Genomic DNA, 57,671 nt, shown 5'->3' with positions numbered 1-57,671 from the left:
ACATGATCCGTTCTTAATGGAACTGGTGCGAATTAATTTCCGTAAACCTGTTACGGGCAGCCAGCTGACGCCTTTTGTCCGCAGCGCGCTTGATGAAATCGCTCCGCACGGTCTTCTTCGTGTGCTCGCACTTGAAAGCAACAGCCAGCGCTGGTTCAAACCCGACGCGATCGGTATGTTTGAAGCAGTCGCTTTTTACGTACAGCTTGCTTCAAGTCACGCTTCCTTTAATGATGTGTCTCTGAATCAGCTGAACGGCCAGATTTTCCAAAGAATGGAAATGCATTTGGACGGCAGCTGCGAAATTCAGGATGTGCAGGAGCTGGTGAACCGCACCCAGTATCTGAACGCGCTGATCAAGCAGTTCGGCGTGCAGATTACGCTGCTGCTTCGTCCGATTGAAAAGGTTTCTATTGATACCTTTGAGAGAGAGGCCACGCTTCTTGGGTTCAAGCGCCGCAGCTCCAAGCACTACGAAAAGATCGGAGAGTTGGTAACGGACAAAGAAGGCCGACGTCTCGGCAACCGAAAGGGGACGATCGAGATTCGCTGGATTGATGACAGCAACATCACGATTTCTCTGAATGTTCCGCTGATTGCGCCCGAGAAGGATCCGCTGCGCCTCTTTATGACGGCAGTGAACGCCTTCGCGGCAGTCTTCGATGCAGAAATTGTCGGCTCTAACGGTAAAGTTATCGACGGCGCGACGATTTCCCTTCTGAAGCAGGAACTCGATCGTTTCTATAAGGAAATGCGTGCCAAAGATGTTGAGCCGGGCAGCCTGAGAGCGCACCGTCTCTTGGATTAGAGTCGGCTCATAATTACTCATTTAATTTTTATCAGAGCCTTCAATCGGTGTAAATTGAAGGCTCTTTTTTATTCTGACCGCTAGGAGACGCAATGTCGGAGACCGAGAATTTAGACCAAGTCAGGCAGCGAATGGAACAGCTCGCCGATGAGCTGGAAAAGCATAACAAGGCTTACTACGTTGACAATAATCCGACGATTTCCGATGAGCTTTACGACTCGATGTTTCAGGAACTTTCGCGTCTGGAAGCTCAGTATCCGCAGTTCAAAAGTCTTTTTTCTCCAACCCAGAGGGTGGGTGCTGCCGTACAGAGCGAACTCTCCAAAGTCCGTCACGCCGTGCCGATGCTTTCCATCTATACGGAGACTGACTATACGGCTGAAGGCGCCTATAACTTTGAAGCGCGTGTGCGCAGAGAGCTTGGGCTGCCCGAGGATGTATCGATTGAGTACGATACAGAGCTGAAATTTGACGGTTTGGCGATTAACCTCCGATATGAAGACGGTATTTTGGTTCAGGCGGCAACGCGCGGGGACGGTTATACGGGCGAAGATGTGACCGCCAACGTCAAAACGATCCGTACGATTCCGCTTAGGGCTGAGGGACTTCCGAAGGTTTTTGAGGTCCGCGGTGAGGTCATCATGCATAAAGCGGTTTTTGAGCGTCTGAATGAAGAACAGAAGGCGCTCGGCCTAAAACTTTTCGCCAATCCCCGTAACGCGGCTGCGGGCAGTCTGCGTCAGCTCGATCCGGCGCTGACCGCGAAAAGAAGCCTGAATTTCTATGCGTACGGTTTTGGCGAAGTCTCTGAAATGCCGGTGTCCTCTCAGTCGGAACTGTTGGCCTACCTCAAAGGAAAAGATTTCCCGGTCGCTCCTGAGCACGGTCTGGCGCACAATCCGGAAGAGCTTCAGGCTTTCCATTCGCGTGTCGCGGAAATTCGTCAGGATCTTCCTTTTGACATCGACGGCGTGGTTTACAAAGTCAACAGTTTTGACCGTCAGAAGCAGCTTGGATTTGTGTCCCGCGAACCCCGCTGGGCATGTGCGCATAAGTATCCGCCGGAAGAAGTACAGACGCAGGTGCTCGATATTACGGTCCAGGTGGGAAGAACCGGAAAACTGACTCCGGTCGCTCGGCTGAAGCCGGTGTTTGTCGGCGGCGTTACCGTCAGCAACGTATCCCTCAACAACGAAGAGTTTTTGGAAAAGCTGGGTGTCAAAATCGGAGACACCGTCGTCGTCCATCGTGCCGGCGATGTGATCCCGGAAGTGGTGCGAGTGATTCCCGAACTTCGGCCGGCGGATGCGAAAGATTTTGTGATGCCGGAGATTTGTCCGGTCTGCGGTTCTCATGCCTATAAAGAAGAAGGCGAGAAGGATCGCCACTGCAGCGGAGGTCTCTTCTGCAAAGCTCAGCGTGTACAGGCTATTCTGCATTTTGTCAGCCGTGCGGCGATGGGCATTGACGGAATTGGAGAGAAACTCGCAGAACAGCTCATCCACGCTGATTTGGTGAAAACCGTTGCGGACATCTACAAACTGAAGAAAGAAAACCTGCTCGGCCTCGAGCGCATGGGCGAAAAATCCGCGGAAAAGCTTCTTGCCTCTATTGAAGCGTCCAAACATACGACTTTAGAGCGGTTTATTTACGCGCTTGGCGTTCCGGAAGTGGGAGAGGCGACCGCACGGACGCTGGCGTCGCATTTTGGCGCGCTGAAGAAGATTGAGGAAGCATCGCTTGAGCAGCTGATGGGAGTCGAAGACATTGGTCCGGCGGTTGCCGAATGCATTCTGCATTTCTTTGCCGAACCGGTGAATCTGGAAGTTATCGGCGCACTGATTGAAGACGGCGTAACGTGGGAAGAAAACCAGGGGACTAAGGACGAGGATCTTCCGTTTAAAGGGATGACTTTTGTTTTAACAGGCTCTCTGCCTACACTCTCTCGTGATAAGGCGAGCGACTTAATCCGAAAATTCGGCGGCAAAGTCAGCGGCTCCGTATCGAAGAAAACCGCTTATGTTCTCGCAGGTGAGGCGGCCGGTAGTAAACTTGCTAAAGCGCAGGAGCTTGGTATTAATATCATTTCTGAAGAAGATTTGTTTAAATTAATCAATCGGGGGGACAACACGGATGTCTAATGTTTACGCTTTGATCGGAGGCAGCAGACTCGATCACCTCAGCCGGCTCGAAGGCCGCATGATCGACAGGATCGATACTCCGTACGGCAAAGAACCGGTGGAGCTGACTCGCGGTCAGATTGACGGCCTGGAAGTGGTGTTCCTTTCTCGGCACGGCGTCAAAGAGAAAAAGCCGCCTCATATGATCAATTACCGAGCCAATATCTGGGCGCTTTCGACATTTAAGCCCAAGGCGATTATCGCGCTGGCTTCGGTGGGAGCCGTGCTGGTTGAAGATGAAATCGGCACTGTCGCGATTCCGGATCAGATCATCGACTACACTTGGGGCCGTGAGACCTCGTACAACACCGGCAAAGAGTCTGTCATCAATTTCATTGATTTCACATATCCGTTTGATATGGATCTTCGCGATGAAATTGTGCGTATGGCCGACATCATGAATTTACCGATTGTTGACGGCGGTACCTATGCGGTGACACAGGGTCCGAGATTGGAAACCGCGGCAGAAATCGATCGCATCGATCGTGACGGCGGCCATTATGTCGGTATGACGCTGATGCCCGAAGCATGTCTCGCTAAAGAACTGAATCTGCCCTATGCCGCTATTTGTCAGGTAGTAAATCCGGCTGCCGGCAGAGGGGCTTCCGCTAATTCTGTTGAGATTGCTTCGAATGACGAAGAACTCAATAAAGTGACCGATCAGTGCGTAGATTTAGCGATCAAGACCTTTGTAGAGCTCAATCGCTAGACTTCGAGTACCTCTAAAATCGCGGTTTCAAGTTCTCCGCAGAATGCGGGATCCTGAAGCCGCGGACTTTCTATTAAGAAAATATCTTCAACTCTTTCGCCGAGCGTGGCGATACGCGCGGTCAGCAGGTTCAATTTAAACCGAACAAACACGGTCGCAACGGATGCGAGAAGCCCAAGCCTGTCGGTTGCTACGACAGACAGCAGGTAGATGCGTTCGGAGGCATCGGGACGAAGTGTGACGCTCGGCGTGATCGGGAACTGTCTGGATTGTCTGGAAAGACGCCCCTGGACAGGCGGCTGAAGTTTTTCGCCGCTGTCGATGAGGCGCGCGAGTTTTACTTCGAACTCTTTGAGCGTTGCTCCGAAAGTCGGATCCGATTCATCGTCCGTAACAATGAATGAGTCGACGACTCTGCCGTCTTTGCCGGTGTGAATTCTCGCCTCCAGAACCGACAGGTTCGTTCTCTGCAGGGCAGAGACAATCTGAGCGAACAGTTCCGGCCGGTCCTTTGTAAAAACCAGAATTTCGTGGGCGTGTTCCAAACCGCGCAGAGGACGTGCAGCGACAAAGGAATGCTCGGACTCAAGGTGCGGAAGCAGCGTCTTGGCATGCCAGACGATATTGCGCACTGAATGCTTCATAAAATAGGCGACGTCAAAATTATCCCAAAACGCATTGATTCGTTCGGTGTCCTGCGCCGAGAATTTGCAGAGCGCAAGCGCATCCTGACGGCGGCGTGCGACCAGCATGCCGCGGGTCATCTTCCTGCCTTTAAGAATTTTGGCGGTTGATAAGAATAAATCCTGAAGCAGCTGAGCCTTCCACGCGTTCCATATCTTATGGGAGGTCGCACGAATATCACAGACAGTGATGAGGTAGAGGCCGACCAGACGGTCCAAATTTCCTACTTTCCGAGCAAATGCCTCGACAACCTCCGGATCGGAAATATCCTGTTTCTGAGCAACCTGACTCATGGTCAGATGTTCTCGCACCATAAACTCGATGTACTCGGCATCATCGCTTTTAAGGTTTAGACGCCGGCAGAGATCCCTAACAATCTCCGCGCCGATTTTGCTGTGGTCTCCGCCTCGGCCTTTGCCGATGTCATGATAAAGAAGCGCAAGTACCAGTCGCCAATTATCCTTCAGCGATACCATCAGCTCCGTACACATGGGCAGTTCATGCGCATTTTCACTGTGAGTGAAATTTCTGAGGTAGCGGATCGCGAGCAGCGTGTGCTGATCTACGGTGTAGGCGTGGAAAAGATCGTGCTGCATCTGACCGACTATTTTCTTGAAATCCGGCAGCAGCCTTCCAAGCACACCCCAGTGATTCATCTCATTGAGCGCATGCCAGACGCCGCGGCGGCCCTGAATGATTTTTAGAAATGCCTGCAGGTTTTTCGGATCCTCACTCCAGGATTCATCCATCAGCATGTGTGCGCCAAAGAGCGCTCGGTAAAGACGTGATGATTTACGGGCGATCTCAGGATGCCGCTCCTGAATCATAAAGGCCTGAAGAATTCGCGTGCGTGATTCCTCGAACGCATTGTCCGAAGCGATGTCGAGGACTTCTCCGCGGACAGTAAAACCGTCGATCAGATCAAGGGGCGGGCCGCTGTCAGTGACAAAACGCTCTTTGACCGCTTGAAGAATAATACTGTTGAGTTGCCCGGTGGTTTTGGCGTTGACATAAAAACGCTGCATCAGGATTTCGCTGGCTCGACGGCCGGGGACGCCGCTTAGTCCTAGTTTTTTGGCTAACGGCTCCTGGATCTCAAATACCAGTCGGTCTTCGTGCCGGCTCGTGAGCAGGTGCATGTGTATTCTCAGTCGGTACAAGTTAACGCGCACCATTTCCAAGAGGTCGCATTCACGCCTCGTGATTAGGCCGGAGCGGTGTACTTCGTCAAAAGTCGCGCCGAATTTTGCAGCACGAAGTACCCAGATGAGAATATTCAGATCTCTGAGGCCGCCGGGAGATTCCTTGATATTGGGTTCAAGCGTGTACGAACTCTCGTGGTATTTAAGATGACGGTGTTCCTGCTCAATAAATTTAGCTCGGTAGAAGGATTTGAAATCCAGACTCTTCTCAAGTTCGGAGGTATAGCGTTTAAAGAGTTCCGAATCGCCCGCGATTAACCGGGATTCCAACATCGCGGTTTGGGCCGTGATATCTAACCGTGCCTGTTCGATGCACTCATCGAGTTTGCGAACTGAGTAACCGACGGTCAGTCCGAGCGACCAAAGCTCTCCGATAACGGCACCGACAGAGTTAAGTTCGGAATCCAGCACGTCATCCGGGAGTAAAAAGAGAAGGTCAAGATCCGAGTAGGGAAAGAGCTGCTCTCTTCCGAAGCCGCCGATTGCGACGACCGAGATTCTGGAAGAGAGCTCCTTAAGTTTCAGAATTTCGCGGACCGCTTCATCTGCCGCCCGCGAATGTTCGAGAAGATATTTATCGGCATCATTCGTCTCTGCGAAATCATTAGCCAGCTGCTGTCGAGTCTTTTTGAAGTTGTTGATGATTTCACTGATCTGCATATGCCGAAATTGTTTCGTTACTTGGTTTTAACCCAGGAGGGGACTGCGGGGCTGCCTTCGGATACGGTGAGGACTTCCCAACCGGTATCAGTGACCAGCACGGTATGCTCCCACTGCGCGGAAAGACTTTTATCCTTGGTCACGGCGGTCCAGCCGTTGGAGAGGATGGTGAGCTCTTTGCGCCCGGCGTTGATCATCGGTTCGATCGTAAAAATCATACCGGGCTTCATTTCCGCTCCGGCACCCATTTTGCCGTAATGAAGAACCGGAGGCTCCTCATGGAATCCGACGCCGACACCGTGGCCGGTGAATTCTTCGACAACGCTGCAGCCCTGAGCGTGCGCAAATTTCTGAATAGCGTAGCCGATATCGCCGAAGTGTGCGCCGGGTTTGACCATTTCAATGCCTTTCCACATCGCATCGTAGGTGACAGCAATCAGATGGTTGGCGGCGATGGAGCATTTTCCGACGCAGAACATACGGCTTGTGTCACCGTAATAACCGTTTTTAATAACCGTGACGTCAATATTAAGGATGTCTCCCTTTTTGAGAACCTTGGGTCCCGGGATGCCGTGGCAGACCTGATGGTTGACCGAGATGCAGGTTGCTTTAGGGTAAGGGATGCTGTGGTCCGGGTCATATCCGAGGCATGCGGATTTATCCTTCAGCACATCTTCGGTGTAGCGGAGCATCAAATCATCAAGATATTCGGTTGTTACTCCGGGTTTGACAAACGGAGTGATGTAGTCCAGAACCATTGAAGCGTCTTTGCAGGCTTCGCGGATTCCCGCGATTTGTTCCGGCGTCTTTATAAGAATTTCTCTTTTAGCCATTTAAATTCAGTTCTCTCTATTTATAGAAACACAGATGCGCGTTATTTTAGTTGATCTCAATATCGAATTAATGTGCCGCTCGGCACTATGGGCGTTGAATTTTTATTGAGACGCCAGCGCGCATCGGTTTGTAATTTATTGTTCGTTCTGCATAATTTTTTTCTTTTCGTGCTAGAATCCCGCGGTCTTCGAAATATTCGAAAGACGAATTATTTTTTATTAGCGCAGCCTCGCAAACAGGGTTCCGGTCGGAATAGGTGAGGCTGTTGGAATTAAACCCTTAAGGAATTACAAATATGTCATCTCTGAGCATGCGTGAACTGCTCGAAGCTGGTGCACATTTCGGTCACCAGACTCGTTTTTGGAACCCCAAGATGTCCCAGTACATTTTCGGTTCCCGCAACAAGATTCACATCATCAACCTTGAAAAGACCGTCGCCAAATTCGACGAAGCCGCCAAGTTCCTGACAAACCTGGCTGCTCAGAAAGGCACGATCCTCTTCGTTGGTACAAAGCGCACATCTCGTGACGCCATCGTAGCTGAAGCCACACGCTGCGGTATGCCTTACGTTGATCAGCGCTGGCTCGGCGGCATGCTGACAAACTTCAAGACTGTTAAAGTTTCCCTGAAGAAGCTCAGAGAAATGGAACAGCTCGTTGCTGACGGCGGCCTCGAGAAAATGACAAAGAAAGAAGCGCTTGATTTCACACGCGAACTCGAGAAGCTGAACAAGGCCATGGGCGGCATCAAAGACATGAACGGTCTGCCTGACGCTCTGGTTGTTGTTGACGTCGGCTACCACAAGATCGCTATTCAGGAAGCCAACAAGCTTGGAATCCCTGTTGTCGGTATCGTCGATACAAACCACAATCCGGCCGGTGTTGACTACGTCATCCCGGGCAATGACGACAGCGCTCGCGCTGTTGCTCTGTACACCAAGGGTTTCGCTGATGCGATCCTTGCTGGCAAGAACAAGAATCTTGACGAAACTGTCAAGGCTGCTAAGGCCGATGACTTTGTTGAAGAAACCGTCGTCGAAGAAAAGGCTGAGTAATTTAGCCCCTTCACATAGGTAGTCTTGAGAGGGGCGTTTTCGCCCCTTTCTTTTAATCCGATTTTTTACTTTTTAAGGAAAATACAATGGCTGTTGTAACTGCCGCTATGGTCAAAGAACTTCGTGTTAAAACCGACGCTCCGATGATGGAGTGCAAGAAGGCTTTGACAGAAGCTGACGGTGATCTTGCAAAAGCAGAAGAAATTCTGCGCGTCAAGCTTGGCAACAAAGCAACTAAAGCTGCCAGCCGTATTACTGCTGACGGTGTTGTTGCGATCTACATTGATGAAAACGGTAAGAACGGCGCTATCGTCGAGCTGAACTCTGAAACCGACTTCGTTGCGAAGAACGCAGATTTCATCGCTTTCGCCGATGAAATCGCCAAACTCGTTGCTGATCACAAGCCGGCTGATCTTGAAGCTCTCGGTCAGCTTAAGATTGGCGACACCACTGTCGAAGAAAAGCGTAAGGCGCTTATCGGCAAGATCGGTGAAAACATCACTGTTCGCCGCTTCCAGATCCTTGAAGGCAAGGGCAAGCTCTCTACATACATCCACGGCGGCTCCAAGATCGGCGTTATCGTTGACGTTATCGGTGGTACCGATGAAGTTGCTCATGACGTCGCGATGCACATCGCCGCTTCCAAGCCGAAAGCTCTTGATCAGTCCGGTATTCCCGCTGAACTGATCGAAAGAGAACGCCGCGTTGCGATTGAAAAAGCTCACGAAGCCAACAAACCTGAGAACATGATCGAACGTATCGCTGAAGGCTCCGTTCAGAAGTTCCTCAAAGAAGTTACGCTTCTTTCTCAGCCGTTCGTTAAAGACGACAAGCAGACAGTTGGTCAGCTTCTGAAGTCCAACAATGCTACAGTATCTTCATTTGCCCTCTTTGTAGTTGGCGAAGGTATGGAAAAACGCTCCAACGACTTCGCGGCTGAAGTTGCTGCTCAGGTCGCTGCTGCGCGCGTTTAATTTCTCTTAATTCGGAGCAAAAGATGAGTGAGACTGGACAAACAAAGACAAAACGGATTCTTCTTAAATTATCCGGCGAAGCCCTGATGGGCGACAAAGCCTTCGGTATTAACCGCGACACGCTGAAAAGCATCGTCGGTGAGATATCTGAAGTTGTGAAATTGGGTGTCCAGCTTGCCATCGTAGTCGGCGGCGGCAATATCTTCCGCGGTGTTGCGCTTGGTTCAACCGGTATGGACCGTGCCACCGGCGACTATATGGGTATGCTCGCCACCTGCATGAACGCTATGGCGCTTCAGGATGCGCTGCGCAACAGCGGCATTGAAGCCCGCGTTCAGTGCGCTCTTGATATTGATCAGGTTGCTGAGCCGTATATTCGCGGAAAAGCCCTGAGTCATCTAAAGAAGGGCCGTGTTGTGATCTTTGCCGCTGGTACCGGCAATCCGTTCTTTACAACGGATACCGCCGCAGCGCTTCGTAGCGCTGAAATCGGCGCCGATATGGTGCTGAAGGCCACACAGGTTGACGGAGTTTATTCTGCGGATCCGAAAAAAGATCCGGACGCTAAGCTCTATAAGTCCATTTCTTTTGATGAAGCGATTCAGAAGAAACTGAAGATTCTTGACGCGACCGCGTTTACGCTGTGCCGCGATCAGGGCATGCCGATCCGCGTCTTCAATCTGCACAAACCGGGCGCGCTCAAACGCGTTGTGCTCGGAGAAGACGAGGGCACGCTCGTTCATCTCTAAGCTCCGAGAGAATTGAACCATGGGCCGGGAATTTCCCGGCTTTTTTCATGCATTAAAAAGCCCGGACAGGCCGGGCGGTATAAAGGATGAATACAGAGGAAGTGTTATTTGCTTTCTTTGTGTTCTTTCTTCTCTTCTTTCATTTTGTTTTCGGCTTGGATCTTTTCGCGAAGTTCATCGCTTTTTTGTTCCTGATCCTTAAGAATGCCGTTGAACATTTTTTCGATTTTTGCCATGTCTTTCTCCTCTAACATCGACGTTTCAGAATAGCTCAGAGGCTAAAGTGCGCAGGCTCCTGCCGCTCGAATCGAGCAGAAAGAGCGGCGGGAAAAGACTTGCGTCAAATGGTAACTTTTCATAGGGCTTGCGGCTGTCATCCGTGTGGAAAACCATGATAAACTCAGAGGATTAAGACTTTACGAAGACCGCATCCGCTTGACAGCGGAATTGATTTACCAGCAAGAAATTAGACAGGTTACTGATATATGACAACAAAAGAGATTTTTTCACAGACTGAACATCACATGAAGCGTTCCATTGAGACGCTTAAAGACTCTTTTATGAAGATTCGTACAGGACGCGCTCATACCGGCCTGCTCGAACATATCACTGTTGATTACTACGGCTCACCGACCCCCATCAGCCAGGTTGCCCAGCTTGGTCTTGCCGATGCGCGTACGATCACCGTTCAGCCGTGGGAAAAGAAAATGGTTGCTGTTGTTGAAAAAGCGATCCGCAATTCCGACCTCGGTCTGAATCCCGCTACATCCGGCGATGTTATCCGTGTTCCGATGCCTCCTCTGACTGAAGAGCGCCGTCGTGATCTTACAAAAGTCGTCCGCGGTGAAGCCGAAGACTGCAAGGTTGCTGTCCGCAATCTGCGTCGCGACGCCAATACCAAGGTCGCCGCTCTTCTGAAAGAGAAAGAGATCACTGAAGACGATGAGCGCCGCTCTAATACGGAAATCCAGAAACTCACCGATAAGTACATCGGAGAGATCGATAAGCTTTCCGCAGAGAAAGAAAAAGAAATTATGACCGTTTAGTACGGTTCGCACCCTATGCCGGGTAGTAATACAAACGAAAAGCCATGTGCTCGGGTGCCCCGGCACGTGGCTATTGTTATGGACGGCAACGGAAGATGGGCAAAAAAGCGTATGCTTCCGCGTCTTGTCGGACATCAAAAAGGGGTAGAGAGCGTTCGTCGTGTGCTGCAGGGCGCCGCGAAAGCCGGTGTCTGTCATCTTTCTCTGTTTGCCTTTTCCAGTGAGAATTGGAACCGACCGAAAGAGGAAGTGCAGGGCTTGATGAAGCTCTTTCTTTCGTCTTTGCGCAAGGAAATTGAATCGCTGCATAAATCCGGCGTTCGGATCCGATTTATCGGAGATTTGAGCGCTTTTTCCGCAGAACTGCGCAGAGAAATAGACGAAGCGGAGCGCAAAACTGAGAACAATAAAGCGATTACGCTGAATCTCTGTATTAATTACGGCGGCCGCTGGGAGATTTTAGAGGCGGCAAGAAAGATCAGGGACAGCGGCGCAGAGTTTACACAAGAGCAGCTGAGCGCAAATCTGCCAATGGCAGAGTCCGGTGATGTGGATCTTTTTATCCGCACCAGCGGAGAGATTCGGATCAGCAATTTTATGCTCTGGCAGCTTGCCTATAGTGAACTTTATTTCACAGACATCCTGTGGCCGGATTTTGGTGAAAAAGAATTTTCCGATGCTTTAGCTTGGTATGCAGGCAGAGAGAGACGTTTTGGCCAAACATCGGAACAAATTAAAGAATCGTCTCGAAAGGAATAGACGTATGCTTCTGCAAAGAGTCATTACAGCGGTTGTTTTGCTGATTATCGTGATCGGAGCCCTTCTTATTTCTCCGCTTGCGTTTACCGCTGTTGCCGCCGTCGCGATCGGATGCTGTTTTTGGGAGTGGCTGCGCCTGTGCCGCTGGAACTCCGCGCTTGCCGGAGTCTGCGGGGCATTAGCCGCTTGTTTCTTCTTTTATATTGAATATGCTTCTCCGGCCTTTCTTCAGGGGCTGCAGAGCGGTACTGGCCTGATGGTCATCACCTGTGCGGCGACGGTTCTTTGGGCTGTTATTACTTTGCTTGTCTTCACACGCAGAACAACGGGCTGGCAGGTAAAACCGATTTTCGGTTCAGTTCTGGCCTGGGTTATTCTGCCTGCGGCATGGTTCTCTCTGATGTACCTGTTCCGTTCAAAGGGACCGATCTACATGCTTTCGGTTTTAGCTATTGTGTGGGTTGCCGACATCGTGGCTTATTTCGGCGGCCGCGCAATGGGCGGACCGAAGATGGCTCAGGGGATCAGTCCGAAAAAGACTTGGTCGGGCGCGCTGACGGCGTTTGTCTGCGTGATTGCGCTTTCGTATGTCCTTTATTGGGCTCAGCCTTCTTTCCCGCTCTGGAGCAATTCGATTATTTCGGGCCTGGATATTTGGGCCTCCGACTTGGTGCTCTTTATTGCGGTTCTTTTTTCCATTGCCGGAGATTTGTTTGAGAGCGCGCTCAAGAGATCCGTCGGAATTAAGGACTCAAGCAATCTTCTGCCCGGTCACGGCGGCTTTTACGATCGCCTGGACGCCCAGATGAGCGTTCTGCCGTATTCTGTTTTTGTTCTTCTGTTTCTTCAAGGCTTCTAATCTGCGACCATGCAAAACGTAGCGATTCTCGGAGCGACGGGCTCCATTGGAAAAAGCACGCTGGGTGTGCTTGAGCTCTATCCTGACAAATTCCGTCTGTATGCGGTCACCGCGCACTCCCGCGTAAAAGAGCTCGCAGAGATTGCCAAGCGGTTTAATGTTTCTTTGGCGGTGACTTCGGATCCGTCGAAATTAGAAGCGCTGAAGGAAGCCCTGGCGGCGATCGGCTGCAATGCACGGGCTGAAGCAGGCGCCGAGGCGGTTGCTCGTCTAGCGGCCTCGCCGGAAGTTGATATTGTCGTAGGTGCCATTGTCGGCGCAGCTGGCATCGTTTCTACATTCCGCGCGGCGGAAGCCGGCAAGAAGCTTTTGCTGGCCAATAAGGAGAGTGTGGTCTGCGGCGGCAAACTTCTCATGGACACCGTTAAGCGGTGCGGTGCGACGCTGATGCCGGTGGACAGTGAACACAACGCGATCTTCCAGTGTCTTGTGGGCGAAACCGAACGTTCGCGTGAAAAAGCACGCATTATTCTGACCGCTTCAGGCGGTCCTTTCCGAACCAGAAAAGACCTTTCCGACGTGACGATCGAAGAGGCGACGCATCATCCGAATTGGTCGATGGGACGCAAAATTACGGTGGATTCCGCCACGCTGATGAATAAGGGGCTGGAAGTCATTGAAGCGCGCTGGCTGTTTGACTTTCTGCCTGAACGCATTGACGTGGTGGTTCATCCGCAGAGCATCATTCACTCAATGGTTGAATACGAGGACGGCGTTGTGATCGCTCAGATGGGCGCGCCGGATATGAAAAATACGATTGCTTACTCTTTAGCGTATCCGGATCGATTTACGGCAGGAGTGACCCCGTTAAAATTTTCTCAGATAAAAACATTGACTTTTGAAGACCCGGATTTAAATCGTTTCCCTCAGCTCGGCTATGCCTATGAAGCGCTTAAGATGGGCGGTTCGGCCAGTATTGTGCTTAATGCCGCCAATGAGATCGGTGTTGAGGCGTTTCTTGAGGGACGTATCGGCTTTACGGATATTGCCGTTTTGTGCCGCTCCATGATGTATGGTTTCCAGCCGCCGGCTCCGACAACTCTGGAGGAAATTCTTGAGACGGACAGACAGGCAAGAGAGCTGGCTCGGGCGTGGGCAGACGGATATTCCGAACATCGGAGAGATAAGAATTGACATTGATGACGACAGTAATCGCTTTTATTGTCACCATCGGAGTTTTGATCACTTTTCATGAGGCGGGCCACTATTTAGCGGCACGCCTTTGCGGTGTCAAAATTTTGAAATTTTCGATTGGTTTTGGCAAACCGCTTTTCTCATGGAAAAGAAAAAATGACCCGGACGGGACTGAGTGGTCCGTAGCGGCGCTTCCGCTCGGCGGATATGTCCGTATGCTTGACGAGCGGGATCCGGCCTGCCTGCCGATAAAACCGGAGGACGCGGACCGTACGTTCGGTTCCAAGTCGGTTTGGCAGAGATTTTTCATTGTGGCCGCAGGCCCGGCTGCGAATCTGATTTTAGCGGTACTGCTTTTTGCCGCAGTGTTTATGGTCGGCAGCGTACAGCCGCTTCCTGTAACTGCGGAACCTCCCGCCGGAACGCCGGCGGCCGAGATTGGTCTTCATCGCGGAGATCAGATCGTGAGGGTGGACGGTTCAGCCGTAAAGAGTTTTGCCGATCTTCGTTTCGAGCTGATTAACAAATTCGGCAAAGAAGTTCCTATTGAAGTGCATTCACCCAACGGAGCGGAGTTTGAGCGCACGCTGGATTTGAGAAATGTCGGTTTTGACTCTCTCAGCCAGGATGACGATCCGCTGACCCGTATCGGTCTGTCTTTGCAAGTCAGCCGTCCCATTATTACCGGATTTGTCGGAGATTCCGCTGCCAAAGAAGGCGGCCTGGAAGTTGGTGACGAAGTCATCAGCATTAATGGCAAAGCAGTTCCAATGCCCGCTGACCTGGTCGAAGCGGTTAAAAAGTCGCCCGGCATGCCGTTGGAATTTATCGTTGATCGCCAAGGGAAAGAGTTTAAATTCCGCGTAACACCTTCAGCACATCTTGAAGCCGACGGAGAAGAAGCCGGACGCATCGGGGCTTCCATTGGCGTGGATTACCCGAAAACAAAAGTTGCATACGGTTTTTTTGAAAGTTTGCTTCAAGGCGTACGTAAGACATGGGAGACGGCCTCAGTTTCTCTGAAAATGATCGGATTGATGTTTACCGGAGATGTTTCGGTAAAAAACATTTCCGGTCCGGTTTCTATCGCCGATTATGCCGGACAGTCCGTCCAGCTGGGCTTTATCCCGTTTTTATCCTTCCTTGCCGTCATCTCGGTAAGTTTAGGAATATTGAACTTACTACCGATTCCTATGTTGGACGGGGGCCATCTCCTGTATTATTCTCTCGAAATGATTAGAGGCAAGCCTGTATCCGAATCTTTTCAAAGTGCAGCCCAAAAAGTTGGGATTGCTGCTTTGTTAGGTTTGACTGTGCTCGCTCTTTTTAATGATTTGACGAGGCTTTTTTCATAGTTTTAAGAGAGCCGATTTTTATTAAGAATTTATGCCTTATCCTAAGAAAATTACGTTAGCCTGTCTGGGCGCGCTTATGGCAGCTCAAGTGTGGGCCCAAGGACATGTGATCAAAGACATTCGTCTTGAGGGTATTTCCAGAACAGAAGCCGGCACCGTCTTTTCGCATCTTCCTATTCGAGTTGGCGACACCTACACAGCTGAGCTCGGTGCCATGTCCTTGAGATCGCTTTATGCCTCCGGTATGTTCCAGGATGTTCAGCTTGATATGGACGGCAACGTTTTAGTGGTCCGTGTTCAGGAACGCCCGACGGTCGCAAACATCCATACCACCGGTATTGCGGAGTTCGATTCAAAAGGTGTTGAAAAATCGCTTAGATCGGTCGGACTTTCCGAAGGTTCTGTTTTTGACAGAGCGGTTTTGGATAGGGCTGTTCAGGAATTAAGAAGACAGTATTTGACCCGCGGAAGATATTCCGCGGAGGTCAAAACAACGGTGACTCCGGTTGAGCGCAACCGTGTACGCGTCAATATTGACGTTGATGAAGGAACGACTTCCAAGATTCAGCAGATTCGATTCGTCGGCAACAAGGTTTATTCCGAAGGTGACCTTCGCGACGAGATGCAGCTTGGTACGCCGAACTGGTTCTCCTGGTACACAAAACGCGATCAGTATTCAAGAGAAAAGCTGGAAGCTGACTTGGAAGCCATCCGTGCGCTTTACAACAACAACGGTTATCTGGATTTCAAGATTGACTCCACTCAGGTTTCCATCAGCCCGGACAAGTCCGGTATTTACGTCACCATTAACGTTGACGAAGGCAAGCGCTACAAGATTAAAGGCATTCGTCTGACCGGCGACATGCTCGGTCTGGAACCTGAGTTTGAAGAGCTGGTTGATATTAAACCGGGCAGCGTTTACAACGCTTCGGCCATTAATGCTCTGGGCAAAAAGTTCACCGATAAGCTTTCGACGGTTGGTTACGCCTTTGCAAGAGCCGTTCCGTCTCCGGTTGTCGATCCGGAAAATGACGACGAAGTCACGATTGTTTATACGATTGACCCGGGCAGACGCGTCTACGTTCGCAACGTGCTGATTTCCGGCAACACTCGCACGCAGGACGAAGTCATTCGCCGCGAAGTTCGTCAGTATGAAGCCAGCTGGTTTGACAGCGATAAAGTCGCGGTTTCGCGAGACCGTATCGACCGTCTCGGCTTCTTCGAAACCGTGACAGCTGAGCCGACTCCGGTAGCCGGTTCTCCTGACGAAGTGGATTTGAACGTGCATGTTAAAGAACGTCCGACCGGCAACATTTCCGTCGGTGCGGGCTACTCTACTTCCGAGGGTATTATTCTTTCGGGCGGATTCTCGCAGAACAATATTTTCGGTACCGGCAACTCTCTTTCTCTTGAAGTCAATACTTCCAAGAGCTCCAGAACCTATGCCGCAAACTTTACGCAGCCGTACATTACGACTTCCGGCATCAGCCAGTCGTTTGAAATTTACGACCGCCGCTTAGACCTGGATGAGTTGGAAATTACCGACGACGTTAAGTACGAAACTTACGGTGCCGGTGTGACATACGGTATTCCGATCACTGAGAACGATCAGATTTTCCTTGGCGGAAAATTTGAAATGACGGACGTGACGCTTGGAGCCAATGCGCCTCAGCGTTACCGTGAGTATGTTCATGACTTCGGTGACAAGCCGAAATCGGTCGCGCTGACATTGGGCTGGTCCAGAGACAGCCGAGACAATATTCTTGCTCCGACCAGAGGTCGTTATCAGCGCTTGTTCGGTGAAGTGTCCATGCCGGTTCTTGACCTGAGATACTACCGTGCAACGTATCAGTTCCAGCAGTTTGTGCCAATTACGAAGTCGATTACATTCGCGTTTAACACCGAGCTTGGCTACGGTGACGGCTATAACGGCAAAGAGTATCCGTTCTTCAAGAACTTCTACGGCGGCGGTATCGGTTCTGTCCGCGGCTACGAAACTTCATCTTTAGGTCCTCGTGATTCTGACGGCGATGCTTCCGGCGGTAACCGCAAACTGAACTTCTCGATTGAGCTTCTGACACCGATCCCCGGAGCAGACCGTACACTGCGTATGTTTACATTCCTTGACGGCGGCTGGGTCTGGGGCCGTAAAGCCAATTACTCCAGTGACGGTTCCCTTCTTGGGTACCAGAAGGACAGACTGGACCTCGGAGATTTGAGATACTCCGTGGGTGTCGGTTTAGCCTGGATTTCGCCGATGGGACCGCTTAAACTGAGTTTCGCGTTCCCGCTGAATAAGAAGAATTCCGACGAACTTGAAAGATTCCAATTCCAAATTGGTACAGGTTTCTAGTTAATTGTGGCACAATTAGAAAATTGTGTAGGAGATACATTCATGCAAAAAAAATGGTTGGCGGTTGCTCTTGCTTCCGCATTAGTTTGCTCTGCTTCGACAGCAGTCCTTGCAGACGAAGTTAAGATTGGAGTCGTTAACACAGAAGTTATTCTTCGTGATTCTCCTGCTGCACAGGCTGCAAGCAAGAAACTGGAAAGCGAATTTTCCAAACGCGACAAAGAGATCAACGCTGCCGGTCAGCGTTTGAAGAGCGATTTCGAACGTTTTGAAAAGAATGCTCCGACCATGACTGATCAGGAACGTCTGCGCAAACAGCGCGATCTTCAGGATCGTGACCGCGACTTCCAGCGTCGTCAGCGCGAACTGCGTGAAGACTTCAACCAGCGCAGAAACGAAGAACTTCAGAAGCTTCTTCGTCAGGCCAACACGGTCATCAAGAACATTGCTCAGCGTGAAAAGTATGATCTGATTCTTCAGGAAGCGATTTACGTCAATCCGAAGATTGATATTACAGATCAGGTCCTGAAAGAGCTGAAGTAATTTTCCTCATTACAACAAGCAGGCCCGGTGTCTGCTTGTTGTCTTAAGTGCGCAGTCCGCACCCATTGCGGCTTAAACTGACACCGGGTTTCAAAGAACAGATTTTTGTTCTCCGTGCAGTTAAGCTAAATTTTTTGCCACGGAGGCATAATCATGAACCAGCAGACAGAACCGCTCACACTGCTAGAGTTGGTGGATCGCATCAAAGAGAAGAGCAACGACACGCTCCTCAGCACGATCAGCGCCAACGGCGGTTCGGCAAAAATTCACTCTATTGCTCCGCTTGAGACAGCGGGATTCGGCGAAGTTGCATTTCTCGCCAACAGCAAATACCGAGATGCGGCTAGAGACAGTAAAGCGACCGCGTTAGTTCTTACCGAAGAAGATAAAAAGACGATTTGGGGCGAAGACGAGCCCGAACGCATTCTGGTTGTCACACGCAATCCATACGCCTGGTTCGCCCTTGCGCTTCAAGTGATGTTCCCGCAGGTCAAAGCACAGCCGGGCATTGATGCAAGAGCGGTTGTCGAAGAGGGCGCTGAGATTGATGAATCCGCAACCGTCGAAGCCGGAGCCGTTATTCGCAAAGGCGCCAAGATCGGTGCCCGCTGCTTTATCGGGGCCAATTCCGTCATTGGAGAGGGCACGGTCATCGGCGAGGATTCGCATATTTATCCGAACGTCAATATTTATTATGGCTGCAAAATCGGCCCGCGCAATATTATTCATTCCGGCGCGGTTATCGGAGCTGACGGCTTCGGTTTTGCGCCGCTCGATCGCCGTTATGTCAAGATTCCTCAGATCGGCGCGGTAGAAACCGGAGAGGATGTTGAGATCGGCGCGAATACCTGTATTGACCGCGGCGCGCTTCTTAGTACGACGATTGGCAACGGCACCAAGATCGATGACCTGGTCATGATCGGTCACAACTGCAAAGTCGGCAACAATGTTGTTTTGTCGGGCCGTACGGGTCTTGCAGGCAGCACAACGATCGGCGACAACGTTCAGGCCGGCGGCGGCTCAGGCTTTGCCGGTCATTTGAAGGTCGCGGCCGGCTCAATTATCGGCGGCGGCGCGGGCGTTCCCGGCAATATTGATAAACCGGATTATTATGCAGGCTATATTCCTGCTATGCCGCACAAAGAGTTTTACAACATTCTTTCCGTTATCAAACGGCTTCCTGAAATTCGCCGTCAGCTTAAGCGCCTGTCGGCTAAGATTGATTCTTTAACTGAGAAATAATATGCAAGACATTAATGACATCATGAGGCTTCTGCCGCATCGTTATCCGTTCCTTCTGGTTGACCGCGTACTTGAGACCAACGGTGTGGATAAACTGATTGCCATTAAAAACGTGACGGTTAATGAGCCGCAGTTTACCGGTCACTTCCCGGGCGTTCCCGTAATGCCGGGTGTGCTGATTATTGAAGCGATGGCTCAGGCCTGCGCGATGCTCGCATTTGCGCGCATGGGCGGAGAGCGTGATCCGGAAAAGCTTTTCTATTTTGCGGCGATTGACAACGCTCGCTTCAAACGCGTTGTCATTCCCGGCGACCAGCTTCGCTTTGAATGTACTTTCCTTCGAGAAAAAGCCGGCATGATCAAGATGCACTGCGACGCGACTGTTGACGGTCAGCTTGCTGCCTGCGCCGACATGATGTGTTCTTACCGCACCCCTAAAAAGTAAAGGCTGAATATGGCTAATATTCATCCATCATCCATCGTAGATCCTGCTGCGAGAATTGCGGACGATGTTGTCATCGGTCCCTTCTGCACGATCGGCCCGAATGTGGAGATCGGCGCAGGCACGACGCTGCAGAGCCATATCGTCGTGACCGGCCATACGGTGATCGGAGAGCGCAATAAAATTTACGCGTTTTCCGCCATCGGTATTGATCCCCAGGATAAAAAATACCGCAATGAGCCGACTCGCCTGGTGATCGGAAACGATAACGTCATTAGAGAGCACTGCACGCTCTCAACCGGAACGATTCAGGATCATTCACTCACGCAAATCGGCGACGGCAACCTTTTGATGGCGAACGTGCATATCGCGCATGACTGTGTGGTTGGCGACGGCACGATTATTGCCAACAATGTTGGACTTGCCGGTCACGTGCATGTCGGCAATGACGCAATCATCGGCGGTCAGTCCGGCGTACATCAGTTTGTGCGCATCGGGCGCGGAGCAATGCTCAGCGGCGGTTCGATGGTTCGTCAGGACATTATTCCTTACGGCATGTACCAAGGTTATCCTGCGGCTCCGTTCGGCATCAACGTAGAAGGCATGAAGCGCCATGCATATACTCACACGGCGATTCGCGCCGCTCGTCAGGCCTACCGTTTGATTTTCCGTGACGGCAATACGATTGCTGAGGCGGTCACTGCGATTAACGCTCTTGCGGACAGTATTGACGACGAACAGGCAAAGAAGGTATGCGCACTGATGCGTGACTTTATTGAGTCTTCACCGAGAGGGATTGCCCGCTAATGGAGAAACTCACATCCAACTCGATCGTATGGACCGCCGGAGAGAACAGCGGAGACTACTTGGCTTCGCGTGTTCTTCCTTCGCTTTCCGAGGCATTCCCGCAAATGACGATGGAGGGTATCGGCGGAGAAAGAATGGTCGCCGACGGTCTTCAGAGCTGGTACAGCGCGAGTGAACTCTCTGTGCGCGGCTATCTTGAAGTTGTGCGGCATTTGCCGAGAATTCTGAAGATTCGCCATGACGTGATACGCCGCACGCTCGAAAATCGACCTGCGGCATACATCGGCGTGGACGCGCCCGACTTTAATCTGGCGATTGAAGAAAAAGTGCGTTCAACCGGCATCCCGGTCGTCCATATGGTTGCGCCGGCTGTTTGGGCGTGGCGTCCGCAGCGTATCCATCAGATTAAAAGGGCGGTTGATCACTTGCTGCTGGTATTTCCTTTTGAGGAAAAAATATTCCGCGAAGCCGGCATCAGCTGCACGTACATCGGTCATCCGCTTGCGGATTTAATTCCGATTGAACCTGACACGCTCGGTGCTCGTGAGAAGATCGGTTTAAAAACAGTCGGACCGGTGATCGCGATTCTTCCCGGAAGCCGTAAAGACGAGATCAAATGGTGTGCGCCTGAATTCTTCGGCGCGGCGGATTTGGTGCTTAAATCGGAACCCACGAGTCGTTTTGTGATTCCCGCGGCTGACGCTAAACGTAAAGAAGAGATTCTGAAGGTTTTGGATCAGTTCCCGGCGGTGAAAGAAGCGTCTTTAATTTTAGACGGGCAGTCTCACACGGCAATGGAAGCTTCGGACGCGATTTTGGTCGCAAGCGGAACAGCGACACTTGAGGCGGCGCTCTATAAGAAGCCGCTGGTTATCGGCTACAAGATGCCCGCGTTGTCGGCGATGCTGATCTTGTCCAAGGGACAGACAAAGTGGATCGGACTTCCGAATATTCTGGCGCAGAAATCCCTGGTCCCCGAGTGCGTTCAGATGTTCTGCTCTCCTGAAATCCTTTCCTCCCATCTTCTGCATGCGCTTGAGCCCAAGCGGCAGGAAGCTCTGAAAGCGATTTTTACCGACATTCATCATTCGCTGCTGCGTCCGACGGCCCAGCTGACAACCGAGGCGATTGAGAAGGTTCTGAAGCGCTGATGGATTATTTATTTGATTTTGAGCCGCAGGGGCTGGTCTGCGGGGTAGACGAGGCAGGCAGGGGCCCGCTTGCAGGACCTGTCGTGGCCGCGGCCGTTATACTTGACCCGAATAACCCGATCGAAGGTCTGCGCGATTCAAAAAAGCTGACTGCGCATGTCAGAGAGCGTCTCGCGGTAGAAATTCGGGAAAAAGCGATATGCTGGGGGATCGCGGAAGGTACTGTCGCAGAAATTGATTCTCTGAACATTCTTCAGGCGACGATGCTCGCAATGAGAAAAGCGGTGCTTCAGCTGACACATAAGCCCGATATCGTACTGGTGGACGGGAATCGCCTTCCGGAGCTGCCTTTTCGCGCGGAACCGATCGTTAAGGGTGACGATTTAATTCCGGCGATTTCCGCCGCCTCCATATTGGCGAAAACCTTCCGCGACGCTCAAATGAAAATTTTTGCGGAAATGTATCCGAGATACGGTTTTGAAAAGCATTCCGGATACGGAACGGAACTTCATCTTAAGATGCTCAATAAATGGGGCCCTTGTCCGATTCATCGGCTGACGTTCGGCCCGGTAGTGGAAGTGGCAAAACGTTTTGAGCGAAAAGCAGATCGATTAAAGAGGAAACAGCAGCGATGATAAGAGTGCGTGCAACAAGCGGAGCGAATGAATCTTTAAAACGAGCCAGACGTCTGCTTAAATATCCGAGACTTTGCCGTAGGACCGGCACAACCTTAGCAGAAGGTCTGCATCTGGCCGGCGAGCTCTGCAAGCATCCTGAATTAATTCGTACGATTTTTATCCGTGAGGGAGCAGACAGAAATCACGAGCTTCGAGCTGTTCTGGGAAAGCTTGAGCATTTGAACATTTATCTTTTGGAGCTGCCCGCAGCACATTTCGCTTCGATTTGTCCGGTGGAGAACGGTGCGGGTATTGTCTGTGAGATTTCTACTCCCGTGCCGCAGGAACAAGTCGGGCACGGGGATATTGTTTTTCTTGACGGAGTTTCCGATCCCGGCAATGCGGGCTCGATTATTCGGCTTTCTCTTGCCGCCGGCGTGTCAACTATCGCGGTGTCGGATCAATGTGCCTACATTTGGGGTCCGAAAGTATTAAGAGCGGGGATGGGGGCTCACTTTTTCTGTCGATTTATTTTCGGAAAATCTCTGAAGTCGATCAAAGAGGAGAGCGGCAATCAGTGTTTGGTCGCTGACGCACGAGGCGGAAAAGATTTGTTTGCCGAGAACTGGGGCGAGAGGCCCACGATTTGGGTGTTTGGCAATGAAGGCGCCGGTGTTTCGCAGGACAGTCTGCAAAATTCCGACATAACGCTTTTGATTCCGATTGACAGACGGGTCGAGAGCCTTAATGTGGCCTCGGCCGCGTCTGTATGCTTATTTGAGCAGCGTCGCCGCAGGCTGCTGAAATCGGCTACATAGACATCATCGGATCCACGTTGACCTTGAGTTCGAGAAGGATCGTGGCCGAAATTTCCTCAATGGATTTTGTCGTGGAGGACAGGAATTTAATTCCTTCGTTATCCATCATTCTTTCCGCTTCGTACACTTCGTAGCGGCAGTTTTCTAATGACGCGTAGCGCGAATTCGGTCTCCTTTCGCTGCGGATCTGAGAGAGGCGTTCAGGAGCAATCGAGAGTCCGAAAATCTTTCCCTTGCAGCTTTCCAAAGCGGGCGGAAGTTCTCCGCGGTCAAAGTCCTCGGGAATAAGAGGATAGTTTGCGGCCTTGATGCCGTACTGCATGGCCAAATAAAGACTTGTCGGTGTTTTTCCGCTTCGCGATACGCCGACAAGGATGACATCGGCTTCCTCAAGGCCATTGTTAGTCTGTCCATCATCGTGAGAAAGCGTGTAATTAATAGCGTCGATACGGCGGTTGTAACGATCCTGATCTCCGATTTCATGACTCTTTCCGACGGAGTGGTCGCTCGGGACGCCGAGTTCACGCTCAAGCGGGCCGACGAAGGATCTGAACAGTTCAATAACGAAGGCGTTGCAGTATTCGTTGAATGTGGAAGCGAGAGAGCCGGCAACTAATGTTGAGAACACAATCGGGCGCACGCCGGTTTCTTTTTCGATTTCATTAATTCGAAGAGCGGCAGCCTTAGCTTTTTCGTCGGTATTGACGAACGGCATTCTAAAGCGCTGATATTTCAGGCCGTGGAATTGTGCCAATACGGAGTTTGCCAGCGTTTCAGCCGTAATAGCGGTTGCATCCGATACAAAAAACACGGTACGCTGCTTCGGCTTTCCCTGATTATCGGTTCCGATAGAAGTCATAAATTGTTACCTGTTGATTAAATAAGGTGAATTGCAGTGAAAGACAAGCTAAAATTTAGCAAATTTTTTCTCACCATTTTGAGGTAAACATGACACAAGGACGTTTCGTCATTCCTTTCAGCCAGCTGCGCATGAGCGATGTTGACATCGTCGGTGGTAAAAACGCGTCGTTGGGCGAACTTTTAAGCCAGCTTACAGAAGCGGGCATTCGTGTTCCTGACGGTTTTGCTACAACTGCAGAGGCTTTCCGCGTTTTCCTGAAGGAAGGCGGTCTGGATAAGAGGATTGAAGAAAGACTTAAATCGCTGGATGTAGATGACGTCAAAGAGCTTGCAAAAGCCGGTGCAGAGATTCGCTCCTGGATTGAAGAGGCGCCTTTCCCCGCAAAGCTTGAACAGGAAATTCGCGAACATTATGAATGGCTGAAAGACGGTCAGGAAGAAATCTCCGTGGCCGTTCGCTCTTCTGCGACAGCCGAAGACCTTCCCGACGCATCTTTTGCCGGTCAGCAGGAAACCTTCCTGAACGTTGTCGGCATTGATCAGGTCTTTGCGAAGATGAAGGAAGTTTTTGCTTCTCTCTATAACGATCGCGCGATTTCCTATCGTGTTCACAAAGGCTTTGAGCACGCCGATGTGGCGCTTTCCGCAGGTGTTCAGCGTATGGTTCGCTCCGACAAGGGAGCCGCCGGCGTTATGTTTACGATGGATACAGAAAGCGGCTTTGATCAGGTTGTTTTCATTACCGCGAGCTACGGCCTTGGTGAAACAGTCGTTCAGGGTGCCGTGAACCCGGACGAATACTTTGTTCACAAACCGATCCTTGCTCAGGGCAAGTTCCCGGTTATCCGCAAAGTGCTCGGCAGCAAGAAGATCAAGATGGTCTTCGATCTGGACAAATCTTCCGGCCGCTCTGTCAAGGTTGAAGATGTTCCCGAAGCCGATCGCCGCAAGTTTGCTTTGAATGATGAAGAAATCACTCAGCTTGCTAAGTACGCTGTCATTATTGAAAAACACTACGGTCGTCCGATGGACATCGAGTGGGGCAAAGACGGAATCGACGGCAAGCTCTACATTCTGCAGGCTCGTCCGGAAACGGTTAAGAGCCGTCAGAAGAGCCAGGATGTTCAGCAGAAATTCGTTCTGTTGGAAAAAGGCGAAGTTCTTGTCACCGGCCGAGCGATCGGTCAGAAGATCGGCGCCGGTAAAGTTCGTATCGTGGCCGGCCCCGAACAGATGGATTTAGTTCAGGAAGGCGACATTCTCGTTACCGACATGACCGATCCTAACTGGGAACCGGTGATGAAGAAAGCGAGCGCGATTGTCACTAACCGCGGCGGTCGTACCTGCCACGCTGCGATTATTGCTCGTGAACTTGGTATTGCGGCGGTTGTCGGATGCGGCGATGCTACTGAAATCCTTAGAGACGGTCAGGAAGTCACTGTTTCCTGCGCCGAAGGCGACACCGGCAATATTTACAAAGGCCTGCTGCCTTTTGAAATTAAGGAAGTTCGTCAGGGTGAACTGCCTGAGATTCCGGTCAAGATCATGATGAACGTCGGCAACCCGCAGCTTGCTTTCGACTTCCAGGCGATCCCGAACAAGGGTGTCGGTCTGGCTCGTCTTGAATTCATCATCAACAACAATATCGGTATCCACCCGAAAGCCTGTCTTGACTACCCGAATCTTCCGGCCGATCTGAAAGAAGCCGTTGAAAACGCTTCTGCCGGTTACGAAAATCCGCGAGAATTCTATAAAGACAAGATTGCTGAAGGTGTTGCGACAATTGCTGCCGCCTTCTATCCGAAGAAAGTCATCGTTCGTATGTCTGACTTCAAGAGCAATGAGTACAGAAAACTGATCGGCGGCAAGATTTATGAGCCGGAAGAAGAGAACCCCATGCTCGGTTTCCGCGGCGCCAGCCGTTATGTTTCTGAAGACTTCAAGGAATGCTTCGCAATGGAATGTGAAGCACTCAAGAAAGTTCGCGATGAAATGGGTCTGACCAATGTTGAAATCATGATCCCGTTCGTCAGAACCGTAAGAGAAGCCCGTGAAGTTAATGAGAAGCTGGCTGAACACGGTCTGAAACGCGGCGTTAACGGACTTCGTCTCAATATGATGTGCGAAATTCCGAGCAACGCTTTGCTGGCTGAAAGATTCCTCGAGTACTTCGACGGATTCTCCATCGGCTCCAACGACCTGACTCAGCTCACACTTGGTCTTGACCGTGACTCCGGTCTGATCGCGCACTTCTTTGATGAACGCGATGCGGCGGTTAAGGTACTGCTCTCCAAAGCGATCAAAGCCTGCCGTGAAAAAGGCGCTTATGTCGGCATCTGCGGACAGGGTCCTTCCGACCATCCGGACCTCGCTCAGTGGCTGATGGACGAGGGCATTGAGTCTATTTCCCTGAATCCGGACACAGTGCTTAATACATGGCGTCGTCTTGCGAAAGCCAAGAAATAAGCTTCATTATGCGTTAGGAAACCGCGGACAGTCCTAAAAAGATTGCCGCGGTTTTTCTATCCCATATAATGATCGAATAGATCTTGGATAACAAAGCAAAGGTTGTTGTGATGGGACTGTCCTATTTTTGGTTTGTTGCAGCCGCGATTATCGGCGCAATGGATTTGTACTTCGGAAACATCCTTCTTCTGGTCATTTCAGGAGCGGCTTTTATTACCGCGATTCTTTCATTCTTTTTGCCTTCGGTTTACTTTCAAGTTGCGATCTTTGCCGTTATTTCCTTACTGGTCATGATATTCATCGCGGCGCTTAATCGTTATCGAAGGACTGTTGACAATTATTCCGAATCTCTCCGCCGGCATGTCGGACGCAGTGTGACTGTCCACGAGTGGCGCAGCAATCGTTTCGCCACTGTCCAATATGACGGGCGACTGTGGGAAGCTGAAATCGCTTTTAACAACGGAGATTCGCTTAGAGCAGGAAAATACAGGATATGGAAAATTCTTCCCAATCGTCTGGTGCTGATCAAATGAACGCAGCTATTCCGGAGGGTGCTGATCTCCCGAGCTTAGATGATCCGCAGGAGGTCAACTATTTGCTTTACTCGCATGCGCTTGCTGTGGCCAATCGACTTTCAGAGGCGGCGCGCAAGCATGTATCCCGTCAGGAAGTGATTGATGTGGATAAAAAGGCGTCTGCCTTTTTAGCCTCTGCGCTTCTTGGAAAGAATCCGGCTTATGCGCCGGCAAAGGTGAACACTCCCGAGACGATCGAGCGGAGACTTCGCAGCGCTCTGTCAAATCGACTCTCTCAGGTCGGTTTAACCGAGCATGATGTTGTTGATTCACGCGATTTTATGCAGGTTGCCATGTTCATGTTTACCAACGAGGTCCATGAACTCATTCAGGAGATTGAGAAGAATCCGGACACGATCGTCGAAGAAGGTCCGATCAAACTCAATGCGCTTCTTGGTAAATGGGGTCAGCTGATAACCAAGGAACATCTTGATGCCTAAGTGCTCTCTTAACTGTAACCGCGGCTGCGGTCACGATCACAGCTCAAAAGCGGAGCAACCGCCTTCCATTGTGGATATTGAAGTAGTTCGCCGAATTTTGTCTCAGGCGCTCGTTAACATGTTTAAGCGCTCCATTGCGTGTGTTCAGGGCGAGATTACCGAGGACGAACGGGCAGAAAAAGATCAGAAGCTTGTGGAGTGGCTGGGAGATACTTTCTGCGGTAAAAATCCCCATTTTGAAATCGGACCGGATGACTGGAATCCGGACGGTTTAGCTCAGTTTATCCGTATGACGGTGCAGGAGATCGCGGAAAAGACCGAAGAAGACACTCCTGAAGAAACCATTTATGAGACGGCCGCCTACTTCTGTGCGAAATCTTATTTAGTGCTGCGTGACACGTTCCAGGCGGGCTGGGAGATCGAAGACGCGAATAACCTGCCGCCGATGCTTCAGGAGTGGGTTGAAACCTGGACCATGCTTTTTGTCGGTGCGGTCGGCGATGATTTTGAATAAATCTCAAATCTAATGGAATGACAATATGAATAATTTTGAATACTGCAATCCCACTCATCTGATTTTCGGCAAAGGCAGAGAGAACGATATCGGTGCGATTCTTCTGGGAAAGCTTCAAGCCGGTGACACAGTACTTGTTGTTTACGGCGGTAAATCCGCAGAAAAAAGCGGACTGATTGACCGCGTTCGTCGCTCGCTTGAAGCTGCCGGGCTGTCTGCGGTCTTTAAAGGCGGCGTCACTCCGAATCCGCAGCTGGACTTAGTCCGCGACGGTATTGAAGCGGCGCGCGAGTGCGGCGCTCGTGCGGTTCTTGCGGTTGGCGGCGGCAGTGTCATTGATGCTTCCAAAGCCATCGCGATCGGCGTGCCGTATGAGGGAGACGTATGGGACTTCTTTGCCGCAGGCGTAAGCCCTAAAGAAGCGCTTCCGGTCGCCTGTGTGCTGACACTGCCTGCGGCAGGTTCCGAGCAGAGTATTCGTATTGTGATTTCCGGAGAAGGGCGCAAGCTTGGCGCCGGCTCTCCCGTTGTGAGACCTTTTGCCAGCGTCATTAATCCGGAAATTTTCTTTACGCTTCCGCAAAAACAGATTCGCGCGGGCGTTATTGACATGATGAGCCACATCATGGAGCGCTATTTCACGCTGACGGAAGGTACCGACTTTGTTGACGGGCAGGCCGAAGCGGCGATGAGAACGATCATGCGCAACGGTTTGAAGCTGATGAAAAACCATGAAGACTATGACGCATGGTGTCAAGTAAGTGTAGCGGGTTCTTTTGCGCATAACGGCTACTATGCACTCGGCCAGACGGAAGACTGGGCTTCGCACGGGATGGAGCATGAACTCAGCGCCTGGGATACCTCCATTACGCATGGTGACGGACTGGCCGTTGTGATTCCGGCCTGGATGCGCTATGTGTATGATGTCAAGCCTTCAAGGTTCGCTCAGTTCGCGATCAATGTGATGGGCGAGGAAGCGGGCGCTGATGACAACGAGACCGCGCTCAAAGGCATTGAGGCGCTCAAGCGCTTCTATCGTGAAGTGGGCGCGCCCGCGACGCTCTCCGATTTGGGCGCAGATAAGGCAGATTCCCGCGAACTTGCTGAAAAAGCGGTGCGTATCCCCGGTAAGCTCGGCGGGTTCAAGAAACTTTACGCTGAAGATATCGCAAAGATTTACGACATGATGCGCTAAAGAGAAGAGCCCGGGTTCCGGGCTCTCAATTTTTACGGTTTTGTTTTTAGCTCAAGCGTTTTCGTCTGACTGTGGCCGAAATGTTTTTCCCAGTTCTTTCGATAGGCTTGATTTAATCCTGCAGAACGCAGTACGAGAAGGTTTTCTCCGTTGGACTGTTCAGCCACCTCGACAAAGTTAAAACTTCCGGTAATGACGATGTCGGAGTCGATGATAATAATTTTGTCATGCGCGGTTCGATGGGTCGTGTCAATATAAGTCGGCACCGAGTTCTCGTACAGCATCGGCACAGTCGTTCTCTTCTTTGCAAGCATCTTCTGATCGATGATGATCCTGACATCAACGCCTCTCTTGTAGGCGCGGATCAGGGCTTCAGTGATCGCTTTATTAGAGAACAGGTAGGCCTGCATCAGCACTTGCTTCTGCGCATGATCGACCGCCTCAACAACGGCTTTCTGAGCTCCTCCTTGGGGAGAGAAAAAGACCTGCACGTCGGCCGGATAGGACTCAGCGGCCAGGGCAGGCTGAATGGCTGCCGTCGAAAGGACAGCCGCCAAAATACTGATGCAAAGTTTGTTCATTTAATATCTCTACTAACGGTTACGAGTTTTTAGCAGACGCTCCTGCTGACGTTTCCATTCCTTTTTACTCGCATCCTGGCGTTTTTCGTAGAGTTTTTTACCCTTTCCGAGTCCGATTTCAAGTTTGACGCGGCCGTCCTTGAAGTGCATATCTAAAGGTATAAGCGTATAGCCGGCCTGTTCAACTCTTCCGATAAGACGCATGATCTCATGCTTATGCATCAGCAGCTTGCGGGTGCGTGTCGGATCCGCTTTTTCGTGTGTGCTTGCTGTTTTCAGCGGAGTGATATTCGCGTTCAAAAGGAAGAGTTCTCCGTCTCGGACGAAGATATGTGATTCCTTGATTGAAGCGCCTCCGGCGCGGATGGATTTAACTTCCCAGCCGCGAAGGACAAGACCGGCTTCAAATTTGTCTTCGATGGTGTAATCGAATCGAGCTTTTTTGTTTTGAATGATAGCCACGGCGGCATCTCCTAAAAACAATAGAATCAATATTAGAAAACGAATTTTAACCCGTGTAGAATTTCCGAAACTTATCTGAAACGGAAATGGGGGACTTATCGTTGAAAGTATCTCTGGCTGTTCAAACAAAACAGGGACTGAAGAAGTCAGAACTGGAAGTCCCTGCAGGTGCGTCAGTTTCTCAGGCACTTGCGTTGGGAAATGTTCAGATCAGTGACGAAAATGGTCTGAGTATTTTCGGTTTGAGGTGCAAAGCCGATACCCTGCTTTCCGAGGGCGACCGTATTGAAGTCGCCCTTGCGCTTATTATCGATCCCAAAGAAGCCAGACGGCTCAGAGCCGAGCAGAAGAGCGCTTCCATTCAGCGCGGGAGGAAACACGCTTCAGATAAATAACAGGCTTCGTAAGTAAAAATCACTATAGATTTTTTTATAAATAACGTAAAAGCGGTATCCAAATTTCTTTATAATTCATTTTTGTGCTTAGAGGTTCCAAATGAGACTCCTTCAAAAGGCTTTAACCTTTGACGACGTTCTTCTCGTACCTGCATATTCCAATGTACTTCCCCGCGAGACCGTCCTTACCACACAGTTCACCAGAGACATCAAACTTAATCTTCCGCTTTGTTCCGCAGCCATGGATACGGTTACGGAAGCCAATCTTGCGATTGCTTTAGCTCAGGAAGGCGGAATCGGCATTATTCATAAAAATATGACTTCAAAGGCTCAGGCCGCTGAAGTTGCCAAAGTTAAACGTCATGAAGCCGGCATGGTTTCCGATCCGATTACGATCGGCCCGGATATGATTGTTGCGGACGTTCTCAGACTGACACGCGAACATCACATTTCCGGTCTGCCTGTCGTAGACGGCACCAAAGTTCTCGGTATGGTGACCAACCGCGACCTTCGTTTTGAAGACCGTATGGAAGCCAAGATCAGCGAAATCATGACTCCGGCAGACCGCCTGATCACGATGAAAGAGGGCGGCACTTTGGAAGACGCTAAGAAGCTGATGCATCATCACCGTCTGGAACGAGTTCTGGTTGTCGACGATGACTTCAACCTGAAAGGCCTGATGACTGTTAAAGACATCACCAAAGCGACCGAACATCCCTATGCAGCCAAAGACAAACACGGCAAGCTGCTTGCCGGTGCTGCTGTCGGCGTAGGCGCCGGCACAGAGGAGCGTGTCGAGCTGCTGGTGGATGCCGGTGTTGACGTTCTCGTTGTTGACACTGCCCACGGTCATTCTCAGGGTGTTCTTGATCGCGTTCAGTGGGTTAAGAAACATTATCCGCAGATTCAGGTTATCGGCGGCAATATTGCGACAGCTGCCGCTGCGCTCGCGCTGGTTGAACACGGTGCTGACGCGGTCAAAGTCGGTATCGGACCGGGCTCCATCTGCACAACACGTGTGGTCGCCGGTGTCGGTGTTCCTCAGATTACCGCTATTTCCAACGTTGCCGAAGCCCTTAAGGATTCCGGCGTTCCTCTGATTGCTGACGGCGGTGTTCGCTTCTCCGGTGACGTAGCCAAAGCGATCGCGGCCGGCGCCAACTCCGTCATGATGGGCGGCATGTTTGCCGGTACTGACGAAGCTCCCGGTGAAATTATTCTGTATCAGGGCCGCTCTTATAAGAGCTACCGCGGCATGGGTTCTCTCGGCGCCATGGGCAAAGGTTCTGCCGACCGCTACTTCCAGGACAACAACAACGGCAATGTTGATAAGTTCGTTCCTGAAGGTATTGAAGGTATGGTTCCGTATAAAGGATCTGTTCTTGCGATCATTTATCAGCTTGCCGGCGGTCTTCGTTCCTCCATGGGCTACTGCGGCTGCAGAACTATTGATGAAATGCGCACGAAAGCGGCCTTCGTTGAAATTACTTCCGCGGGCTGGAGAGAGTCTCACGTTCATGACGTGAAGATTACGAAGGAAGCTCCGAACTACAGATTGGAACATTAATTTCTTTCATAACATGAAGAGCTAACAAAAGTCGGTTCAGAGGATTTAAACTGAACCGACTTTTTAACAAGGGTTTTAAACCGACATGAATCACGATCGCATACTTATTCTTGACTTTGGAAGCCAGGTGACGCAGCTTATCGCGCGCCGGGTCCGTGAGGCTCACGTTTACTGTGAAGTCCATTCCTGTGAGGTTACGGACGAATTCATTCGTGAATTCAAGCCGACCGGCATTATTCTTTCCGGCTCTCACATGAGTGCGTACGAAGAATCCACCGATGAAGCGCCGAAAGCGGTTTTTGAGATGGGTGTACCTGTCCTTGGCATTTGCTACGGCATGCAGACGATGGCGATGCAGCTTGGCGGCAAAGTTGAGAGCGGTGCTCAGAGGGAATTTGGCTATGCCGAAGTCCGTGAGCACGGTCACACAAAGCTTCTTGAGAACCTGTATGACTTCATTGATGACGACGGTCACAACTATCTCAAGGTTTGGATGAGCCACGGCGACAAAGTGACGCAGATGCCGGAAGGATTCAAACTGATGTGTTCCACACCGACTTGTCCGATTGCCGGCATGGCTGACGAGAAGAGAGGTTTTTATGCGGTTCAGTTCCACCCGGAAGTGACGCATACGGAAAAGGGCCGTCAGATTCTCGAAAATTTTGTGCTTCGTATCTGCAAAGCCAATCCTGACTGGGTAATGGGCAATTTTGCGGTTGAGGCGGTTGAGAAGATTCGCGCCCAGGTTGGCGAAGATGAAGTTATTTTAGGTTTGTCCGGCGGCGTTGATTCCTCCGTCACTGCAGCTTTGATTCACAAAGCGATCGGTGAACAGCTGACTTGTGTCTTTGTTGACAACGGTCTTCTGCGTCTGCATGAAAGAGAGCAGGTTGCTCAGACTTTCCGTGAGAATATGGGTATGAAGCTTGTTGTTGTCGATGCATCCGATCGCTTCATGGCGGCGCTTGACGGTGTGACGGATCCGGAAGCCAAGCGCAAGATTATCGGCCGGCTGTTTGTTGAAGTTTTCCAGGAGGAGGCGGCGAAGCTTCCTCGCGCCAAATGGCTTGCTCAGGGCACGATTTATCCGGACGTGATTGAATCCAACGGCGCGAAGACTAAGAAAGCCCAGACGATTAAGTCTCATCATAATGTCGGCGGTTTGCCGGACACGCTTCATCTGAAGCTGCTTGAGCCGCTTAGAGAGCTGTTTAAGGATGAAGTTCGCGAGCTTGGTATTGAGCTTGGTCTTCCGGCTGAGATGGTATATCGTCATCCGTTCCCCGGTCCCGGCCTTGGCGTTCGAATTTTAGGTGCTATTAAGCGCGAGTATGCAGATCTGCTGCGTGAAGCCGATGCGATTTTCATTGAAGAGCTGCGTGCGGCGGACTGGTATGACAAGGTCAGCCAGGCGTTCGTTGTTTTCCTGCCGGTCAAGAGTGTCGGCGTTATGGGCGACGGCCGTACCTATGACTGGGTGGTCAGCCTGCGTGCTGTTCAGACAAGCGACTTTATGACTGCGAAATGGGCCCATCTCCCCTATGAACTCTTAGGGAAGGTATCCAACAGAATTATTAATGAAGTGAAGGGTATTAATCGCGTCGTATACGACGTATCCGGAAAACCCCCTGCAACCATTGAATGGGAATAACTAAATCGGGTTTTTAGTCGTTTTCTAGTATTTCAGGGTGTTTCAAAAAAGCACCCTTTTTTATTTCTAAAATCAATAAATTATCCGTCCTTTCGGTTTTGCTATTTTTCCTTTTGTTCGTCTATTTTCCTCAGTATTACAAATAAATTTTCATGGTTAATTTGATGGTTTAAGGACGAAAAAATCATCGAACCATCGTAAAATGATGATGGTTTCACTGAAAACAGTGTTTTCTTGATGGTTTGGAATTCCGACATGCTGACTGATAAAAAGATCAACCAATTGACACCGAAAGAGATGCAATACAAGTTCGCCGATCGCGAGGGCCTTTATTTGCTCGTCTATCCGACCTGTAAAATTTAACTATCGCTATAACAATCGCCAGGAGCCACTGAACATAGGCAGTTATGGCAAAATCAGAGGCCTAGGCGAGTAAAAAACTTGTGCAGCCGGCGGCTGCTAAGCGTTTGCCTCTTGTTACACACGCTGGGTTAAACGGGCAGAATGCGCTTATGACCTGAATCAAATCAAGAAAGTCCGAATATCGGGACTTTGTTTTTATTGCTAAAACTTATTGTTTCTGAAACGCTTCTCTTCACCTAGGATTTCCTTAAAAAGTGGTATACACGCATATAAGGAAATAGTCGTCGTATTGAGTGCGTGTTTTGTCAAACAGAATTTGCACACAATGGAGTAGCATAAGATACCCATAAAAGACAAACCAACATCTTAAAAAACCGCGGTCAACAATATTTTCAGTTGGGCAATGCCCCTCTAAACCCAAAAGAACTGAGCCTGAGAGCAAAATCTATAACTTTTTCGGGAAATAAAATACTTGAGATTTCTTACAAAATGTCAAATACTGTCTGGATAGTCCGATAAAAGTCCAGACTGTTCTTGTATTTGTTTCTAGTTGGGAGGATGCAGTGGACGTTATTGAGAGGTTCGTGAACCTGTCTATTCGCACTGGTTCGTCTTTGGATGATTTGGCAAAGCAGCCGGAAAATCTTAACTGTGTGCTTTCAGTGTTCAGGGCTTGCTGCGACTGCAGCACAAAACCCACAAAGGCAGAAGCGGAAGCCTTCCTTTCCGCAGCAGGCAGCTGGCTAAGCGTGACAGCCGACAAACTCGCACAGGACAGCTTGAAATTAACTGCACCTCTGCAGGCAAAAATCAGTTTGGTCAATTTGACAAGACGCGTTGATGAGCGACGCCGCGAAATTCGCGAAGAACGCCGACGCCGTGCTCTGGAAATGGAAGAAGTAAAGAGAGCATCTCGAGTGGATACAAGCCGGGATGTAGAATTTATGAGCGAAGCGCTCGCTGAGGCTCATAAGGCTATGCTGGAAGGAGAGGTGCCCGTCGGTGCGGTGGTTGTCGATCCGCAGGGAAAAATTGTCGGCCGCGGACATAACCGCGTCATTTCAGATAAAGATCCTTCGGCGCATGCGGAAATCCTTGCGCTCAGAGACGCCGCGCGAACAACCGAGAACTACCGTTTGGAAGACTGCTCGCTCTACGTCACGCTAGAACCCTGTCCGATGTGCTCGGGCGCCATAATCGGCGCGCGCCTCAGCAGATTGGTCTACGGCGCTAAAGACGATAAGGCCGGAGCGGTCGATAGTGTGGTAAAACTGTTTAAGATAGATCAGCTTAACCACCATACGAGAGTGACCGGCGGCGTACTTCAGGATCAGAGCCTTCAGCTGCTCCGTGATTTTTTTGCCAGATTAAGACAGATTCGTGGGAGAAAGAGTGAATAGAGTTGGGATTACAGCACCGTCCGGTAATGTCCTGGATATAGAGGCCGTAGAACGTGCGAGGGCATTGTTCGAAGGGAGAGGTTGGGATGTAGCAGTCGGGGAATCGGTCTATTCAAGTTCTATGAGATTTGGCGGCAGCAGTGAATCGGCGCGGACTTCAGACTTTAACCATATGTGCATGAAGGAGGAGCTCGTTCTCTGCGCCAGAGGCGGTTACGGCTTTTCAAGAATTCTGCCGGGCGTCGACTTTTCAGTGATCGCGCAAAAAGGCACTTGGGTGGCCGGATTCTCCGATATCACTTTCTTCTCTCTGGCATACCTTGCGCTCACCGGCGGAAAAAGCCTGCAGGCCCCGACGGCTTCCGTGCTCGGCAACCTTGAATGCGATCCTTATACCATCGAGACGTTCTTTAATGTGCTCGGCGCGACGGACTATACACTGGATTTTCATACTCCGTTCCATGATTTCGAAACCGAAGGAAAACTCTGGGGCGGCAACCTTTCTATCCTTTGCGCTGCTTTAGGCACGCCGTATTTCCCCAGAATCAAGGGCGGGATCCTATTCGTTGAAGATGTGGATGAGCCGGCTTATAAAATCGAACGTAACTTAAATCAGCTGATTCAGTCAGGCGTTATTGAAAATCAGAAAGCGGTCCTTCTCGGGGATTTCTCTCAAGTCAGGCGATCAGCGCATGATTTCGGATATGGTTTGGACGAAGCGCTGAGTTTTGCTTCTATGCATACTTCGACGCCTTTTATTTCAGGCCTGCCGTTTGGACATAAGATGAAAATGGCAACGCTCGTCGTTGGGGCGCAGTCAGTGCTTTCAATACGCAGCCATAAGGCGCTTCTGACCATGAAGGGCTGCCCCGCGTTCAGAGAAAGGATTCGTTTGTGAAGAACGGACTGCTAAGAAGATTTCGACACGTATTTGAGCCGGACCCTCCGGAGAATAATCATATTCATCTCAATTACAGCTCTGAGCAGCTGAGAAAAAAAGTCGAATTCCGTCAGCTCGCAATCCTGAAACACAGAACAACGGCAGTAGTCGCGATTCGAATGCTGCTGATCCTTATTTTCTCGGGTGTCTGCTGGAAGTACGTCGGCGGCTGGGTTATGGGGCTCTGGCTCGGGTTTGCGCTGATGCATACACTGGCCAGCATGAAGTCTGCGGATGATTTTTTTAATGAGATCGAGCCGGAAAAGAAGTTCAGATATTGGAGGAACCGCTCTCTTCAGATGATTATCGTATCGGGACTGTCCGTGGGGTTTGCCGGGTTCTATTTCATGATTCCCGACAACGTCATTGTGGAAATGGTCCTTCTTGCCTTGGTTGTGGGCGTCACTTTCGGAAGCATCCCGCTCTATGCGATCTGGCCGCCCGCGCTGTGGGCTTATGTACCCTGTACACTGCTTCCGACCTTCGTCAAGCTTTTTATTATTTACGAGACGCCCTGGTTCGTCGCGGTCTTCTGGTCTGCCGTTCTGCTTTTAATCATCTTCTATTTCGGAGCACGTCTGAATTCCATTTACACGCAGGGTATTTATCGAGCCTTTGAGCGCGAATACCTGATGGAGCAGCTGATCTATCAGCGGCAGCGCGCGGATTATGTCCGAGAAGCGGCGGAAATGGAAATCAATTCCAGAACGAAATTTTTTGCCGGAGCTAATCACGACCTGCGTCAGCCGCTTCAGGCAATGGGGATCTTTATTTCCGTCCTAGAAAGTCAGGCCGATGATCAGACCCGACCGATCGTGGAAGGTCTTTCTAAGGCGTGCCATTCAGTATCGACTCTGGTGGATCAGATTTTGATGATCTCAAAGTTGGATTCAAAAACCATCAAAATCAATCCGATTCGCTTTTCGCTTCAGGAACTGTTCGCCGAACTCGAAGCCGAATTTGAACCGCAGTGCCGAAACAAGGGACTTTCTTTGGAAGTGCAGAGCGTTCCCGCCGATATTGTCACGGATGAGCAGCTTCTGGAACGAGTGATTCGTAATCTGCTCGGAAACGCGGTCCGGTATACCAGCAGCGGAATGATTCTGCTTCGTAGCAAGATCAGCCGAAAGAACACGCTCATCATTACGGTTTCCGATACCGGATGTGGTATCAGCCCCGAAGAGAGAGAAAAACTGTTCCAGGCTTATTATCGAGGCGCGGGCGGTTTTAAGGCTAAAGAGGGCTTTGGCCTCGGTCTGTCCGTGGTTAAGAAAATCTGTGAGCTTTTGAGCATTGACATTAAAGTGATATCTAAGGTCGGGAAGGGATCGATTTTCCGCTTGGAACTTCCTTTGAGAGCACAGACATCAAAAGAAAGCTCTCCGGCTAAACCTCAGACGCTGAACCTGCGTCCGCTCGACGGCACTCGGATCCTTGTTATTGAAGACGACCGATTGATTCGAGAAAGCCTTAAGACACTTTTGGAAGGCTGGGGATGTGTCGTAAGGACCGCAGAATTTTATGATGCCGAATTGGCGGCAAAACTGGTTCACGAGTCTCCGATTGATCTGATATTTTCAGACTTCAATCTGGGCCCGGAACATATGACCGGTCTGCAGTCGATCTTTAGGATTCGCTCGGCGCTTGGTCGGCGAATTCCCGCGATTGTGAGCACGGCCGCGCCGCGTGACGCGGTAATCTCTCAGTATGAGGAGGAAACGGAAGGACTGAATTTCTCCGACTCCGCCGTCGACCTGATGGAAATGCCGCTGCTGCTTCAGAAACCGATCTCCCCGCACGAGATTAATCGGGCGATTCATCGTCTGCTTGATAAAAAGTAAACATATCTCTCGCAGAGAAGAATATTTGAGTTATATTGAATTTTCTTCCAACAGAAGATAAAAAACTCTCAGCCGAATTTCCACAACAAAAGAAGGCTGACAGTCTGCTGATATCCCGAGACTCGATCACAAATCCGGTGTTCGGACTCCAATCAATTTCCCACGGACTTTGAAAGGACTTTTCCAAATGAAAAAAGAAGAGGCGGGAAGGACCGCCGAAAAACTCAACGGCTCGGACATCTTTGTCCGCGCTTTGGCAGAAGAAGGTGTTGAATACGTGTTCGGATATCCGGGCGGCAGCGTACTGAATATCTTCGATGCTATTTACAAACAGAATAAATTCAAACACATTTTGGTTCGTCACGAGCAGGGCGCGGTTCATGCGGCTGACGCATACGCCAGAGCTTCCAATAAAGTCGGCGTCGCACTGGTGACGAGCGGACCCGGAGCGACCAACGCCGTAACCGGCATCGCGACGGCACATTCTGACAGTATCCCGATGGTTGTCTTTACCGGTCAGGTCAATACGGCCGCGATTGGACAGGACGCGTTCCAGGAAGTCGATATTGTCGGCATCACAAGACCGTGCGTAAAACACAATTTCCTTGTTAAAGACGTACGCGATCTTGCTCCGATTATTAAAAAAGCCTTTTATATTGCTAAGACAGGACGACCGGGCCCTGTCCTTATTGATATCCCGAAAGATGTCTCTGCAGCGATCACCGAATACAACTATCCGGAAAACGTCGAACTGCGCTCCTATAAGCCGGTGCTGAAGGGACACCTCGGTCAGATCAAAAAAGCGCTTCAGATCATTCTTAAATCCGAAAGACCGCTTCTTCATATCGGCGGCGGTGTCGTTTCGGCAAATGCGAGCGAAATGCTGCAGAGATTTGCCTACGAGCTCGGCGTACCGGTGAACTCCACTTTAATGGGACTCGGCGCAATGCCTTCCAATGATAAGAAGTTCCTCGGCATGGTCGGCATGCACGGCACTTACGAAGCGAATATGGCGATGCAGAACTGCGACTGTCTGGTCGTTATCGGCGCTCGCTTCGATGACCGAGTGGTCGGACTGCCGTCTAATTTCTCGCAGGATAAGCGCACGATTATTCATATTGACGTGGATCCTTCGACAATTTCCAAACGAGTGAAGGTTGATATCCCCATTGTCGGCGATGTCAAGGAAGTTCTCGCCGATATGCTGACGCTGCTTGATCAGAAACCGGAGCGGCCCGATCCTGAAAAAATGGCGGCGTGGCAGAATCGGATTAAACAGTGGCGCGACGTCAACTGCTTAAGTTACGAAAATAGCGATAAGGTCATCAAGCCCCAGTTCGTGCTTGAAAAGCTTCAGGAAATCGGCGGCGACGACATGATCGTGGCAAGCGACGTGGGCCAGCATCAGATGTGGTGCGCTCAGTTCCTGAAATTCCGTAAACCCCGTCACTGGCTGAGTTCAGGCGGCCTCGGAACGATGGGTGTGGGACTGCCGTATGCGATCGGCGCTTGTGTCGCGGCTCCTGACAAACGCGTTGTGTGCGTGACAGGAGACGGCTCTATTCAAATGAATATTCAGGAATTAGCGACCGCTAAGCAGCTCGGCCTTGCTCCGAAAATTATTCTTCTGAACAACAACTACCTCGGTATGGTGCGTCAGTGGCAGGAACTCGAGTACGACGGCCGCTATTCACACTCGCATATGGAGGTCACACCGGACTTTAAGGCGCTTGCCGAAGCTTACGGACATGTCGGCATCGTTGTTGATAAGCCTTCGGAAGTAGAGACCGCCCTGAAGGATGCGTTCGGAAAATATAAGGATCAGCTAGTGTTTATCGATATTCATGTCGATCCGACCGAAAATGTTTGGCCGATGGTTAAGGCCGGTCACGGTCTTACGGAAATGATCCTAGGCTCGGAGAAAATCTAATGAATCGTCACGTCTTATCTATTCTTTTGGAAAACGAACCGGGCGCACTTTCCCGGGTCGTCGGGCTCTTTTCAGCCCGCGGCTACAACATCGATTCTTTGACCGTCGCCCCGACGGAGGATAAAAGCGTTTCACGCATGACCATCGCCAGTATCGGCAACGACGAACTGATTGAGCAGATCACGAAGCATCTGAATCGTCTGATCGAAGTTATTAAGGTGGTGGATTTAACCGAAGGGGAATACGCCGAGCGCGAGCTTATGCTGATTAAGGTCAGAGCGCTGGGCAAGGACCGCGAAGAGATGAAGCGTCTGAATGATATTTTCAGAGGCAGAATTATCGATGTGACCGATAAGACTTATACAATTGAGCTCACGGGAAATTCTGAAAAGCTCGACGCCTTCATTAAGGCGGTCGACCCCGAATCCGTCTTGGAAATGGTTCGCACCGGCTCCTGCGGAATCGGCCGTGGCGATAGAATACTGAAACTGTAACGAATTGACTTACCCAAGGATTAAGTCACTTATTAAAGAGGAAAAAAATGAAAGTTTATTACGATAAAGACGCAGATCTTTCTCTTATCAAAGGCAAGAAAGTCGCAATCATCGGCTACGGCTCTCAGGGCCACGCCCACGCTCTGAATCTTCACGATTCCGGCGTTGATGTTGTCGTCGGCGTTCGTCCGAACGGCGCTTCCTGGAAGAAAGCTCAGGCTGCCGGCCTGAAAGTTGCAAGCATCGAAGATGCAACAAAAGACGCCGATGTCGTCATGATCCTTCTTCCGGACGAATTTATCGCCGATGTCTACAAAAAACAGGTTGAACCGAACCTGAAGGAAGGCGCTGCTCTGGCTTTCGCTCACGGCTTTAACATCCATTACGGCCAGGTCACTCCGAGAGACGATCTTGACGTTTGGATGGTTGCTCCGAAAGCTCCGGGACACACAGTTCGCCGTACATACACCGAAGGATCCGGCGTTCCTCAGCTGATCGCTGTTTATCAGGATAAATCCGGCAAGGCCCGCGAAGTCGCCATGTCTTACGCTGCCGCCAACGGCGCCGGCAAAGCAGGCATCATCGAAACCACATTCAAAGAAGAGACCGAAACCGACCTCTTCGGCGAACAGTGCGTTCTCTGCGGCGGTATCGCTGAACTCATCAAGATGGGCTTTGAAACTTTGGTTGAAGCCGGCTACGCTCCCGAAATGGCTTACTTCGAATGCTGCCATGAAATGAAGCTGATCGTTGATCTGATTTATGAAGGCGGTCTTGCCGACATGAACTACTCGATTTCCAACAACGCTGAATTCGGCGGCTATGTCACTGGCCCGCGTGTTGTTGCCGATGAAGCCCGCGCCGCTATGCGTCAGGCTCTGAAGAACATTCAGAACGGTTCCTACGCTAAGGAATTCCTCCTTGAAAACAAGGTCGGCGCTCCGATGCTTCGTTCTATCCGTGCTCAGACTGCGGCTCATCCGATTGAAGTCGTCGGCGCTCGCCTGCGCGGCATGATGCCCTTCATCTCTGCTCATCGTCATATCGACCGCAGCAAGAACTAATCAAAGGCGTCTTGCTTAAATAAAAAATCAGCGGCCCAACGAGGCCGCTGATTTTTTTGGAATGAATTGAGCGTTATTCCAAATTCTGAATTTGCTCACGCATCGATTCAATCACCAGTTTCAGATTGACGGAGGTCTGCGTCATATCAATGGAAGCGGCTTTGCTTCCAAGCGTGTTGGCCTCACGATTTAATTCCTGCATTAAAAAGTCGAGTCTGCGTCCGACTGCGCCGCCTTTGTCTAAAACACGGCGAACTTCGCGCACATGGGTGCGAAGCCGCTCCATCTCTTCATTAACGTCAATCTTGATGCCGTAAAGCGTCACCTCCTGACGAATGCGGTCGTTGATTTCCTCTTTGGAGATCTGGCTGTTTTCCGAAAGTGTTTGCGTGAGCGCCTCATCAAGCCGCTCGACAAGCTTCTCTTTCATGGTGTGAAGAATCAGAGGAATTTTCGGTTCAAGCTCATCGACCAGCGCGTCGATCTGTCCGCAGTACTTCAAAAGAACGTTCTTCAGGGCTTCGCCTTCGCGCAGGCGGCTCTCCTTAAAGAGCTGCAGACAGTCGCGAACACCGGCCAAAATCGATTCTTCAAATTTTTCTTTATCCGTTTCGGGAGTTTCCAGAATTCCTTCAAACTGCAGAATGGCCGTTACGGATAATTTGGCCGCGTTAGGCGCCAGCGCAAGTACCTGCTCCTGCATGGAAAGAAGTTTAGAAAGCGCCTGTTCGTTGATATGAGAAGCGCTGATCGCGGAGGAAGCCGTAAGATTAAAGCGAACTTCAACTTTGCCTCTGGCGACGGTCGAGGCGACTAATTCGCGAATTTTAGGCTCAAACGGCCGAAACTCTTCCAGGCATCTGAAGCTGAAATCTAAAAAACGTGAATTGACAGAGCGGACATCAATATTTAATTCGCCAAGTTCGGTCTGAATCTTGACGTTTCCGTATCCTGTCATGCTGGAAACTGTACCCATGAAATTCTCCCAAACGGAAGCGCTGAAAAAAGTCGCTTCCTAACATTAGGTATGCATTGTAATCTCGCGGAGCGGTTAAAGGACCTTTTGTACCAGCTTTAGGGAGCCGTCAGTCGATGACGCGCGAGGCCTATAATGTCCGCAGCAGATAAGCGGCGTTTGCACGCGATACATTATCCGGAGAAAACAATGACCGAAGAGCTTCAGCTGAGACCGAGCGGAAGGACCCCATCCGAACTCCGTTCCGTTCGAATCACGCCAAACTGTAATAAATACGCGGAAGGATCCTGTCTGATCGAGATGGGGGATACGAAAGTCATCTGCACGGCAAGCGCGGACTTTCGCATTCCGTCCTGGATGACCGAAAGCGGAAAAGGGTGGGTTACCGCTGAGTACGGCATGCTGCCGAGAGCGACCGGCACGAGAAACGACCGCGAGGCCGCTAAAGGAAAACAGAGCGGCAGAACTCAGGAGATTCAGAGACTCATCGGCCGCTCTCTGAGGGCGGCGGTTGATCTCTCAAAACTCGGCCCCATGACGCTGAAAATCGACTGTGATGTGATCCAGGCTGACGGAGGAACAAGATGCGCCTCTATCACCGGCGCCTATGTCGCGCTAGCGCTCGCTGTCGCAAAACTGCAGAAAGAGGGGCGCTTTGAAGAAAATCCGCTTTCCGCTCAGGTGGCGGCGCTCTCCGTGGGCATCTACAACGGTACTCCGGTCTGCGACCTTGACTATATCGAGGATTCTCACTGCGGAACGGATATGAATGTCGTCATGACAAACCAGGGCGGATTTGTAGAACTGCAGGGGACCGCCGAAGGTCGAGTCTTTACCCGTCAGGAGCTGAATCAGCTGCTCGATCTGGCCGAGAACGGTTTCTCTCAGCTTTTTGAATACCAGAGAAGCGCTATTGAAGAAGGAAAAGCCGCCAATGAATAGAAAGATCGTACTTGCAAGCAATAACAAGAAAAAAATGAAAGAAATGCAGGAGCTGCTTGCTCCGATGGGTGCCGAAGTGATCGCTCAGGGATCGCTAGGCATCCCGGCTGCGGAAGAACCCTTCTGCACATTTATGGAGAACGCGCTCGCCAAGGCACGCCACGCCGCAAAGCACAGCGGTCTGCCTGCGATCGCGGATGATTCCGGTATCTGTGCGGACGCATTAGGCGGCATGCCGGGTGTTTACAGCGCGCGATATGCGGGAGAGCCTTCGAATGATGCGTCAAACAACGCCAAACTCGTGAACGCGCTCAAGGGACACACTGATCGAAGCGCGCACTACGTATGCGTGCTCTGCGCGGTACGTTCTGCGGATGATCCGGAACCGCTGATCGCGATTGATTTCTGGGAAGGAGAGATCGCTGAAGAGCCCAAAGGCGAGGGCGGCTTTGGATATGATCCTTATTTCATCGTGGGTCCTGACGGCAGACGGGCTGCCGAGATGAGCGCTGAGGAAAAGAACTCGGTGAGCCATCGCGGCAAAGCGATGCGCAAGATGAGCGAGCTTCTGCAGCGCCGCTGGGGTTGGAAGTTTTGAAGCCGATCCCTCTTTCTCTGTACATCCATTGGCCCTGGTGCCTGAAAAAATGTCCGTACTGTGACTTTAATTCACACGGGGTCAAAGGCGAAATACCGGAGCAGCGCTACACCGAGGCGATCTGTCGTTCCATGCGCGAACAAGTGCAGTTTGCTGCAGACAGACCTCTGGAAACCGTCTTCTTCGGAGGCGGCACGCCCTCTCTGATGTTGGCAGAGTCTCTGGAGAAAATTCTGGCCTGCGCTGATGAGACCTTCGGACTGGTGAGCGGCGCGGAGATTACGCTTGAATCCAATCCGGGAACATTTGAACTCGCTAAATTCAAAGACTTTAAATCAGCCGGCGTCAATCGGCTTTCTCTTGGCGTGCAGAGCTTTGAAGATCAAAAGCTTCGCTCGCTCGGCCGCGTGCACAATGCTCGGGAAGCCAAGGAAGCGGCGCTCGGAGTGCGTGAAATTTTTGACAACTTTAATCTCGACCTGATGTTCGGTCTGCCGAATCAAAGCTTGGAAGATCTCAAACAGGAACTGGCCTTTATCGCGCAGATTGATCCGCCGCATCTGTCCTATTACCAGCTGACTCTGGAGCCGAATACTTATTTTGCTAAATATCCGCCCGAAGGAATTCCTAATGAAGACACACTCGAGGATATGACCGAACTTATCGCGCAGTACACGACCGATCTCGCGCTTGAGCATTACGAGGTATCCGCATATGCCAAAAGCGGTCATCGGTGCCGGCATAACCTGAATTACTGGGGTTTCGGAGACTATCTTGCGGTCGGTCCGGGAGCGCACGGCAAGTACAGCCACGATAAAGAGATTCATCGCTTTTATAACTACAGGGATCCGGCGCGCTGGCTCCTCTGTCAGAACCGCGGAGAATCATTTGTCTCGCATACTGAAAAAGTTCCTTCTGAGGCGATTCCGTTTGAATTCATGCTGAACGTACTCAGACTTCGGGATGGGGTGCCGAGAGATTATTGGGAGCAGCGGGCGTTTGTCAGCTGGTCTGAAGTCGAACCCGTTTGGCGAGTCCTTGAAAAGGACGGACTTGTTGAAGATCCTAAAAAGCGTATTTTCTGTACCGAAAAAGGGTGGCGGTACCTGAATGAGGTGCTGGAAGCTTTTTTGTGATGCACTAAATAACTGCGCATCAAAAAAGTGCAGAAAAATCCGCATAAAGCACCAAAAAAGTGCATTATGGTGGAGATTTTCCAAAAACAGGAATAGACACAGGGGAGCGGGCGTGATTTTTAGCGCGTCTTTTTTGGCACGCTTCTTGCTTATTCACCGGTGAAAACCAATTTATTCTTAGTTCTACCGATCTAAAGGAGATATCATGGCTAAGTCCATAGAAGATGTCATGCAGATGCTGACAGAAAACGACGTTAAGTTCGTTGACCTTCGATTTACAGATTTTATAGGCAAAGAGCAGCACGTTTCCGTTCCGGTGTCCGCTTTTGATGAAGACAAATTTGAGGAAGGCCATGCTTTTGACGGCTCTTCCATTACCGGCTGGAAGGGCATCGAAGCGAGCGACATGCTGCTGATGCCGCAGCCCTCAAGCGCACGCATGGATCCTTTTGCCGACGAAGGGCAGGAAACCCTGATCCTGACCTGCAGTGTTGTCGAACCTGCGACCGGCAAAGGCTATGACAGAGACCCGCGCAGCATCGCCAATCGCGCTGAAGCCTATCTGAAGAGCACCGGCATCGGCGATACCGCGTTCTTCGGCCCCGAACCCGAATTCTTTATTTTCAACGGCGTCAGCTGGGGCTGTGATATGAACCGCAGCTTCTTCAAGATCGAGTCCGATGAGGGCTTCTGGTCGAATGCCGACTCAATGGACGGCGCAAACGGCGGCCATCGTCCCAGAGTCAAAGGCGGCTATTTCCCGGTTGCTCCGGTGGATTCTTTAAACAGTGTCCGCGCCAGTATGTGCCTGCTTCTTGAACAGCAGGGTGTTCCCGTTGAGGTCCACCACCATGAAGTCGGCGGATGCGGTCAGTGCGAAATCGGCACCCTGTTCAGCACACTTACCGAAAGAGCCGACTGGACTCAGATTCTCAAGTACACCGTTTGGAACGTCGCGGCCGCCTACGGTATGACAGCAACCTTCATGCCCAAACCCGTCGTTGGCGATAACGGCTCCGGCATGCATGTTCATCAGTCCATTTGGAAGGACGGCAAGAACCTCTTCGCAGGCAACGGTTATGCAGGTCTCTCTGATCTCGCCCTTTATTACATCGGCGGCGTGATCAAACATGCCCGGGCTCTGAACGCGATTACCAATCCGACCACCAACAGCTATCGTCGTTTGGTTCCGGGTTTTGAAGCTCCGGTTAAGCTCGCTTATTCCGCACGCAACCGTTCCGCCTCTTTGCGTATCCCGTATGTGGCCAGCGAAAAGGCCCGCCGTGTTGAAGTTCGCTTCCCGGATCCGATGGCTAACCCCTATCTTGCCTTTGCCGCTCTGCTGATGGCCGGTATCGACGGTATCCAGAACAAGATCCATCCAGGCGAAGCCGCAGACAAGAATCTTTATGATCTTCCGCCTGAAGAAAACGCGAAGATCCCGACCGTCTGCTCTTCTTTGGAACAGGCGCTTGACGCGCTTGCTGATGATCACGCTTTCCTTACTGCCGGCGGAGTGTTCAGCGAGGACATGATTGCTGCTTACATCGATATGAAGCGTCAGGAAGTCACTCGTGTTCAGATGGCTGTTACACCTGAAGAATACGATATGTATTACTCCCTGTAATAGGGGCTCTCCGTCGTGAAGACGGACAAAACGAAGACCGAGCGAGGTTGAGATGAGCTTAGATAAATTGGATTTTGAAAGTTTTGATCTGCTTCGGCTCGGTCTAATTGTTTGCGGTGAAAACGCGCGGATTCTTTACGCCAATACCACCGTTCAGTTTTATCTTGGCCAGAGCGCGAAACTTCTCAAGGATCGGTCGATATATACCGTACTGCCGTGTGCGGAACCGTGGATTCAAAACTATTACAAGCGTCCGGATGTTTCGTATCTGGTGCAGTCGGAACTCTGCGAGATGCTTCGGCCGCCTAAAGAGCCGAAGCAGGTTTTTGTGACTTGCCATCCGATGGCCGACGATCCGCGCTATCTTTTTTTTGAGATTTCTCCGGCAGCAAAAGCGCTTCTGATTTCCCACGAGCGCCACATGAACGAACTGTCGGAAAATACACGCCGGCTGCTGCGCAATCTAGCGCATGAAATCAAAAATCCGCTCGGAGGCATCAGAGGTGCCGCTCAGCTCTTAGAGACCGAATTGTCGGATCCGGAACAGAAAGAATATACGGAAGTCGTGATTAGCGAAGCGGATCGTCTGCAGTCGCTCGTCGATAAGCTGCTTGCGCCGTATCGGCAGTCATATAATCCCGCGCCGACCAATGTTCATGAAGTACTTGAGCGGGTACGCCTGCTGGTGGAAGCGGAATTTCAGGACAGACTGCAGATTGTCAGGGATTACGACATCAGTGCTCCGGAAATTACCGCTGACCGAGGTCAGCTCACGCAGATTTTTCTGAATCTGATGCGTAATGCGGCAGAAGCGCTTTCGGTACGGATGTGGGAGGGAACGGCTGAGATTCGACTGAAAACGCGTGTGGTGCACCATGTTTCGATCGGCGAAGAAATTAAAAAAGCTGCGCTGAATATTCATGTTATCGATAACGGTGAGGGGATTCCGCAGGAGCTTTTGGACAGCATTTTCTATCCGCTCGTGAGCGGCAAAGAGAAGGGGAGCGGACTCGGGCTCTCATTGGTCCAATCGTTCGTAGAGCGGCACGGCGGAACTATATCCGTCAGCAGCGAGAACGGGAAGACGGATTTCAGCATTCTCTTTCCGCTGAACGCCCAATAACAAGAAAAACGAGTCACTCGGAGAACCAGAATGAAAGATATTTGGATTGCGGACGACGATCGATCTATTCGATGGGTTTTAGAAAAAGCGCTGAAAAAAGCCGGCCTGCCGTGCAGGACTTTTTCTGAAGCGGACTCACTTCTGCTGGCACTTAAAACAGAACAGCCCTCCGTCATTCTGAGCGATATCCGCATGCCGGGAAAGAGCGGTCTGGAAATGCTGACCGAGATCAAGCGCGATTATCCGAAGCTTCCGGTCATTATCATGACCGCGTTCTCGGATCTTGACAGCGCGGTATCAAGTTTTCAGAGCGGCGCTTTTGAATATCTTCCGAAGCCCTTTGATATTGATAAAGCGGTTGAGCTTGTCCGCCGCGCTTCTGAAGAAAACGCTTCCGAAGAAGCCGCGCCCGAGCAGCAGGTGTCCGAAATAATCGGTAAAGCGAGCGCGATACAGGATGTTTTTCGCGCTATCGGACGCCTTTCGCACAGTAAAGCCACCGTCCTTCTGACTGGAGAATCCGGTGCCGGTAAGGAAGTGGTTGCCAGAGCGCTTCACAAGCATAGTCCACGAGCCAAAGAGGCGTTTATCGCGCTCAATATGGCGGCGATTCCAAGAGATCTGATGGAGAGCGAACTTTTCGGTCACGAAAAAGGAGCCTTCACCGGCGCCAACAGTGTTCGCCACGGACGGTTCGAACAGGCCGAAGGCGGCACACTGTTTCTTGACGAAATCGGCGATATGCCGGCAGAGCTTCAGACACGCCTGCTTAGGGTGCTTTCTGACGGATACTATTATCGAGTCGGCGGCCATCAGGCGCTTAAAGCCAACGTCCGCATCATTGCGGCGACGCATCAGAATTTAGAGAACATGGTGCATGAGGGACGCTTCAGAGAAGACTTGTACCATCGTCTCAACGTCATCCGTATTCGTCTTCCTCCGCTTCGGGAACGCAAAGAGGATATTCCGCTTTTGATCGCGCATTTTTTGAAAAAGTCCTCTGAAAGTCTGGATGTTGAACAGAAAATTATGACGACCGAAGCGATGGACTTTCTGAAGGAATTCCCTTTCCCGGGCAATGTGCGCCAGTTGGAAAACCTTTGCAATTGGCTCGTTGTGATGGCGCCGTCCCAGCATATTCAGCTGAGCGATCTTCCTGCGGAGATTCTTCAGTCGGCTCCCGCTAAAGCGGTCTCAGCGGCTCCTCTTGTCGGCGGAACCTGGCAGGACGGTTTGAGGGCGGCAGTTGAGGCGAAATTGAAGGAAGAAACGCCGGACCTGATGAAAGAACTCACTGACGCCTTCGAAACGGCGGTTATTGAAACCGCGCTTGAATTCACACACGGTCGCCGAGTGGAGGCCGCCTCCAGACTTGGTATTGGGCGCAATACCATTACACGCAAGATTGCGGAATTAAATCTTAAAACTGAGGATTAAGACGCCTGCTATCATTGCGCCATGAATTTTGAGAGCGTAAATAACGAATTAGCCGCACTAGGCTGCAAACAGAGCCATATTGATGCATTCTGGCGCAATTGGTATCTCGGTCGTCCGCTGACACAGGCGAAATTTACTTTTCCGAAGGCGGCCGCTGAAGCGGCTGCAACCCTGGGAACCCGTTTGGCTCAGGTTCTCATGCCCGACAGCGACGATTATCTCGGAGCAAATGGCGCGAGAGCCGTGCTGAGAGCCTCTGACGGTCAGCGGATCGAATCAGTGCTGCTTCCGAGAGACGGAGTCTGCATTTCAACGCAGGTCGGCTGCGCGGTCGGCTGCCGCTTTTGTATGACCGGGCGCTCCGGTCTCGTTCGTCAGCTTTCCGATATTGAAATCGCAGCGCAGGTGGTCTACGCCAAGAGCCGGCAAAAAATCTCTAAAGTCGTGTTTATGGGGATGGGCGAGCCTTCGCATAATCGCAGAAATGTTCTGTCCGCGCTTGACCATATTACTCGCTACGCCGGAATCGGTTACAAGGAGCTGGTCATTTCCACTGTTGGGGACAGACGGCTTTTTGAGGAACTCTCGCATAGGGAGATTAAACCCGCTCTTGCGATATCTCTGCATTCCGCATTTGATGAAAAGCGCCGTATGCTGCTTCCGAATGCGGCAGATCTGACGGTTAAAGAGATTCTTGACTTTGGCAAAGAGTATGCGCGACTGAGCAAATATCCGATTCAATATCAGTGGACGCTGATCCGAGATCTTAACGACGGTACTGATGAAATCGATCAGCTGGCTTCACTCTGGGACGGTCAGTTTGCGGTTCTCAACATGATTCCGGTCAATAAGATTGACGACAGTCCCTATGATCGGCCTGATCCCGATCGGATTGAGGCGCTTAAAGCCGTCTGCAGATCCTTTCATATTCTGCTGAAGTTCCGGGATTCCGCTGCTCAGGACGTGGACGGCGGCTGCGGACAGCTCAGAGCTCGCGCAATGCGCGAAAAACAGAAAGCGGTCCGCGACGGGACCGCTGTGATTCAGATTAAAGATCTAAAGTAAGCGTAACGGGCGCATGATCGCTCGGCCGCTCGTTGGCGCGGACATCCTTGTGGATGACAACGCCGAGATTTTTATCCCGAAGCGTATTCGAAATCAGGATATGGTCGATGCGAAGACCTCGGTTGCGCCGAAAGGCCATCATTCGGTAATCCCACCAGGAGTACGACTTCTCGGGCTGCTCAAAAGCGCGGAACGCGTCGGTGAGGCCGCAGTCGAGGAGCTTTTGGAAGGCTTCACGGCTCTGCGGCGCGCAGAGAACGCTGTCAGCCCAGGACTCCGGATCCCAAACGTCCCGATCTTCAGGCGCGATGTTGAAGTCGCCGAGCAGAACGAGGTTCGGGTAACGTTCCAGTTCAGAGGGCAGCCAGTCGGCAAGCGCTTTAAGCCAGCTGAGCTTATAAGGGAACTTTTCACTTTCAAGTGACTCGCCGTTGGGAAAGTATCCGTTGACGATTCTCAGCTTAGAGCCGTTGACCATGACGCTGACCGCAATAAGGCGGCTTTGTTCATCTTCAAAGCCGGGGATATTGCGGATCTCTTCCGCGGCAATAAATTCATAGGGCTTGCGAAGCAGAGCGGCAACGCCGTTGTAAGTCTTCTGACCGAACGCGTCGATCTCATAGCCCGCCTCGTTTATTGCGGCGCGGTCAATGGCTGATTCCTGCATCTTCAGCTCCTGAAGGCAGAGCACATCGTCTTTGCGGTCCGCTAAATAGTCCAGCACCTGAGGCAGACGCACTTTTAGAGAGTTGACATTCCAAGTCGTGACGGAGAAACTCATTTTTCCTCCAGCAGACCGTACTGACGCAGCAGCGCGTCAACGGAAGGTTCACGGCCGCGGAAAGCGACAAAGCTTTCGATTGCTGGACGGCTTCCGCCGCGCGAGAGAACTTCATCGAGCCACTTTGTTCCCACTTCCGGATTAAAGATGCCTTTTTCTTCGAATAAAGAGAAGGCGTCCGCGGAGAGGACTTCAGCCCATTTGTAGCTGTAGTAGCCTGCGGCATAGCCGCCCGCGAAGATATGAGAGAAGGAGTTGGCAAAGCGGTTGTACTGCGGCGGGAAGACAACGGAAACTTCCTTGCGGACCTCACGAATCAGCTTTTCTACCGTGTCTTTATGCGGATGCTCATCCATGTGGAGCAGCATGTCAAAAAGGGCGAATTCAATTTGACGGACGTTCGCCATGCCCGCTTCGAAGTTCTTGGATGCGACAAGCTTGTCAAAGAGCGCGCGCGGCATTTTCGCATGGGTTTTGACATGCGAGGAGATGGTCTGCATCACGTCCCAGTTCAGCACAAAGTTTTCCATGAATTGGCTCGGAAGCTCAACCGCGTCCCATTCAACTCCGCTGATACCGGAAACCGCGAGTTCCGTCTGACGGGTGAGCATGTGATGCAGGCCGTGACCGAATTCATGGAAGATGGTTTCCACATCGTTGAGCGTCAGCAGTGAAGGCTGAGCGCCAACCGGCGCGGAGAAGTTGCAGACCAAATAAGCGACCGGCGTTTGGATGGCTCCGTTATCAAGCAGACGGCGGCTTCTGAGATCATTCATCCAGGCGCCTCCGCGTTTGCCGCTGCGCGCATACAGGTCGGTATAGAAGCCGGCGATTTCATTGCCGTTCTTATCCGAGATTGCATAGTATTTCACGGCAGGATTCCAAACCGGAACATTCTTTTGCGCGATCTTGATGGAGAACATTTTCTCTACTAAGGAGAACATTCCGGAGAGGACCGCGGGTTCAGGGAAGTACTGCTTGACTTCCTGTTCCGAGTAAGAGTACTTGGCTTCGCGAAGCTTTTCACTGACGTAGCTGTAATCCCAAGGATTGATTTGGTCCATGTTCAGTGTCTGTGTACCAAAGCGGATCAGCTCTTCCATGTCCTTGAGCGCGGCGGGTTTCGCTTTTGCGGCAAGCTCTCTCAGGAATTTAACAACCTGTTCGGGTGTGTCCGCCATTTTTCTGACAAGGGACACCTGAGCGTAGTTTTTATAACCGAGCAGATGAGCTTCTCTGACTCTGAGCTCAAGCAGACGCGTCATGACAGGCGCATTGTCTTTTCCTGCGGGAGAAAACTCAGAGGCGCGGGTCGTATAAGCGTGATAAAGCTCTTCACGAAGTGAGGAGTCATCTGCGTACTGCATGATTGGCAGATAGTTCGGCATGTGCAGCGTGATCTTATAGCCTTCGGTTCCTTCGGAAGCCGCCTGCTGCGCAAAAAGCGCTTTTTCGCCTTCGGGGATGCCGCGCAGCCGATCTGTATCTTTAGGCAGATAGATTGCGAAGTCGTTGGTGCAGTCCAAAAGATTTTCAGAGAACTTTTGGCTGAGTTCAGCTTCTTCAGCGCTGATCTTTGTCATTTCCTTCTTGCCGGCCTCATCGAGTTCGGCGCCCGAAAGCACAAACCCTTCGATTTCCTGATCAATGATTCTGCGGCGAGCGGCGCTGAAGGATTTGAATGCGTCTTCAGCCTTCAGCGCTTTATATTTGGCGTAGAGCTCTTCATTTTGGCCGATTTCCGAAAAGACAGCGGAGATCGGAGCGAGAAGCTCATTGACGATCGCGCGCAGCTGAGGCGTGTCTTCCACGCTGTTGAGGTGAGAAATGGCGGACCAGACAAAGCTTAGGTTTTCCGATGCGTCGTCCAGCGGTTTGACGACATTGTCCCAAGTCGCGGGTTCAGTATTTTGCGTGACGGCGCTGACGGTCTCTTTTAATGTATTGATGAGCGACAGAACGGCCGGCTTAAAGCTTTCCTGATTTAAATTCGGGAAGTCGATAAATTTACTTTTATCCTCAATAATCGAGAGAATATCAATACGATCTGACATTAAATTCTTCCTTACAGGTTAAAACGGTTCTCGAAGGCGCGCATGGTATTGTCTAAGAGCATTGCGATGGTCATCGGACCGACACCGCCCGGAACCGGCGTAATAAAGCCCGCGACACGAGCAACAGCTTCGATATCGACGTCACCGCAGAGTTTTCCTTCCTGATTTCTGTTCATGCCGACATCAATCACGACGGCGCCGGGCTTGACCATGTCATCGGTCACCAAACCGGCTTTGCCCACGGCGGATACGATAATGTCGGCATTTTTCGCGAGTTCCTTAAGGTTTTTGGTTCTGCTGTGCGCAACAGTGACGGTGGCGTTCTTCTCAAGGAGCATGAGGGCCATTGGTTTTCCGACAATGTTGCTGCGTCCGATCACCAATGCGTTTGCGCCCTCGAGCGGGCATCCGACGGACTCAAGCATTTTCATGACGCCGTGCGGCGTGCAGCAACGAAAGCCCTTCAGCCCTGTCACTAGCGCGCCCATATTTTCGACATGGAAGCCGTCCACATCCTTTTCCGCGGCGATGGATCGGATGACTTTCTGTTCGTCAAAGCCTTTAGGCAGCGGAAGCTGTACCAAGATGCCGTCGACTGAGTCGTCTTCGTTCAGTTCTTTGATGAGAGAGAGCAGTTCGGCCTCTGAAGCGTCTGCGAGCAGGCGTTTTTCCAAAGAGGTGATGCCGGTGTCGAGGCAGGCTTTGATTTTATTGCGTACGTAAATTTGGCTTGCGGGGTTGTCTCCGACAAGAATTACGGCAAGGCAGGGCGGTCTCGGCGCGTCAGTGAAGTTTTGGATTTTACTGCGGATTTCCTGTCGAATACCGGCAGCGAGCGCTTTTCCGTCAATGATGTTGGCAGACATAAGTTCCCCGAATAATTTGATTTGAAACTTAGAAATATATCAATAAAAAGAAGAAAGGAAGGCCGAAGCCTTCCCTTTTGAGTTCCTTTAGCGACAGAACATTAGTTCATGTTGTTGTCTTTCAGCGGGGTGCGGTTTGCATTCATCACCACACGCATCAGATCGGCAACCGTACCGGAATTTGTCTTATCCATAATTGAGGCGCGATGCGCTTCAACGGTCTTGATGGAAATGCCGAGGTCGGCAGCGATCTGTTTGTTCAGGCGGCCGCTGACAATACGTTCAAGAACGTGCAGTTCACGCGGTGTCAGCTTGCTGAGAAGTGCGTCGTTGAGCGAGCGCTTTTCAGCTTTAAGTTTGCGCTGACGGGCTTCCTGAAGCATTCTTTCGATTAAGGAGCGAAGCGCTGCCTGATCGAACGGTTTTTCAATGAAGTCCACTGCACCCTTTTTGAGAGTGGAGACTGCCATGGATACGTCGCCGTGACCCGAGATGAAGATAATCGGAATATCGCATTTGCGGGCGATCAGATGTTCTTGTACTTCTAGTCCGCTCATGCCCGGCATTCTGACGTCTAGTACGAGAACAGCGATGGCATTCGGATCGAATTTGGCCAAGAACATTTCTCCGCTTTCGAAGAGCTCAACTCGATAGCTGGACGCTTCGAGCAGCCACTTCAGCGAATCACGGACGGCCTCGTCGTCTTCAACAATGTAAACGACGCCGGCAGTGTCCGGTGAATCCGGAGTAAAGGATTTCGAGGTCATTTGAATCATCATGTACCTTCCACAATAAATTATTTTGCGTTAAATCTGTTAACCGATTGAATCAAATTCAATCACACACCACATATAGTAATTATATGCGCAAATCACACCCCTGAGAAGTATTTATATCGGGGGTGAAGCTATTCTTTACAAATTAACCCGGGAACTATACCTTAGCTAAAACTAAGTAAGGATTATTACATATTTTTACAGGTGATAACCCGAATTCGACTATTTTAACGGATTTCCTAAAAAAATCACCTCCGTTTCCAAAGAAAGCGGGGGTGATTAAATATTAAGAAGCAATTCTTTTCTAAGTTTTCTTACCGGGCTGTCAGCTGCAGATTTTTAGATCAAAAACGAAGACAGTACCGCCGCCCTCATTATCTCTGACTCTAAGCCGTGTGTTGTGCGATTCGGCGATGGTTTGGCAGGTGGACAAACCGAGACCCAGCCCGTTCTTTTTGGTTGAGAAGAACGGTGTAAAGAGGCTGGCTTTCATCGTGTCGCTGATGCCGGGACCGTGGTCGGCGACCTGAAGTTCCACTTCGTTGGCGCCGACTTTGGCGATAACCGCGATGGTTCGGTCTGTGCAGCCCGCTTCCAGAATCGCTTCGGCCGCGTTGCGGATCAGGTTCATGAGAATCTGCATGATCTGTACCGGGTCGCAAAGAACATTGGGGAGAACCTTCGGCAGTTCATAGACAATGCGAATACCGGCGTACTTTTTCTCGATCAGCTTGCCGAGCTCCTGAGTGTCATTGATGACATTGGCGAGCGGCACATTTTCGAGTGTCGTCGGTCTGCGTTTGGCGAATGCGCGGATGTTTTTAATAATCTTGTCGATGCGTCCGGCCTGATTCGCAATCTTTTTATAGATCTCGAGGACTTGTCCGCGGTTGACCTCAGGAGCGTTCCCGATAACTTCAATAGCGGTGTTGGCATAGGCTGTAATCGCCGTGAGCGGCTGATTAATTTCATGCGTAATCGTAGAGGCCATTTCACCGAGAGTAATCAGACGAGAAGAATTTTCCATTCGGTTGGTTTGATCTTCCAATTCTTTTTCGTTGATTTTTCTCTGCGTGATGTCCTGAGCAGACTGCAGCATCACGTGAGAGCCGCCGGGCAGAGTGACTCTGGCCTCTGTAATGCTGAACCAGCGCTCAAGGGAATCAACCCAAACTTCGGCCTCTCGGCTTCCCTGCGGATTAAACGGAATTTTGCAGGCGCGGGAGATCGCCAGGTGGCCGTCAGCGGTGTTGCCGAGCTGCTCGGTGTAGTGATCGTTATGAATCCCGAGCATGGTTCCGGTCGGCTTGTGGCTCACAACTGAAATACAGGACATTACGGAATTCAAAAGTCTCTGGTAGGAAGCGATCGCGTCGTTGGTGAGGTTCATCGACTGAGACTCAATCGTATTGTCCCGCATCATATAGATCCAGCCGATGTGTTCGTTGTAAGACGAATAAAAAGGCGTGGCAAGCAGCAGCACATTGAGCTGTTCATCGTCTTTGCGGCGAACGAGCAGATCAAAGCGGTAGGGAAAAGCTGCCGGATCGAGTTTAGAAGGATCGCCCAGCAGAGTCGCAGGCAGGACTGAAGTATCCGCCCAGAAAGGATAGGGCGGCGTTTTACCCTGCAGCTCATCTTCAGAGTAGCCGGTAATCACCTGAGCGGCCGGGTTGGTGTAAACGATCTTATTCTCCAGATCCGTAATCACGATCGCCGAGCTGATCGAATCTTCGATGGAGCGCCGCAATTCGAGTTCGCGGTTGGCTCGATCCAGATCCGCCTGGTTTTTACGCATCTCTTTATTCAGGAAAAAGAGCGAGATCAGAAGAAAGAGCATCAGCGCGCCGAGCCAATAGATCAGCGGACTGGCAAAGATCAGGGGACTTTCAACGATATTGCAGCCGTAGAGCTGGATCGAGGGCGGCAGGGGGTCCGCTGCGCGGACATAGCTCGGAATGGTGTAGTCATCCGGCGGGTTGTAGGCCGCCCGACCGGCAATTTCCTCGGTTCCGTGCAGCAAGGAGAATTCATAATCGGCTCTGAGAGAGGAGGGCGTTGATTCTTCAAGCAGCTTATTCAGAGAGATTCGGCTCAGGAGCGCATAGCTTTTATCTTCAAGCGTGAACGGGTAGACGATTACCACGGAGGGCGACGTTGAATCTCCCGGCGTGAACCAGAAGGAAGAGATGGAAACTCGGTTTGAGAGAAACGCGTCCGCGATCGCGTCCCGTACAACCTGCGGGTAATCCAAATAGTTGTACTGACGCAGTTCTCTTTTTCCCAAACGGGGGTTCACCATGGATTCGATGCCTTTGCCGCTTGGTTCGATCAGTCGGATCAAAGTGATTTCCGGGTTGCTGTTGAGCAGCTCCCGAGAGAATTTGTTCAGAACCGCCGCAGTATTTCCGTCCAGTTCCAGCCGCTCGATAAGGCGCGCCATGGAGGCGGAGCTGGCGCGAAGACGCATTTCGATATTGTCTGCGACCTTTGCGGTGCTTTTCATCAGAT

At 51.0% G+C, this 57,671-nt stretch carries 52 protein-coding genes (2 of these 52 running past the window's edge); 40 read left to right on the top strand and 12 right to left on the bottom strand.

Annotation, left to right across the window (positions count from 1 at the left end):
• The 3 genes from E5987_RS00565 to E5987_RS00555 all read left to right on the top strand — a co-directional run.
• Positions 1–808, top strand: the 3' portion of a protein-coding gene (locus E5987_RS00565) for a hypothetical protein (protein ID WP_202074499.1). 374 nt of this gene lie to the left of the window's left edge; 808 of the gene's 1,182 nt are visible here — the last part of the coding sequence; its start codon lies off the left edge, out of view; it ends in the stop codon at positions 806–808.
• A 92-nt stretch (positions 809–900) separates the two neighbouring features.
• Positions 901–2,949, top strand: coding sequence for an NAD-dependent DNA ligase LigA (ligA, locus tag E5987_RS00560; RefSeq protein ID WP_160334138.1), 2,049 nt, complete (start codon positions 901–903; stop codon positions 2,947–2,949).
• Entirely contained in the window at positions 2,942–3,697 is a 756-nt protein-coding gene (locus E5987_RS00555; protein ID WP_160334137.1) for an S-methyl-5'-thioinosine phosphorylase, read from the top strand. Before ligA ends, E5987_RS00555 begins: the two co-directional genes overlap by 8 nt.
• Here the strand turns inward: E5987_RS00555 and glnD are convergent.
• On the bottom strand, positions 3,694–6,243 hold the full coding sequence (gene glnD, locus E5987_RS00550) for a [protein-PII] uridylyltransferase (protein ID WP_160334136.1): 2,550 nt from the start codon (positions 6,241–6,243) through the stop codon (positions 3,694–3,696). The two genes, E5987_RS00555 and glnD, sit on opposite strands and share 4 nt — an antisense overlap.
• Before the next feature lie 17 nt (positions 6,244–6,260).
• Positions 6,261–7,076 (bottom strand): type I methionyl aminopeptidase, encoded by an 816-nt coding sequence (gene map / locus E5987_RS00545; protein WP_160334135.1) that lies wholly within the window; start codon positions 7,074–7,076, stop codon positions 6,261–6,263.
• Between the two features lie 296 nt (positions 7,077–7,372).
• Between map and rpsB the strand changes: the two genes are divergently transcribed.
• The 3 genes from rpsB to pyrH all read left to right on the top strand — a co-directional run bounded on the left by rpsB (position 7,373) and on the right by pyrH (position 9,854).
• A complete protein-coding gene (gene rpsB / locus E5987_RS00540; protein ID WP_160334134.1) occupies positions 7,373–8,131 on the top strand; it encodes a 30S ribosomal protein S2 in 759 nt (252 codons plus the stop codon).
• 86 nt (positions 8,132–8,217) lie between these two features.
• Positions 8,218–9,105 (top strand): translation elongation factor Ts, encoded by an 888-nt coding sequence (tsf, locus tag E5987_RS00535; RefSeq protein ID WP_160334133.1) that lies wholly within the window; start codon positions 8,218–8,220, stop codon positions 9,103–9,105.
• 23 nt (positions 9,106–9,128) lie between these two features.
• Positions 9,129–9,854 carry a UMP kinase gene (pyrH, locus tag E5987_RS00530; protein WP_160334132.1) on the top strand — a complete coding sequence of 242 codons (726 nt, stop codon included), beginning with the start codon at positions 9,129–9,131 and terminating at the stop codon, positions 9,852–9,854.
• Between the two features lie 104 nt (positions 9,855–9,958).
• On the opposite strand, the gene E5987_RS13250 is transcribed toward pyrH, so the two are convergent.
• Positions 9,959–10,090 (bottom strand): hypothetical protein, encoded by a 132-nt coding sequence (locus tag E5987_RS13250; RefSeq protein ID WP_255453124.1) that lies wholly within the window; start codon positions 10,088–10,090, stop codon positions 9,959–9,961.
• Between the two features lie 288 nt (positions 10,091–10,378).
• Here E5987_RS13250 and frr point away from each other — a divergent pair, with 288 nt between their 5' ends.
• The 13 genes from frr (at position 10,379) to E5987_RS00465 (ending at position 23,040) form a co-directional block, all read left to right on the top strand.
• The gene (gene frr, locus E5987_RS00525) at positions 10,379–10,900 is read left to right on the top strand and encodes a ribosome recycling factor (RefSeq protein ID WP_370267787.1); all 522 of its coding nucleotides are present in this window, start codon (positions 10,379–10,381) and stop codon (positions 10,898–10,900) included.
• A 15-nt stretch (positions 10,901–10,915) separates the two neighbouring features.
• On the top strand, positions 10,916–11,659 hold the full coding sequence (gene uppS / locus E5987_RS00520; protein ID WP_160334130.1) for a polyprenyl diphosphate synthase: 744 nt from the start codon (positions 10,916–10,918) through the stop codon (positions 11,657–11,659).
• Positions 11,660–11,663: 4 nt separating this feature from the next.
• On the top strand, positions 11,664–12,518 hold the full coding sequence (locus E5987_RS00515) for a phosphatidate cytidylyltransferase (protein ID WP_160334129.1): 855 nt from the start codon (positions 11,664–11,666) through the stop codon (positions 12,516–12,518).
• Between the two features lie 9 nt (positions 12,519–12,527).
• Positions 12,528–13,712, top strand: a complete 1,185-nt coding sequence (gene dxr / locus E5987_RS00510; RefSeq protein WP_160334128.1) for a 1-deoxy-D-xylulose-5-phosphate reductoisomerase — start codon at positions 12,528–12,530, stop codon at positions 13,710–13,712.
• Positions 13,713–13,717: 5 nt separating this feature from the next.
• Positions 13,718–15,067 carry an RIP metalloprotease RseP gene (gene rseP, locus E5987_RS00505; RefSeq protein WP_160334127.1) on the top strand — a complete coding sequence of 450 codons (1,350 nt, stop codon included), beginning with the start codon at positions 13,718–13,720 and terminating at the stop codon, positions 15,065–15,067.
• A 31-nt stretch (positions 15,068–15,098) separates the two neighbouring features.
• A complete protein-coding gene (gene bamA / locus E5987_RS00500) occupies positions 15,099–17,420 on the top strand; it encodes an outer membrane protein assembly factor BamA (RefSeq protein ID WP_160334126.1) in 2,322 nt (773 codons plus the stop codon).
• 42 nt (positions 17,421–17,462) lie between these two features.
• Positions 17,463–17,963 carry an OmpH/Skp family outer membrane protein gene (locus E5987_RS00495; protein WP_160334125.1) on the top strand — a complete coding sequence of 167 codons (501 nt, stop codon included), beginning with the start codon at positions 17,463–17,465 and terminating at the stop codon, positions 17,961–17,963.
• Between the two features lie 153 nt (positions 17,964–18,116).
• Positions 18,117–19,205 (top strand): UDP-3-O-(3-hydroxymyristoyl)glucosamine N-acyltransferase, encoded by a 1,089-nt coding sequence (lpxD, locus tag E5987_RS00490; protein ID WP_160334124.1) that lies wholly within the window; start codon positions 18,117–18,119, stop codon positions 19,203–19,205.
• 1 nt (position 19,206) lies between these two features.
• Positions 19,207–19,650 (top strand): 3-hydroxyacyl-ACP dehydratase FabZ, encoded by a 444-nt coding sequence (gene fabZ / locus E5987_RS00485; RefSeq protein ID WP_160334123.1) that lies wholly within the window; start codon positions 19,207–19,209, stop codon positions 19,648–19,650.
• A gap of 9 nt (positions 19,651–19,659) precedes the next feature.
• Entirely contained in the window at positions 19,660–20,454 is a 795-nt protein-coding gene (gene lpxA, locus E5987_RS00480; RefSeq protein ID WP_160334122.1) for an acyl-ACP--UDP-N-acetylglucosamine O-acyltransferase, read from the top strand.
• Positions 20,454–21,605 carry a lipid-A-disaccharide synthase gene (lpxB, locus tag E5987_RS00475; protein WP_160334121.1) on the top strand — a complete coding sequence of 384 codons (1,152 nt, stop codon included), beginning with the start codon at positions 20,454–20,456 and terminating at the stop codon, positions 21,603–21,605. The genes lpxA and lpxB overlap by 1 nt, the downstream gene beginning before the upstream one ends.
• Positions 21,605–22,240, top strand: a complete 636-nt coding sequence (gene rnhB / locus E5987_RS00470) for a ribonuclease HII (RefSeq protein WP_160334120.1) — start codon at positions 21,605–21,607, stop codon at positions 22,238–22,240. Before lpxB ends, rnhB begins: the two co-directional genes overlap by 1 nt.
• Positions 22,237–23,040 carry a TrmH family RNA methyltransferase gene (locus E5987_RS00465; protein ID WP_160334119.1) on the top strand — a complete coding sequence of 268 codons (804 nt, stop codon included), beginning with the start codon at positions 22,237–22,239 and terminating at the stop codon, positions 23,038–23,040. The genes rnhB and E5987_RS00465 overlap by 4 nt, the downstream gene beginning before the upstream one ends.
• Here E5987_RS00465 and ppsR read toward each other — a convergent pair.
• The gene (gene ppsR / locus E5987_RS00460; RefSeq protein WP_160334118.1) at positions 23,033–23,899 is read right to left on the bottom strand and encodes a posphoenolpyruvate synthetase regulatory kinase/phosphorylase PpsR; all 867 of its coding nucleotides are present in this window, start codon (positions 23,897–23,899) and stop codon (positions 23,033–23,035) included. The genes E5987_RS00465 and ppsR overlap by 8 nt on opposite strands.
• 89 nt (positions 23,900–23,988) lie before the next feature.
• Between ppsR and ppsA the strand changes: the two genes are divergently transcribed.
• From ppsA to E5987_RS00435, 5 genes are all read left to right on the top strand, one after another.
• Positions 23,989–26,367: a phosphoenolpyruvate synthase gene (ppsA, locus tag E5987_RS00455; RefSeq protein WP_160334117.1), complete on the top strand. Its 2,379-nt coding sequence runs from the start codon at positions 23,989–23,991 to the stop codon at positions 26,365–26,367.
• A gap of 83 nt (positions 26,368–26,450) precedes the next feature.
• Positions 26,451–26,900 (top strand): NfeD family protein, encoded by a 450-nt coding sequence (locus E5987_RS00450; protein ID WP_237178660.1) that lies wholly within the window; start codon positions 26,451–26,453, stop codon positions 26,898–26,900.
• Positions 26,897–27,382, top strand: a complete 486-nt coding sequence (locus E5987_RS00445) for a hypothetical protein (protein ID WP_237178659.1) — start codon at positions 26,897–26,899, stop codon at positions 27,380–27,382. The genes E5987_RS00450 and E5987_RS00445 overlap by 4 nt, the downstream gene beginning before the upstream one ends.
• A complete protein-coding gene (locus E5987_RS00440) occupies positions 27,375–27,896 on the top strand; it encodes a hypothetical protein (protein WP_160334115.1) in 522 nt (173 codons plus the stop codon). Before E5987_RS00445 ends, E5987_RS00440 begins: the two co-directional genes overlap by 8 nt.
• 25 nt (positions 27,897–27,921) lie before the next feature.
• Positions 27,922–29,091 carry an iron-containing alcohol dehydrogenase gene (locus E5987_RS00435; protein WP_160334114.1) on the top strand — a complete coding sequence of 390 codons (1,170 nt, stop codon included), beginning with the start codon at positions 27,922–27,924 and terminating at the stop codon, positions 29,089–29,091.
• A 32-nt stretch (positions 29,092–29,123) separates the two neighbouring features.
• Here E5987_RS00435 and E5987_RS00430 read toward each other — a convergent pair whose 3' ends face one another.
• Positions 29,124–29,672 (bottom strand): phospholipase D-like domain-containing protein, encoded by a 549-nt coding sequence (locus E5987_RS00430; RefSeq protein ID WP_160334113.1) that lies wholly within the window; start codon positions 29,670–29,672, stop codon positions 29,124–29,126.
• A gap of 12 nt (positions 29,673–29,684) precedes the next feature.
• Positions 29,685–30,134 (bottom strand): SsrA-binding protein SmpB, encoded by a 450-nt coding sequence (gene smpB, locus E5987_RS00425; protein ID WP_160334112.1) that lies wholly within the window; start codon positions 30,132–30,134, stop codon positions 29,685–29,687.
• A gap of 86 nt (positions 30,135–30,220) precedes the next feature.
• On the opposite strand from smpB, the gene E5987_RS00420 reads away from it, so the two are divergent.
• The 9 genes from E5987_RS00420 to ilvC all read left to right on the top strand — a co-directional run bounded on the left by E5987_RS00420 (position 30,221) and on the right by ilvC (position 41,779).
• Positions 30,221–30,529 carry an RnfH family protein gene (locus tag E5987_RS00420; RefSeq protein ID WP_160334111.1) on the top strand — a complete coding sequence of 103 codons (309 nt, stop codon included), beginning with the start codon at positions 30,221–30,223 and terminating at the stop codon, positions 30,527–30,529.
• A gap of 100 nt (positions 30,530–30,629) precedes the next feature.
• Positions 30,630–32,096, top strand: coding sequence for an IMP dehydrogenase (gene guaB / locus E5987_RS00415; protein WP_160334110.1), 1,467 nt, complete (start codon positions 30,630–30,632; stop codon positions 32,094–32,096).
• A gap of 85 nt (positions 32,097–32,181) precedes the next feature.
• The gene (gene guaA / locus E5987_RS00410) at positions 32,182–33,747 is read left to right on the top strand and encodes a glutamine-hydrolyzing GMP synthase (protein ID WP_160334109.1); all 1,566 of its coding nucleotides are present in this window, start codon (positions 32,182–32,184) and stop codon (positions 33,745–33,747) included.
• Between the two features lie 926 nt (positions 33,748–34,673).
• A complete protein-coding gene (gene tadA / locus E5987_RS12995) occupies positions 34,674–35,510 on the top strand; it encodes a tRNA adenosine(34) deaminase TadA (protein WP_288319291.1) in 837 nt (278 codons plus the stop codon).
• Positions 35,503–36,408, top strand: coding sequence for an LD-carboxypeptidase (locus E5987_RS13360; protein ID WP_160334108.1), 906 nt, complete (start codon positions 35,503–35,505; stop codon positions 36,406–36,408). Before tadA ends, E5987_RS13360 begins: the two co-directional genes overlap by 8 nt.
• On the top strand, positions 36,405–38,291 hold the full coding sequence (locus E5987_RS00395) for a hybrid sensor histidine kinase/response regulator (RefSeq protein ID WP_160334107.1): 1,887 nt from the start codon (positions 36,405–36,407) through the stop codon (positions 38,289–38,291). Before E5987_RS13360 ends, E5987_RS00395 begins: the two co-directional genes overlap by 4 nt.
• Before the next feature lie 187 nt (positions 38,292–38,478).
• Positions 38,479–40,221 (top strand): biosynthetic-type acetolactate synthase large subunit, encoded by a 1,743-nt coding sequence (gene ilvB, locus E5987_RS00390; protein ID WP_160334106.1) that lies wholly within the window; start codon positions 38,479–38,481, stop codon positions 40,219–40,221.
• Positions 40,221–40,715, top strand: coding sequence for an acetolactate synthase small subunit (gene ilvN, locus E5987_RS00385; protein ID WP_160334105.1), 495 nt, complete (start codon positions 40,221–40,223; stop codon positions 40,713–40,715). The genes ilvB and ilvN overlap by 1 nt, the downstream gene beginning before the upstream one ends.
• Positions 40,716–40,762: 47 nt before the next feature.
• Positions 40,763–41,779: a ketol-acid reductoisomerase gene (ilvC, locus tag E5987_RS00380; RefSeq protein WP_160334104.1), complete on the top strand. Its 1,017-nt coding sequence runs from the start codon at positions 40,763–40,765 to the stop codon at positions 41,777–41,779.
• Positions 41,780–41,852: 73 nt separating this feature from the next.
• Here the strand turns inward: ilvC and E5987_RS00375 are convergent, their stop codons facing one another.
• The gene (locus E5987_RS00375; RefSeq protein ID WP_160334103.1) at positions 41,853–42,755 is read right to left on the bottom strand and encodes a YicC/YloC family endoribonuclease; all 903 of its coding nucleotides are present in this window, start codon (positions 42,753–42,755) and stop codon (positions 41,853–41,855) included.
• 189 nt (positions 42,756–42,944) lie between these two features.
• Between E5987_RS00375 and rph the strand changes: the two genes are divergently transcribed.
• The 7 genes from rph to E5987_RS00340 all read left to right on the top strand — a co-directional run bounded on the left by rph (position 42,945) and on the right by E5987_RS00340 (position 50,683).
• Positions 42,945–43,697, top strand: coding sequence for a ribonuclease PH (gene rph / locus E5987_RS00370; RefSeq protein ID WP_160334102.1), 753 nt, complete (start codon positions 42,945–42,947; stop codon positions 43,695–43,697).
• Positions 43,690–44,295: an RdgB/HAM1 family non-canonical purine NTP pyrophosphatase gene (gene rdgB, locus E5987_RS00365; RefSeq protein ID WP_160334101.1), complete on the top strand. Its 606-nt coding sequence runs from the start codon at positions 43,690–43,692 to the stop codon at positions 44,293–44,295. The genes rph and rdgB overlap by 8 nt, the downstream gene beginning before the upstream one ends.
• Positions 44,292–45,431, top strand: a complete 1,140-nt coding sequence (gene hemW / locus E5987_RS00360; protein ID WP_160334100.1) for a radical SAM family heme chaperone HemW — start codon at positions 44,292–44,294, stop codon at positions 45,429–45,431. Before rdgB ends, hemW begins: the two co-directional genes overlap by 4 nt.
• Before the next feature lie 205 nt (positions 45,432–45,636).
• Positions 45,637–47,058: a type I glutamate--ammonia ligase gene (glnA, locus tag E5987_RS00355; RefSeq protein ID WP_160334099.1), complete on the top strand. Its 1,422-nt coding sequence runs from the start codon at positions 45,637–45,639 to the stop codon at positions 47,056–47,058.
• Positions 47,059–47,110: 52 nt separating this feature from the next.
• On the top strand, positions 47,111–48,181 hold the full coding sequence (gene glnL / locus E5987_RS00350) for a nitrogen regulation protein NR(II) (RefSeq protein ID WP_160334098.1): 1,071 nt from the start codon (positions 47,111–47,113) through the stop codon (positions 48,179–48,181).
• A gap of 30 nt (positions 48,182–48,211) precedes the next feature.
• Entirely contained in the window at positions 48,212–49,618 is a 1,407-nt protein-coding gene (gene ntrC / locus E5987_RS00345; protein WP_160334097.1) for a nitrogen regulation protein NR(I), read from the top strand.
• Positions 49,619–49,639: 21 nt separating this feature from the next.
• A complete protein-coding gene (locus E5987_RS00340) occupies positions 49,640–50,683 on the top strand; it encodes a radical SAM protein (protein ID WP_160334096.1) in 1,044 nt (347 codons plus the stop codon).
• Here the strand turns inward: E5987_RS00340 and xth are convergent.
• The 5 genes from xth to E5987_RS00315 form a co-directional block, all read right to left on the bottom strand.
• Positions 50,667–51,464, bottom strand: a complete 798-nt coding sequence (gene xth, locus E5987_RS00335) for an exodeoxyribonuclease III (protein WP_160334095.1) — start codon at positions 51,462–51,464, stop codon at positions 50,667–50,669. The two genes, E5987_RS00340 and xth, sit on opposite strands and share 17 nt — an antisense overlap.
• Complete coding sequence (locus E5987_RS00330; RefSeq protein ID WP_160334094.1) at positions 51,461–53,518, bottom strand: M3 family metallopeptidase; 2,058 nt, start codon at positions 53,516–53,518, stop codon at positions 51,461–51,463. Before E5987_RS00330 ends, xth begins: the two co-directional genes overlap by 4 nt.
• A gap of 11 nt (positions 53,519–53,529) precedes the next feature.
• Positions 53,530–54,384, bottom strand: coding sequence for a bifunctional methylenetetrahydrofolate dehydrogenase/methenyltetrahydrofolate cyclohydrolase FolD (folD, locus tag E5987_RS00325; RefSeq protein WP_160334093.1), 855 nt, complete (start codon positions 54,382–54,384; stop codon positions 53,530–53,532).
• Positions 54,385–54,485: 101 nt separating this feature from the next.
• Complete coding sequence (locus tag E5987_RS00320; RefSeq protein ID WP_202074497.1) at positions 54,486–55,151, bottom strand: response regulator transcription factor; 666 nt, start codon at positions 55,149–55,151, stop codon at positions 54,486–54,488.
• A 334-nt stretch (positions 55,152–55,485) separates the two neighbouring features.
• Positions 55,486–57,671, bottom strand: the 3' portion of a protein-coding gene (locus E5987_RS00315) for a PAS domain-containing sensor histidine kinase (protein WP_160334091.1). The gene runs 199 nt beyond the window's last position; only the last 2,186 of its 2,385 coding nucleotides appear in the window; its start codon lies off the right edge, out of view — the gene reads right to left on this strand; the stop codon is at positions 55,486–55,488.

This window comes from Parasutterella muris, from assembly GCF_009767915.1.
Taxonomy (GTDB): Bacteria; Pseudomonadota; Gammaproteobacteria; order Burkholderiales; family Burkholderiaceae_F; genus Parasutterella; species Parasutterella muris.
Note: the sequence above shows the minus strand (reverse complement) of the source record. Positions and strands in the feature narration are given on the sequence as shown.

What these genes read in the sequence shown, in the direction of transcription:
- ligA (WP_160334138.1), top strand. Translation starts at nt 901, where the DNA reads ATGTCGGAGACCGAGAATTTAGACCAAGTCAGGCAGCGAATGGAACAG.
- E5987_RS00555 (WP_160334137.1), top strand. Translation starts at nt 2,942, where the DNA reads ATGTCTAATGTTTACGCTTTGATCGGAGGCAGCAGACTCGATCACCTC.
- glnD (WP_160334136.1), bottom strand. Translation starts at nt 6,243, where the DNA reads ATGCAGATCAGTGAAATCATCAACAACTTCAAAAAGACTCGACAGCAG.
- map (WP_160334135.1), bottom strand. Translation starts at nt 7,076, where the DNA reads ATGGCTAAAAGAGAAATTCTTATAAAGACGCCGGAACAAATCGCGGGA.
- rpsB (WP_160334134.1), top strand. Translation starts at nt 7,373, where the DNA reads ATGTCATCTCTGAGCATGCGTGAACTGCTCGAAGCTGGTGCACATTTC.
- tsf (WP_160334133.1), top strand. Translation starts at nt 8,218, where the DNA reads ATGGCTGTTGTAACTGCCGCTATGGTCAAAGAACTTCGTGTTAAAACC.
- pyrH (WP_160334132.1), top strand. Translation starts at nt 9,129, where the DNA reads ATGAGTGAGACTGGACAAACAAAGACAAAACGGATTCTTCTTAAATTA.
- E5987_RS13250 (WP_255453124.1), bottom strand. Translation starts at nt 10,090, where the DNA reads ATGGCAAAAATCGAAAAAATGTTCAACGGCATTCTTAAGGATCAGGAA.
- frr (WP_370267787.1), top strand. Translation starts at nt 10,379, where the DNA reads ATGAAGCGTTCCATTGAGACGCTTAAAGACTCTTTTATGAAGATTCGT.
- uppS (WP_160334130.1), top strand. Translation starts at nt 10,916, where the DNA reads ATGCCGGGTAGTAATACAAACGAAAAGCCATGTGCTCGGGTGCCCCGG.
- E5987_RS00515 (WP_160334129.1), top strand. Translation starts at nt 11,664, where the DNA reads ATGCTTCTGCAAAGAGTCATTACAGCGGTTGTTTTGCTGATTATCGTG.
- dxr (WP_160334128.1), top strand. Translation starts at nt 12,528, where the DNA reads ATGCAAAACGTAGCGATTCTCGGAGCGACGGGCTCCATTGGAAAAAGC.
- rseP (WP_160334127.1), top strand. Translation starts at nt 13,718, where the DNA reads ATGACGACAGTAATCGCTTTTATTGTCACCATCGGAGTTTTGATCACT.
- bamA (WP_160334126.1), top strand. Translation starts at nt 15,099, where the DNA reads ATGCCTTATCCTAAGAAAATTACGTTAGCCTGTCTGGGCGCGCTTATG.
- E5987_RS00495 (WP_160334125.1), top strand. Translation starts at nt 17,463, where the DNA reads ATGCAAAAAAAATGGTTGGCGGTTGCTCTTGCTTCCGCATTAGTTTGC.
- lpxD (WP_160334124.1), top strand. Translation starts at nt 18,117, where the DNA reads ATGAACCAGCAGACAGAACCGCTCACACTGCTAGAGTTGGTGGATCGC.
- fabZ (WP_160334123.1), top strand. Translation starts at nt 19,207, where the DNA reads ATGCAAGACATTAATGACATCATGAGGCTTCTGCCGCATCGTTATCCG.
- lpxA (WP_160334122.1), top strand. Translation starts at nt 19,660, where the DNA reads ATGGCTAATATTCATCCATCATCCATCGTAGATCCTGCTGCGAGAATT.
- lpxB (WP_160334121.1), top strand. Translation starts at nt 20,454, where the DNA reads ATGGAGAAACTCACATCCAACTCGATCGTATGGACCGCCGGAGAGAAC.
- rnhB (WP_160334120.1), top strand. Translation starts at nt 21,605, where the DNA reads ATGGATTATTTATTTGATTTTGAGCCGCAGGGGCTGGTCTGCGGGGTA.
- E5987_RS00465 (WP_160334119.1), top strand. Translation starts at nt 22,237, where the DNA reads ATGATAAGAGTGCGTGCAACAAGCGGAGCGAATGAATCTTTAAAACGA.
- ppsR (WP_160334118.1), bottom strand. Translation starts at nt 23,899, where the DNA reads ATGACTTCTATCGGAACCGATAATCAGGGAAAGCCGAAGCAGCGTACC.
- ppsA (WP_160334117.1), top strand. Translation starts at nt 23,989, where the DNA reads ATGACACAAGGACGTTTCGTCATTCCTTTCAGCCAGCTGCGCATGAGC.
- E5987_RS00445 (WP_237178659.1), top strand. Translation starts at nt 26,897, where the DNA reads ATGAACGCAGCTATTCCGGAGGGTGCTGATCTCCCGAGCTTAGATGAT.
- E5987_RS00440 (WP_160334115.1), top strand. Translation starts at nt 27,375, where the DNA reads ATGCCTAAGTGCTCTCTTAACTGTAACCGCGGCTGCGGTCACGATCAC.
- E5987_RS00435 (WP_160334114.1), top strand. Translation starts at nt 27,922, where the DNA reads ATGAATAATTTTGAATACTGCAATCCCACTCATCTGATTTTCGGCAAA.
- E5987_RS00430 (WP_160334113.1), bottom strand. Translation starts at nt 29,672, where the DNA reads ATGAACAAACTTTGCATCAGTATTTTGGCGGCTGTCCTTTCGACGGCA.
- E5987_RS00420 (WP_160334111.1), top strand. Translation starts at nt 30,221, where the DNA reads ATGGGGGACTTATCGTTGAAAGTATCTCTGGCTGTTCAAACAAAACAG.
- guaB (WP_160334110.1), top strand. Translation starts at nt 30,630, where the DNA reads ATGAGACTCCTTCAAAAGGCTTTAACCTTTGACGACGTTCTTCTCGTA.
- guaA (WP_160334109.1), top strand. Translation starts at nt 32,182, where the DNA reads ATGAATCACGATCGCATACTTATTCTTGACTTTGGAAGCCAGGTGACG.
- ilvB (WP_160334106.1), top strand. Translation starts at nt 38,479, where the DNA reads ATGAAAAAAGAAGAGGCGGGAAGGACCGCCGAAAAACTCAACGGCTCG.
- ilvN (WP_160334105.1), top strand. Translation starts at nt 40,221, where the DNA reads ATGAATCGTCACGTCTTATCTATTCTTTTGGAAAACGAACCGGGCGCA.
- ilvC (WP_160334104.1), top strand. Translation starts at nt 40,763, where the DNA reads ATGAAAGTTTATTACGATAAAGACGCAGATCTTTCTCTTATCAAAGGC.
- E5987_RS00375 (WP_160334103.1), bottom strand. Translation starts at nt 42,755, where the DNA reads ATGGGTACAGTTTCCAGCATGACAGGATACGGAAACGTCAAGATTCAG.
- rph (WP_160334102.1), top strand. Translation starts at nt 42,945, where the DNA reads ATGACCGAAGAGCTTCAGCTGAGACCGAGCGGAAGGACCCCATCCGAA.
- rdgB (WP_160334101.1), top strand. Translation starts at nt 43,690, where the DNA reads ATGAATAGAAAGATCGTACTTGCAAGCAATAACAAGAAAAAAATGAAA.
- glnA (WP_160334099.1), top strand. Translation starts at nt 45,637, where the DNA reads ATGGCTAAGTCCATAGAAGATGTCATGCAGATGCTGACAGAAAACGAC.
- glnL (WP_160334098.1), top strand. Translation starts at nt 47,111, where the DNA reads ATGAGCTTAGATAAATTGGATTTTGAAAGTTTTGATCTGCTTCGGCTC.
- ntrC (WP_160334097.1), top strand. Translation starts at nt 48,212, where the DNA reads ATGAAAGATATTTGGATTGCGGACGACGATCGATCTATTCGATGGGTT.
- E5987_RS00340 (WP_160334096.1), top strand. Translation starts at nt 49,640, where the DNA reads ATGAATTTTGAGAGCGTAAATAACGAATTAGCCGCACTAGGCTGCAAA.
- xth (WP_160334095.1), bottom strand. Translation starts at nt 51,464, where the DNA reads ATGAGTTTCTCCGTCACGACTTGGAATGTCAACTCTCTAAAAGTGCGT.
- E5987_RS00330 (WP_160334094.1), bottom strand. Translation starts at nt 53,518, where the DNA reads ATGTCAGATCGTATTGATATTCTCTCGATTATTGAGGATAAAAGTAAA.
- folD (WP_160334093.1), bottom strand. Translation starts at nt 54,384, where the DNA reads ATGTCTGCCAACATCATTGACGGAAAAGCGCTCGCTGCCGGTATTCGA.
- E5987_RS00320 (WP_202074497.1), bottom strand. Translation starts at nt 55,151, where the DNA reads ATGACCTCGAAATCCTTTACTCCGGATTCACCGGACACTGCCGGCGTC.